Genomic DNA, 57,671 nt, shown 5'->3' with positions numbered 1-57,671 from the left:
AATCCGGGATGGTTGGTACGCTGTTCCCCCCGGATTCCGTTACACTCCATCCAGGCTACGGACTAGGCAGTAGCCTGCCAGCTCTCAGCAAGTAGCGGCTGCAGAGCGTCAGCCGCATCTTGAGGAGTAACATTACAACCCCCTGCAGGCACTTCGAAACTTGCCACCACCCTTACCAGTTGATCAACTTGACTTCTCGGTGGGGCATGGCCCCACCCTACGCCAATACGGACAGGTAGGGTGGAGCCATGCCCCTAACTGCTCGAACTGTAGGGTGGGGCCATGCCCCACCATTGAAGGCAAAAGCAGTATCAAGTGGCCTTATTTTTACAATCAAATTCTTCTAGCCAGGTAGCCTGGATGGAGCACAGCGGAATCCGGGATGGTTGGTACACTGTTCCCCCCCGGATTCCGTTACACTCCATCCAGGCTACGGACTAGGCAGTAGGGATGATTGGTGTACTGCTCTCCTGGATTTCGTTGCACTTCATCCAGGCTACGAGTTGCAGGCTTACGAGACCAGAACGGATAGAAGGCGGTATCTGGCAAAATGGTCTGATCGCATATCAGAACCGAGGCAACAAAAAACAGATCTAGACTGACTTACTCAAAAACAGAACCGGAAGGACAGTCATGACAGAAGGTGATCCACCAGTAAACTAATCCTGGGTAGACCGGGCTTGATAAACAAGACCTCATAGAAGGGTTGTAGTCTCCTCAGATAGGAGCAGAGGATTACCAGCGTCGAACCCGGCCGGTATCAAGGTGTAGAAATCCGGATTTCGGGTAGTAGCCAACACCTCCAGCCTTTAACGCGAGCGCACTCTCTCTGAGATACTTCAAGTCACAGTTGCAGAGCCTGACATCGATTGCCTTTCCCTGCATATGAAAACTCTTTTTAGCAACCCCATTGCTCTTGCTGCGTAACATCTGGTTTGTTTTAGGCGATCGATATGCTGAGATGATCTCATAGTCGCCTCTCTTGCCGACTTTTAGCTGCAACCCGTACAACAGATCCAACAGGCCGGTGTCCATAGCCGCAATTTCACCAGTTCGGTGATCCCTCAACAAGTGATTGAGCTGCTGCAGCTCCTGATTGAGATAGTGACCATCACGCCAATAGGTGATCTTCTCTTTTTCACCGGTATGGGTATGGCGAAAAGAGAGTGTCCGTTGATTCTCCTGGATCAAACCAGCCATCAGCGGTGAGGCAACCAGCATACCCCCGACCGAGAGGCATCCACCTAAAAATGCTCTTCGGCTTAATCGGCTGACCGTTGAAACTTGAGAAATCGCCATGACTGTTTGTTCACTCTGCAGTAAGGAGTCGACGATATTTTCGGCAGTTTCTGAAGAAAATCCAGACAAAGTTCAATAAACAGCCTACAGGTACGCTGGGCGTGTGACTGAGGTCACAGTAACCTACTGAGCATTAAGGATTTAACCCAATGGGAACCGGGTAATATCGAGCCACACCAATGTTGATCTAAATCGATCTGTGGTGGATTATTGAAGTGGAAATTTAATAAACCGCCGCTTATCTATCAAGCAACAAGCCTTGTTGCTTCAATAGTAGCTTTTACCTCATATTTAACTAACTTCAGAGAGAGGCCCCTGCTGGAGCAGCTGCGTACTCGGCAGTAAAATGGCCCATCCCCTCCCCCATGGACATCATCAACTGCCAATCCCGATGATAGATATCGGGGCGAAAATGGATCTGTCCAGACTCATCCACCCAGCTGGTAAAGTAGGTCAGATAGACAGGTATAGGATTTACCAGAGAGGTCAGGTGAGTATTATCTGAATCGAGTAACTCATCTACGGAGAGCTCTTGAGTAGTATGATCCTGCATCAGTAATCGAGCCAGTTGATCTGCTGATTCCACACGAATACAACCTGAACTGAGGGCGCGACTCTGGCGATTGAAGAGCCCCGGCGCAGAGGTATCGTGCAGATAGATATCATGCTGATTAGGCATATGAAATTTAATACGTCCCAGGCTGTTACCTGCCCCGGCTTCCTGCTTAAGCACAAAGGGGAAGTTATCCTCATGGTAAGCCAGCCAGTCGATTTGTGATGCATCGACCTCTTGCCACTCACCCCCTATCCTCTCGTAGACACTCATGCGTTTATGCTGCAGATATTCATGGTCTGACTGTAGTTTCGGCAATATATCCTTAACTGCAATCGATCTGGGTACCGTCCACTGAGGATTAAACACAAGATGGGTGACCGTGCTGTTAAAAGATGGGGTTTGTCGCTCTTTACGACCATTTACTGTTCGCACATGAAACAGTGTACGACCCTGATCAATCAACTCAATCTCGAAACCAGCGGTATTGACCAGCAGATAACGAGCCGCCAACTCATTGGGTAACCAACGCCAACGTTCCAGGTTAACCCGAATTTGAGCGATACGGGTTTCAACGGAAACATTCAGCGCCTGGCGTGTATCCTTGCCAAGAATGCCGTCATCTTTCAAGCCCATACGTCGCTGAAATTGGCGTAAATCCGCAGCTAAACTTTGATCAAAATAGTCAGCATCATTTACAGGTTGTTGTGGCCAACGCTGCTCAACTTCTAAACGCCTGCGTAGATCAGCGACATGAGCATGACGCGCTCCAGGGCGCAGTATCTGTTCACCCTGGAGTGAATCCCATCCGCCGTAGACCTGAATGGCCCGATAGTAATTCAGTGCTTGAGCAAGACGCCAGTAAGCGGCACTTGTCGGCTTGAGCTTAGCCAATAAAGCGGAGAGTGAGTGATCCCGCAGTGCATCAACAAGAAGCGCCAATGGATCAAATTGGTCGCCAGCAAGTTGCCACTGTGGATCAACCAGTTGTGGATCAGTACTGCCAAGGCGCATATCTTTTGCAAGACGCAGATAACCTTCAGTAAGCAGTAGTTCACGAAGAAAGCGATGACTGGGTTGAAAGCTATTTAACAGATAGCGCAAGCGATCCACATAGTAGTCTCGTGGATTCAATCCCTGCTGAACAGACGACGCAAGCCACTCAAACAGCATCCTCCCCCGAGCGTTGAGTTGCCCCTCATCATGCCAGACAAACGGTTGCTGCTGGGTCTCGTAAAACTGTTCCAATTGAGGCCAATCGAGCGCTAACCCTTTTGGCAGATCTGTTATCAGAGGCACTACCAGCCCCTGTTTTTCTACCACCAGAGTGCCGGCATTGGCCACGCCTAGCGAAGCCAAAAGTAGCAACACAAAAAAACCAATTCGACAACGCCTATATAGTTGCACCACCATACGACCCGCATACTGAATCATTATTCAATACTGTAAAATATCGTAAAAAATCTCTTTAATAGCTTCTGGCTGGAAAAACTGGAGTGGCAGCCGACTCACATCAGAAAGGATGTTTAGCCTGTTCAAACAAAGCCACTCTTCCCTGAAATGAACCCACACATATCCTCTGAACCAGAATAATCAGTCCTTCCTTAAGCTTAGTGGAGAATGGGGAATAAAACAGTTTAGCCCTGCTAATAACAGGGTAAAGTTGAGAGTCCTTAAACTCTGTCAGCTATCTGAAAAATGTAGATTGGATTATTATATTTAAATAGTGTCTAGTTACAGGCTCTATTACTGTCGTCGACGCACTCACACATAGATCCACTATTTCCTATTCATATGTTACAAAGAACCCGCCAGATACTCTCCCTGCCATTTCTCTTTTTGGTCGCGGATCTACAAGCTATAGAGAGTCTGACAATCGGTGCCTTCACCAAGACACGCCAGGATATCGACTACCACCTCAATACCCTGGGGGTTTCCGCCTCACTCATAACGCCAGTAGGACTCTTCCGTTGTAAACCAGGTTTGCTTACTGGCGAGACAAGAATTGATTCGTTCAACAATATCGTTGGTATCTCTGATGTTCGGAATGCTGATTGGAAATCGTTCTCAGCACACGACCTAGAATGCCGTTACGGGGCAAAATGGGATACAGGCGAAGGTGTATTCAAGGCTGGATTCGGCATTCGTGATTATTTGGGTAAGACCGATGATGAGCCGGGTGGAAAGCATATTAGCATTGAAGGTATTGGCGCAATGATTGACTATGACAGTGATCAATTTGATGCCAGGCTGGAGTGGCAACGAGAGATCCACGACTATACGCTCAGACATCACACATCATTTGTCGACTATAACAGTCTGGTTGATGCAGCTGAAAACACCTTTGAAGCAACAGGCACTTACAACCAGCTCTATCTTCACACGAAGAGTATCAGTGGCAATAAGAACAACATCTATACCACCCCACTATTTCCGGACAACCGTTTTGATTATGACCATACCGATATTGCCGCTGGTCTCCATCTGAATAGTGAAACGGATGGCATAACCCTGATTGCTCCCATTTTTGGTTGGGGCTCCTATCGGGGTTCTTTCAATCCACTTGAGAGCGACGATGTTTTAAAAGGCATTGAGCTGGCAGGTCGATTGAATGGTCTTGAAATTGAATTGAATTTTGTGCGCCATGATGGCGAAGGTCAGCGACCCTATCTTCCCGCAACAGAAAAACTGACCGAGCGGAAAGAGAGCAATATAGTCACAATTGGTATTAGTTGGGATGATTGGCAGATGACTCTAGAAAACTCAAAATCGATCCACAAGGCCAATGCAACTATCGCTGACCCACTATATGTAGCCATACTCGGTGGTATCGGCCCCTATAACAATAAGCGGGATGAGGATAAGTGGTCACTATCGATCACTCTCCCTGTTGGAAAAGATATTACAGCTGACATCTCCTACTACCACTCGTTCAGAGAGGATCAGCAGTACAACCACCCTAAGCACAACTATACAGAGAGGGGTGGATTCCTCCACTTCAAAATGGGTGTGTGAACAGATAATTTATGCGGAGACGGCAGAGATAACCTCATTGATCTCAACCCGGTTGCGACCATTACTCTTGGCCCGATAGAGGGCCTTGTCCGCAGAGGCTATGACACTATCCGGGGTCTGCGAAGATGCCAAACATCCAGAGCAGTAGAGTCCAATACTGATTGTCACGCCAATCTCATCTCCATTGTTGGCAACCGATTTTGAAGCCATGGAGTGCCTCAGTTCCTCTGCAAGTTGTATCGCCCCATCAGGCGGGGTTTCAGGTAAGACCACGAGAAACTCCTCGCCTCCGATGCGTCCAACAATATCACCCTTGCGAAGACGCTCTTTGATGGTAGTCGCGACATGTTTCAACACCACATCACCCACCTGATGTCCGTGACGATCATTAACCTGCTTGAACAGATCCACATCTATAATCATCAAGCTTAGCGGCTGACCATCAGTTTCAGCTTTGGCAAATAGCTTATCCATGATTTCAAAGAGTGCACGTCGGTTTGAGAGTCCGGTCAAAGGGTCTTCGCGGGCCATGCGCCGATTCTGTTCAGCGCTCTGTTCAACCGTTGTCAATACAAAACCAAAAGCAAGAAAAAACATACCCAGATAGTTGATCATGTAGAACAGGGTTGTCAGAGTATCCCTGGACTGGAATGGCGAAACCTCATGCCATCCAAACCACAAAGATAAACCTCGATAGGTCATAGTCGACATGCCGACAACACAGGCTATGGCCATAATCATCCGGCCGCGCCCGACGAAAACATTACCCTTGCGCAACAACGCCCATAGAATCAAAGCAATCTGATAACTGAGGATAAACGAAGCGATGATGAGTCTGGCCGCCCTGTCATCAATCAGCAAGAGGCTCACAATCAGCATCAGCACAACCGGAATGATATAGAGTGCAGGGAGTAATTGTGCACGACGTATGTTGAGCACAGCCTTTAAAACCAAGGTAAGGGTCAATGCCCCCAACATATTACCAATACCGACTGCCAGGATCTCAGGAATGACATCTCGGGCACCGACCATAAGATAATAACCGCTATTCGCAACCAGTGCCCAGCCAAGCTTTGTCAATCCAGGTATTGACTGACGTAGTGCAACAATCACCACAGCAAAGGTCATCGCCAGATTGGTGACGACGCTGACAAAGTAGATGGATGGGATATCGAGTGTCATGCGAGGATAGGTTTGGTTTGCAAAAAGCTAAAAAAAAAGAACACCTTGCTATAAAAAGCGCTTCCCTCGCTTGCTCGCATCATAGTTGAAAAGCTTTGGCTTGAACAGATAACCAGAGCAGACATTGAACCTAAAAAAATCAGTTGACCGCTCCATTCTAATGGCTGATTCCTGATTTTGTAGAAAATAGCTTCGATAGTCATGATCACCTGTTGGGTGAATCACGCTACAGCTTAAAATATTGAGGTTGCTGGAGACTTGCACTGCCAGTCAACTCCCTGTTGATCGTCTCTGTCTTGGCAAATGAACCAGGATTGTAGTGATTTGGTGGGTGTTTCTTGCTAAGCCAACCCATTTTCTGGTAGGTATTGGCCACCATCTGGGCACAGAACGAATTCAACATACCGCTATCTACATCAGCCTGACCCTCTATCCAATGGAGAAACTCCTGCTTGGTTGGAGGAAAGGGTGTACCGTCATAGTCATACATCACTGACCAGAGTCTTTTCTCATCGATCTCTACCCCCTGCAATCTGGCGACAGCAAAACGATATTTTGAACCATCGGGGGAAGGATAGTACTTGTCCAGATTGGCAACATAGTCCGCAAGGATCAACAGATGGGTTCCTGGATGATCCGGATTCGACTCCTTGTCTATCTGATCGTCCATCTGATCTATCGTATCAGCGGTCCACAGATAGAGTTGAGGATCACCATGAAATCGGACAATCATCGCAGAGTGGCTGAAATCTGTCTCATCTACCTCTTCAATCAATCGACTCTCTGCTGCTGTACCACTACATAGCAATACAGATCCACAGCTAATCGTATCGGCTATTTCTGCAAGCGTTTTCAACTCTGCTGGATCATAGCCATCTGGCTGCTTATGTAACTTGACCGCTATCGCTTCTGCTTCTTCCAGAACATCCTTTATTATCGACATATCATGCCTCTTTAGATTGTGGCTATTCAGCAGCGGTATCCTAACGGCCCACTAACCACTGTACACCGTTCCATTAAAGCTATGAAAGCTTTGCGGCCACTGTTCCAGATAGTTTAGATCATCAATACTTAAGTTTTTGGCCGATCGCATCGAATCGTTACATTTTCACCAACCGGCAGTTGCTTGTCACAACATATGCCATCACCGCTGTTTACGGCACAGGCAATGACCGCCTTATAGTTGACACTAGAATGCGCAGCCTTGAGATCCAATTTACCAAGCATGTCATTAGCATGAAAAGCAATCAGGTAGCCCGCAGGGTAGTGTTTGAATCCTAGCTCTTCAGGGGGCATATTAGGAACAGCATCATGAAAATTCACTACTCTCAGGTTTGTATCGGGTGTCTGAGTCCGGTAAAAATCGACGAATGCTCCATTGCCTACACGTGGTGATGCAAAATTGATGTTCTCACCAGTAACTTCCGGCCTGGAGAGGGCCAGATCCAGCATGAACAGTTGGCTCAATGCTCCCCCCAGACTGTGGCCAGTGATATAGACCTCACTGACAGGCTTTGATGAAGCCAGATATTTATCAATCAAAGCGAACAGCTGCTGTTGCATCGAACTTACAACGCCATATTCACCTCTGTAAATATCGTTGAATCCAGACTCGACCCAAACCTCATCTGGCACAACCACATCAGAGTCAAAGGGCACAAAAGCTTGCGGTTCGACACCACAATCATCGAGCATATCCAATGCACTGTCTGTACCACGAAAAGCAAAAACATATCGCCAAGGGGCCTCGACAGAACGAAATACCAGGCCATAGGTTTCAACTTTTTTCCCCTCTCCAAACAGAGCATCCACACCACTCCAGGAGTCGAGCAGTTCAAATCCCATAGGGGGGGTTACATTTTCTGAAAGACACTGGTCAGCCTGGCTCTCTGAGAAGGCGTTATAGGCCTGTAAACTGCATTCGATCAACAGCTCAATACGACTAGAGTTGAGCTTGCGGATATCGTCGACATAAACCATTGAGTTGCCCTGCTCTATCCCTTGTCTGAAAAAGTGAATCAAGAGCACCTCTATTGATTGCTTGTGTCCTCTGCGTGACCTGAAGCATAGTAGACAAATCGATGAGAATTTATTTTAGCAGGGTTGCTCTCTGAACCGCTCAAGCCCGAAAAAAACCGAAGCTGATCACATCCTCGATCTTGTCACAGCCTGACAACACCATCAATAAACGATCCAACCCCAAGGCCACACCAGAACAGTGGGGCAATCCCTCAGAAAGCCCTTTTAGCAACCACTCATCCATAGGCAATGATGATCGTCCCGCTTCAAGTCTGCGCTGATTATCTTCAGTGAAGCGTCGTTTCTGTTCTTCCGCATCATCCAGCTCATGGAATCCGTTAGCAATCTCAACGCCAGACATATAGAGCTCAAACCGTTCGGCTACCGCAGGTGACTGCTGCCTGACTTTTGCCAAGGCAGCCTGACTGGCTGGGTAGTCGTAGAGAAAAGTCATCTTCTGTTCGCCTAAATGGGGTTCGATCAAATGACTAAGCAACAGATCGAGCCAGCCATCCCGATCTAATACAAGATCCTCGACACCTGGTAGCTTATTTTCAATGGCACAAGCTCTCAACTGCTCGATATCAACGATATGTGGATCAATCTGAAGGAATTGTTGAAAAGCCTCTCGATAGGTCAGCTTCTCCACCGGCAGGGCTCTATCACTCACAGCATTGACTAAATCAGCCACTTCATTCATCAATCTGAGGTGATCGTATTCAGGCCGATACCACTCCAACAGGGTAAATTCAGGATTATGCCGACCACCCAACTCACCATCCCGGAACGCCTTACATATTTGATAGATTGGCCCACTACCGGCACAGAGCAGACGCTTCATAGGAAATTCAGGGGAGGTCTGTAGATAGAGCGCAAGACCCTGTGCGGCCTCTGGCCCGGTATAGTTGGTGGAGAAACAATCGATGGCAGGATCGGTATTGGCGAATCTGGAGCAGACAGGGGTCTCAACCTCGAGTACCCCCGCCTGCCAGAAATAGTCCCGAATATCACGTAACAACTTCGCCCGGCGACGCATTATTGCAAAGGAGGCCGAGGGCCGCCAATCATCATTCCGGGTCATCTCAAAAGATCACTCAAATAAGATCTGTCGCTAAAACAAATCGTGATCAATCTTCCTTGGCACGAGAGACATATTCACCAGAGCGGGTGTCGACTTTGATCAGCTCATCAATCTGCACAAACAGAGGCACACGTACCACAGCACCAGTCTCTAATGTCGCTGGTTTTCCACCACTGCCTGAAGTATCCCCTTTCAGACCAGGATCTGTATCGGCTACACTCAAAACCACAAACTTAGGGGGCTCAACGATAATCGGCGAGCCATTCCACAGAGTCACCTGACAGAGGTCCTGCTCCTTGAGCCATTTTGTAGCATCACTCACCGCTGCCTGGTCGGCACTTACCTGCTCGAAACTGTCAGGATCCATGAAGTACCAGAACTCACCGTCGTTGTAGAGGTACTGCATGTCGGTTTCATGGACATCAGCAGCTTCCACAGATTCACCGGATTTGAAGGTCTTTTCCAAAACCCGGCCGGTTTTGAGATTGCGTATTTTTACTCGATTGAAGGCCTGACCTTTGCCAGGCTTAACGAATTCGTTTTCAATAATAGAGCAGGGGTCGCCATCCATCATTATTTTCAACCCACCCTTAAACTCATTGGTGCTATAGCTAGCCATGTCATCCTCACGAAACAATTCAATTGCGGCGCACATCATACCTGAGTCGAGAGCCGGTGTGCAGGGATCAGTGTGGCAAGATGCTCTATCCCAGGGCTTTAGCGACCTGACAAGCCTGCTGGCGTATCTGCAACTCGATCCTGATCACGCCTTCAGCGCAACCCAGGCCCAGCGCCAATTTTCTATCAAGCTGCCCAGGGAATACGCTGCTCTGATGAACAAGGGAGACCCGGACGACCCCTTACTACAGCAAGTTCTCCCCTGCAGTGAAGAGATGATTGAATCCCCCGGTTTCATTGCCGATCCAGTTGGCGACCTGGTAGCAAAACAGCAACCTGGACTGCTGCATAAGTACCAGGGCCGGGTGCTTATACTGGCCACCGGGGCCTGTGCCATACACTGTCGCTACTGTTTTCGACGTCACTATCCATACCAGAACGGTACAGCAACCCCACAGCAGTGGCAGCAGATCATCGATTACCTGAAGAAGCAGCCCTCAATCAACGAGGTGATTCTCAGCGGCGGCGACCCTTTAATGATCAATGATCAGCGCCTCAGCAACATGCTGCTGCAGTTACACGCCCTGCCGCAACTCAAACGCCTGCGACTGCACACCCGCCTTCCCGCGGTGCTACCCCAACGGATCACGCCAGCGCTGCTCAACCTATTGAGGGATACCCCGTTGCAAACGGTTATGGTGCTACACGTCAACCACCCCAGGGAACTCTCACCAGCAGTGGCAGAGGCGTGTAGCCTGATGAAGCGCTCTGGCATCACGCTGCTGAATCAATCGGTACTTCTAAAAGGGGTCAATGATGACGCAGAAACATTGGTAAGTTTGAGTGAGAGGCTGTTTGAAGTCGGCATCATGCCCTACTACCTCCACCTGCTCGACCGGGTTTCCGGCGCTGCCCACTTCGAAGTGGAACAACAGATCGCAGAAGATCTCAAACAGCAACTGCTGCAACGACTACCCGGTTACCTGGTACCAAAAATGGTTCGTGAAATCGCCGGGGAAGCATCAAAAACTCCCATTTAAACATCAGGGGTCGGAGTCGAGAGCGCACATATCGTGAAATACCTCGAAAAAACGCAAGTGCACTTCCCTCGCAAGCCACTCCGCTCCCGATTCGACTCCGACCCCGGGGTACGGCGTGTTACAAGCCTCTAAGCTCATCCATCGGCCATCTCGGAGTGACTGAAAAGCTCAAATCAGCACGCTCTCCCGCCATCAAACGCTGGCACCCGGCGTAGGCGATCATCGCCCCGTTATCGGTACAAAACCTTGGTCTGGGATAGTAAGCAGCACCGCCTTCCTTCTCCATCATCTCCCCAATACGCGCTCGCAAGCGCTGATTGGCGCTTACTCCACCGGCCATGATCAGGCGTGTGATTCCGCTTTGACGTACTGCGCGACGACATTTGATTAGCAAGGTATCCACCACCGCCGCTTCAAAAGCACGGGCGATATCTGCACGGGTCTGATCTGAAAGTGAGCCACCCTCCTCTTTAGTTGCCGTCTGCAGGGTATTCAAGGCAAAGGTCTTCAGTCCACTGAAACTGAAATCGAGACCGGGACGGTCAGTCATTGGTCGGGGAAAACGATAACGTTTCGGGTCACCCAGCTCAGCCAGTTTTGAGAGTTCAGGTCCACCTGGATAGGGCAATTCCAGTAGCTTTGCAGTCTTGTCGAAAGCCTCACCTGCGGCATCATCCAGTGTATCTCCCATTAATTGATAACGCCCTACCCCCTGCACCTCAACCAATTGGGTATGTCCTCCAGAGACTAACATGGCGATAAATGGGAACGCCGGCGGCTCAGCTTCAAGCATCGGTGCCAGCAGATGCCCCTCCATATGATGAACCCCAATCCCTGGAATCCCCCAGGACCAGGCCAGACTTCTTCCCACCGATGCCCCAACCATCAAAGCTCCAACCAGACCCGGCCCGGTTGTGTAGGCCACCCCATCCAGACTCTCAGGCTCGATGCCGGCATCAGCGAAAAGCTGACGAATCAGAGGCAGTACCTTTCGCACATGGTCCCGGGAGGCCAGCTCCGGCACCACCCCCCCATACTCTGAATGAATAGCAATCTGACTATGTAGAGCTTCCGCCAGCAACCCCTGCTGATGGTCGAAAATAGCAACGCCGGTCTCGTCACAGGAGGTTTCAATACCTAAAATACGCATATAGAGTGGATTTAACCCGATTTTTTTACACAACCCCTTTGCAAACCGGGGTAGCAATGAGTAGAATTCCCGCCTTTCGATCGATCGGCGAAGCTTAAAACAAGCGAGGATACATCATAGATGCCTAACGTACACGTTAAAGAGAACGAACCTTTTGAAGTTGCTATGCGTCGTTTCAAGCGCTCATGCGAGAAGGCTGGCGTACTTGCCGAAGTCCGTCGCCGTGAGTTCTATGAAAAACCCACCTGGGAACGCAAGCGCAAAGCAGCCGCTGCTGTTAAGCGTAACCTGAAAAAGGTCTCACGTGAGAGCCGTCGTTTCGAACGTCAATACTGATCTTCTGACCAGTAGCTATCCCTCATGTTGAAAAATCGCATCCAAGATGATGTCAAGGTGGCCATGAAAGCCAAGGATAAGGCCCGTTTGGGCACCTTGCGGCTGATCACCTCTGCCATCAAACAGCGTGAGGTGGATGAGAGAATAGAACTTGACGACAGTCAGGTTCTAGCCATCCTCGACAAAATGATCAAGCAGCGCCGGGATTCGGTAGATCAATACGAATCCGCTGGACGCCAGGAGCTGGCAGACCAGGAGAAGCGTGAAATCGCCATCATCCAGGACTACCTGCCTGCCGGTCTCGACGAAGATGAGATATCCAGCATGATCGAAAGCACCATCCAGGAAGTCGGTGCCGCTGGCATGCAGGACATGGGCAAGGTCATGGGCAAGCTCAAGCCTGAGATGCAGGGGCGTGCCGATATGGGCAAAGTAAGCGCCCTGGTCAAACAGAAGCTGGCTGGTTGATAAGCAGCTGAGGCAGTCCACCGAATATTCGGTTATCCTTGCCACCACTACACAAGCGGCCATCTGACAATTATGGCAGGCAAGATCCCCGCACAGTTTATCGATCAATTGCTCAATCGCGTTGATATCGTCGATATCATCAACAGGCGCGTGCAACTTAAGAAGAGCGGCAAGGAGTTCCAGGCCTGCTGCCCCTTCCACGACGAAAAGACCCCCTCTTTCACTGTCAGTCCGACAAAACAGTTCTACCACTGCTTTGGTTGTGGCGCCCACGGCTCTGCCATCAGTTTTCTCATGGAGTATGACAATCTTGGCTTTGTGGAAGCAGTGGAAGAGCTGGCACAACACTCAGGCCTGGAAGTCCCCAGAGAGGGCAGTCACGAGCAAGGTCCGGATTTACGACCACTCTATGCACTGATGGAAAAAGTGGCCCAGTTCTACCAGCACCAGCTCAAACACCACACCAACGGGCCGACCGCCATCGAATACCTCAAATCACGGGGCATGAGTGGCCAGATTGCAGCCAGTTACGGCATCGGCTACGCCCCGCCCGGCTGGGATACCCTGGCCAGCAATCTGGGCAGCGACAACGCAACCATGGGTCAGCTCCTTAAATGCGGCCTACTCAGTGAGAGCAACAACAAACAGTACGATCGCTTCAGAGACCGGATCACCTTCCCCATCAGGGATCCCCGAGGCAGAACAATTGGCTTTGGTGGCCGGGTTCTGGGAGACGATAAGCCAAAATACCTGAACTCCCCGGAAACCCTGCTGTTTCATAAAGGCAGAGAGCTTTACGGTCTCTATGAGGCACGTCAGGCCAACCAGAAAATCACCTACCTGCTGGTTGTGGAAGGCTATATGGACGTGGTTGCACTGGCTCAACACGGCATCTATAACGCCGTTGCGACACTGGGCACAGCCACCACCCAGGAACATCTGGAGCTGATATTCAGAAACTGTTCCGAAGTTGTCTTCTGTTTTGATGGTGACCGTGCTGGTCGCGATGCCGCCTGGAAAGCGCTCAATACCAGTTTGCCCCTGATGCGCGATGGTCGTGAAGTGAGATTCCTCTTTCTTCCTCAGGGAGAGGATCCTGATACTCAGGTACGCAAAGAGGGCAGCGACGCCTTCACGCAGCGCATCGAACAGGCTACCCCCCTATCAGAATTTCTACTGCAGCACCTCTCTGATCAAGTCCACATGGCGTCAATTGATGGGCGCGCCAAGCTGGCTCAATTAGCCAAGCCCCTACTGGAAAAGTTACCCAAAGGGGTGTTCCGTCAAATGATGTATCAAAGCCTGGAAGAGCTGGTAGGGCTCAAACAGGGCCATCTGCAGGCTACCAGCCAATCAGAGCAGAGCCACCACACACCACCACCCAGTGCCACAACCGCTCCAGCCAAGCCACATGCACCCACACCAATTCGAACTGCTATTGCATTATTGCTGGATCATCCCCATGTGTATGAGGTGGCAGATCAGGTACCCACTACGTGGCAGAATTGGGATAACCCTGGAATCGAGTTATTGAAGCAACTACTTGAAATTATTCGAGTGCAACCTACGCTTAGTAAGGCAGCCTTGATAGAACGGTGGCGTGACACAAAGTACTTCTCCCATCTCAACAAATTGACCCAGGCAAACTATAAATTTGACCTGCCAGGGATGGATCAAGAGGCAGAATTTCGTGACGCACTTCACAGGTTGAACGAACAATATCACAAACAAGCCAGACCACATTTGGGGAATATACCCCCCAGCGAGCTGTCTGAAGAGCAGATTGAAGAGATAAAACGGCGTTTTCCAGGAAAGATACAACAGGATGATACAGAATCTTAATTTAAACCACCCTATCTGTAACTAGTGCAACTATATAAAAATGTGCTAATATGGCGAGTTCAGTCTCGGCATTCCCAACCTCGTCTGATAACAAGGTAGAAGATGAACCAGGAACAGCAGCAATCTCAATTAAAACAACTGATTGCAAAAGGTAAGGAACAAGGTTTCCTCACCTACGCGGAAGTTAACGATCACCTACCTGAAGGTATAGTTGAACCCGAACAGATCGAAGACATCATAAGGATGATCAACGATATGGGTATCACTGTCCATGAGTCTGCTCCTGACTTAGAAGACACAAACCTCAGTGACAATGCCGTTTCGGCCGATGAAGATGCGGCTGAAGCTGCAGCTGCGGCTCTTGCAAGCGTTGACAGTGAATTTGGACGTACCACCGACCCGGTGCGCATGTACATGCGTGAAATGGGTACAGTGGAGCTACTCACTCGTGAAGGTGAGCTACGCATTGCCAAGCGCATCGAAGAGGGACTGAATCAAGTCTCAGCAGCCCTGGCCACCTTCCCGACGACAGTTAATCTGCTCTGCACACAACTGGAGAAGGTAGAAGAAGGCGAAGCCAGACTGGCTGATATCACCAGTGGATTCATCGACCCCAACGAACCAGATGAGATCCCTACCCCTGTACAGCCTCAGGCATTAAAAGAGAACGCCGAGGCCAACAGTGACAATAACAGCAACGATGATGAGGACGAGGAACCGGAAAACACCGGTCCAGATCCTGAAGAGGTTGCAGCCAAAGCCAAAGAGCTGCGCAAACGTTACAACACGCTATGCACAGCCCTCAAGAAGCACGGCCGCTCCGGCGCTAAAACCCAGAAAGCAGCAGACTCGGTCTCCGAGACATTTCTTGAGTTCAAATTGGTGCCCGCAACATTCAATCTGCTGGTTTACACCCTGCGAGACATCATTGAGCGCATTCGTAATCAAGAGCGTATTGTCATGCAGCTCTGCGTGAACAAAGCTCGCATGCCACGCAAAGAGTTCATCTCCTCATTTCCAGATAATGAGACCAACCTTGATTGGATTGGCGCACAGATCAACAGCGGCAAATCCTATGCTGAGGCTCTGAAAGAGCACGAAGAGGAGATCCTGCGCGCGCAAAAGCGTCTTGTCTCCATCGAAAGCGACTGCCAGCTGAGCATCAGCGAAATCAAAGAGACCAATCGCAAAATGTCGATTGGTGAAGCGAAGGCTCGTCGAGCCAAAAAAGAGATGGTCGAAGCCAACCTGCGACTGGTTATCTCTATCGCCAAGAAGTACACAAACCGCGGCCTGCAGTTCCTCGACCTGATCCAGGAAGGCAACATCGGCTTGATGAAAGCAGTAGATAAGTTCGAATACCGTCGCGGCTACAAGTTCTCAACCTACGCCACCTGGTGGATTCGTCAGGCCATCACCCGCTCCATTGCTGATCAGGCCCGTACTATCCGTATTCCAGTGCACATGATTGAGACAATCAACAAGCTCAACCGTATTTCGCGCCAGATGATCCAGGAGATGGGTCGCGAGGCCACCCCGGAAGAGCTGGCAGAGCGTATGGAGATGCCAGAGGACAAAATCCGCAAGGTATTGAAGATCGCCAAAGAGCCGATCTCCATGGAGACCCCGATTGGTGACGACGAAGATTCCCACCTGGGTGACTTCATTGAAGATTCCGGCGTGGTATCCCCGATCGAGTCTGCCACCGCAGAAGGACTTGGAGAAGCAACCCAAAACATGCTCGCCGGCCTTACCAGCCGCGAAGCCAAAGTGTTGCGCATGCGTTTCGGTATCGACATGAACACCGACCATACCCTCGAAGAGGTTGGCAAGCAGTTCGACGTCACCCGTGAACGTATCCGTCAGATCGAAGCCAAAGCGTTGCGCAAACTGCGCCACCCTTCCCGCTCCGACAGACTCCGCAGTTTCCTCGATAACGATTAAAAAATACGGATAGCAGTAGCAATACCACCTATACCAAAGGTGTTGCTATCTGCTAAAATCCCGCCGTTTTCGGGCCCATAGCTCAGTTGGTTAGAGCAGGGGACTCATAATCCCTTGGTCCTAGGTTCGAGTCCTAGTGGGCCCACCAAACTCGTAACGTGCGGTAAGCTTATTACGCAGGATGTTTTGAGGCATGAACCGCATCATTGATGTTTGTGAATCGCTGCATTCTGTTATTGATGCGGTTCGTGCCTCACCGCATCCTACGTCCTATTCAAAAACAAATGCCAGATGCCAACCAATGTGAATCCTGTTGTGGTATGAGGCAGCCCCCCCCATTACTCGACACCTGCCCACTAAAATGTCAGCCAACCCGTTTGACACAGAGTGGAACGCTATTTCGAGGAGCTAATGCTTGTGCTTTCCTCCAACGGCACTCTCCTCAGTGATAGACAGGATCTCCCAAGTTCCGCACAAAAGACATCTGCACATGCACCAGGCCTATGACTCGGGGTCTTGCAGATCGCTATTGCTTATCAAGTAGCGGGCTTTCACCGCTAATCTTTTGCCGATCTACCTCGGCGCTCTGACTGTCCTCGTAGCTTTGGTTGGTTTTCATGAATAGCCTGCCTCCTTCTGCTGCGCCTTCGGTAACAATTACTCGTGGCACTCAGGCACCACCGTTTCGTCATCGGTGCCCCAGGTGCTCAGCCAGGTGCGAACTTCCTCGCCGGTCAAGTGGCGGCCCGTTTCCTTGTAGGCCGCCCAGGAGGCCAAGGCTTCCTGCTTGAAGCTCTCGCGTGCTTCCTCGCGCTCGACGTACTGAGCAATAGCCTCGCGCATGATCCAGTGCGAAGAGCGTCGACGTGCTTCCGCCAGGCGCTGAACACGCCCTTTCAACTCGTCATCAAGCTTGATGGATGTTGCTTTAGCCATACTACGACCTCTATAGTCAAAGGTAATACCTCTTACTACTATAGCTATCACCTTCTCCGCCGTCCATTCCCACGGTCGTCCTTAATGGGCGCGCGTAAAAGCCGGACCTGGTACAGCAGCGGTACATCCGTTAGTTTTGCCCATCTACGCCAAATTACGCTAAGTTACTGTATATAAGGTTCTTTCAGTTTCGCTAGATTAGGGTAACTTTCTCGTACTTAACAATAACTTATTGTTCTTTAGGTAAAATCAGAATCCCTTGACCCTGGGTTCGAGTCCTAGTGAGCCCACCAAGTAATATATGTTTAGATTAGTTTCACTCACCCCACTCTATTATCAATGAGCTAATGACTCATGGAACCGATTCTATTTCTGCTAAGTGATCTAATTCCGATTAACCCTTCGTATGAGCTCAACCGTCTCGCCTACCTGAGCTGAGTTGAGCTGACATCCGCAGCCATCACGCTAAAGCCGATGATTGGCACCCCAGTCCAAGTACCAACTCGTAACGTACGGTAAGATTATTACGAAGGATGTGGTGAGGCATGAACCGCATCATTGATGTTTGTGAATCGCTGCATTCTGTTATTGATGCGGTTCGTGCCTCACCGCATCCTACGTCCTATTATATATACGAACTTTTTTTAGTTAAATTGAGTGCCTAAACTCTTCCTATCAAAGTAAGCGCCTAGTTATACAAACCACGACAGATTAAATCTGTGTTTATTTATAATATTTAAATCTCTGCACTTAAATCTATTTATACAAATTGTAGTTTACAAGCGTTGCCGTTGTTCTGATCTACAAATACGAATAAAGGCTTAACATATGTCAAACCTAACGCTCATAATAGGGAATAAAAACTATTCATCCTGGTCACTCAGGCCCTGGATATTGTTGAAGCATCATCATATAGACTTCCAAGAGAAAAAGGTTGCGCTCTTTACATAAACAACAGACGAAGAGTTATCTGATTACAATTCAGACTACAAAGTTCCGATATTGAAAGACAATGAGTTGCTCATATGGGACTCTTTATCCATTCTCGAATATATATCAGAGCAGTATCTTGAAAACCATGGATGGCCAGTCGATCCCCATGAGCGCTCTATAGCCATTCGGTTTTATGGTTATAGTATTCCTCTTCCAGCCATTGAAGAGAGATATATGAAGAGTGTATTGAATCATCCGAGCATCATTGAATGGATTGATGCATCGAAGCGAGAAACTGAAGTTATTCAATCTGTTGAGATTGATACCCCAGATTACGGTTGACCTAACTCTACAAACCAAGCCCTATAGTTGACCACTACCTGAATAGCATAAAGCTATCAAAACTAAAATTAATTTTGTGGCAGAAGATATCGAAAAGTGGCGTCTCAGACACTATGATGTCAGCTGGTTCATGCGAAACCTCAATGTAAGAATCGCAAGAGAGGCCAATGACGAGGATAACTGTATAGGGACTTGGGAGGGCCGGTTAAAAAGCCAGGCACTACTTGACGAAGTAGTGCCAAATGATGATTATCCTCGTATCACCTTCGTCACGCCTAGCCTTATCTCGCCACTGGTTGAGAGTGGATCTAACCTATAATGCCCGGTTAAAACCCTCTTAAGAATCTTCACGCAGTCTATAGCGCGCGAAACCAACCAGGACTAGAGACAGTGCAGCCAATCCCCAAAAACTGATAGTTGGTATCGGCCGGGAAACGGGCGCTAGGTTACTCTCAAATATAATCGTTTGAGCGTTACCGTTGGAAGCATTGAGATTATCGAACACCTCTACTTCTAGACTGATATCCACTCCTGGGATCACTGGTAGGTTAAAATTGCTTGCTTGTCCAGCAATGACTGCACCACTGAGGATAAATGAATCTTCAGCTGCGATTGGGTTAAGGCCATCATCTTGCAGTATAAATTCAATTTGCGTAGACCCTGGATTGGGTACTGGTACTTGAAACACTGCAAAATTCAAGTTGCCTGTACCCGCTCCTCCCGCCCATTGTTCTAAGGAATAGGCAACATCAGCAAATGTGGCACCACCGGTTAGGGTTAATACAATCCGACCGCCCACAGCAAAAGCAGGATCACCTGCACCTAGGGCAACCATAATAGAATCTCCTGCGATATCTTCGGTTGCTTGAAGGTCGATATTTTCGAGGGGCTCAGCCATTGGATTCCAAGGTGGAGTTGGTCCAATTTGACCAACGCTTGCAAATTCTATTGCTTGAGCTTGGCAGAAAAAACATGAAAGCACCAAAAACATTACAGTGTTCATTAATTTCATTATGTAATATCCCTTTTTTACTTTTAAATATTTTGTATGCGGACCACTTCTAATAACCAGAATGACTTATACCTTGCGAGAATAGCATAGTCTTCTTTAGTTCTTTCACTAATTCTGCAATTAATAAAATATCCAATCTAAGATAACGGTGTTCACCTCTTTTTCACTTAATTGTTTAAATGATTTGTATGACTATCTATCAAATGTTGCATGAGTTTTGTCAGCTCATAAAAGTGGATTGATTTCTGTAGGCAAGCAGTAATTCGGGGACGTGGGGGGAAAGTTCACTCTATCTCAGATTGTTCTATAAAACAGGCATTGAATTCATGCTGTACCTACGGGGCTTTACGACCTGTCCAGACTCTGCGTTGCGCTTTTTCGACAGGCAATAAGCATTACTTCAAAAGCACGCCTTGATTTGGAACAAACATATGAGTGCAGCAGTCAGTAAACCACATACTAACAACACCCAAAGAGAGACTGAGAATTTATTGATTATTTGAGTTTTAAATGTTGGATGTCCCAGATTACGCAGATTACGCCAACCCAGGTTACGCCAATTTGGTAGCCTGGATGAAGTGCAACGGAATCCGGGGAGAATGGTGCGATGATCTACCCGGATTCTGTTGCACTTCATCCAGGCTACTTTGACAATAGCATCATGTTGAATAGGTCGAGATTATCTCTTTTTCAGTTTTGCAGTTTCCGTCTCTTTCCACTGACGTCGCTACTTATTGCTCAGATCTATATCACCTGGATAGGGCACTCATATCGTATAAAACTCCAGCTTATCAAGTGACAAGCTGGAGGGTGCCATACGTTTCAGAAGATGATTTTTTACCCTTTAACTATCTCAACGACCAAGGATCTCATCCAAATCCGCTTGGCTTAACAGTTGGGGTGCATATGCCCCTTCGCCAATCACTGCTTCGATTGCCCTGACATATCCCCTTAAATGATTGGCTGAACCTCTGAGGAGGGATTCATAGAGATTCTCTACATCAGGCTGATCTGTATAGACCAATCCACATTCCGCATCTGAATCGATGCCATTATCCTGCTCCAGGATAACATCAGGACAATGTTGTATGTCGAGCATATCCAACTCTTCAATTAAGGCGCCAACATAGAGTGCGTTCAACTCACTGCTCGACGCCTGAGAGATAAGTGCATCATACTTGTCAGTGAAATACTCTCCGTAAGACTCTCCGGTGAATATTCCCAGATTATCATTGGTGTTCGGGTCTTCCACACCATAGGCTTCCAAGGTTTGCCTGACTCTGTCTGTATGAACCTGCTCTGAATCATCAATTCGACCAAAGACTACTGAATTAGGGTACATCATTCCCAACATTGTATAGACGTCTCTTGCCAGCTTCTCCTCCTCCCGCATGAATATCAGGTGGGTCGCCTCATTGAAATCAAGATTTGCAGTCTGCTGTTGCATCCCTGCACCCCCTCCTCTACCCCTGAAAGATTGGCCGCCACCGGCGACTGAAAGTTGAGATTGAAAGAGTATAAACAGGAGGATTATTAGTAGTGGTTTTTTGTATGTTTGGTTGGTCATTATGTTACTCCATTATCGATTTAGCGAGTGTTTCGCATTGGTTTTGAGGTTCCCCCTCTGATGTGGAATATCATAACGAACAGTGAAATAGTTACTGTATCAAGGTGTTGCTTGATTGATCAGTGATGAAACAGTTTGAAACATTTAGGACGTGGATATGTTGGGTTGAGTTAAAGATGGCCAGCCCGAATCAATCCGTAAGCCACAATCTAGCGATGGTACCGCCATCCTCACCATCATCCAGCTCTAATCTCCAGCCATTCATACGACAAAGCTGGTCTACGATTGCCAGCCCCAGGCCACTACCCCCTGAAGTGGGGCTACGGGACTCATCCAACCTTTTGAAAGGTTGGAGAATGGTCTCACGTTGATCAACTGGGATTCCTGGCCCTTGATCGATAACCGAAATAGCAACAGCACCTTCGACATTCTGGCAACTCACCTTGACCGGTTTTCCCCCACCATATCGAATCGCGTTATCGATCAGATTGTGCAATACCCTCCGAAAAGCAACAATCGGCAGATCATGGTAGATTTCAGAAAGCCCCTGAAATTCGACCTGATAGCTCTGCTGTTGATACTCTTGCACAACCTCTACGACCTGTTGGCAAACCTCCGCCTGTTTGGCAACCTCATCAGATATGCCTTTGGATAGTTGCAGGGTTGCTGAAATGATGCCGTTCATCTCATCAAGATCTTCACGTAAACCTTTCAGTTGATCCTCATCGAGTTTATCAGCGGCAAGCTCCAACCCCAGTTGCATGCGTGCAATAGGAGTTCTTAAGTCATGGGAAATCCCCGCCAACATCACAGTCCGGTTGTCCATCAACACCTGTAACTGCTGCTCCATATGGTTAAAGTTACGCGTCAAATCTCTAAGTTCTTTGGCCCCCTTTTCCTGTAAAGGTTTACCCTGACGCCCCTCACCTATACGTGTCGAGGCCTGCGCCAATGCTGCCAGGGGTCTGGTTATTCGACGAACGATTAACAGTGAAGTCACCGTTGCGATCAGAGTTCCAGCCACAACCATAAGGATCAAGGTCAAGGGTATTCGCATCATGAAACGGGTTGAGTCAAAGCCAATTAGTAAATTGCGACCTCCCATAGGGATTTCAACCCACCGCCAGTTCGGCATTTCAGGATCGATAAACATGGCATGCTGTTTATCTGTTCGCCCTTTGAGCGCCTCAAGAAACCCCTCAAGATAGAAAGCCTGCGGCGCTTCAATCATAGGCTCGCCCCGTGACAATCCAATAGTGATGTCATGGTGCTCTCGCATTTCACGTTCAAAATCTGGTCGTGTGCCAGGTGGCAGCTCTACCCAGATTTGAGCAGCGAGCACGGCCATCGCTGAGAGATCGCTTGCGGCTCTCTGTTTCAATGGCAGGGTAACGAAATAGACAACCAAGCCTAATGAAAACAGTGAAAAAAGCAGGAAAGCCAATGTAAAGGCCGTAGCGGTACGACCAAATAGTGTTTCGCTATGAAAGAGCTTTCTCACAAAGCCACATCGTCCCCTTGAGGGGTAAAGATGTAACCACGCCCCCAAACTGTACGGATAAATGCTGGCTGGTCTGGATTATCCTCTAGCTTTTTACGAAGACGGGTAACCCGGACATCGATGCTGCGATCAAAGGGTGATCGTTCATAACCTTTGATCAACTCAATTAAGTGGTCCCGGCTCAACATCCGATTGGGATGTTGAACAAAGACTTCGAGCAGTGAAAACTCACCTGATGTCAGTTTGATATGTTGCCCATTACGGGAGAGGTTACTGGTGGTCAGATTAAGCAGATAATCGCCAAATTGATAAGTTCTGGATTGCGGGTCGCCACCATTGGACTGTTGATTCAGCTCTTGAGTACGACGCAAAATCGCTTTAATTCGAGCAGATAACTCTCTTGGATTGAAAGGCTTGGAGAGATAGTCATCTGCACCCACCTCTAAACCGATAATGCGGTCTATATCCTCACCTCTGGCAGAGAGCATCAATATAGGCACGCTGCCGTTGGCATGCAGTCGACGGGCTATCGAGAGTCCATCCTCCCCTGGCATCATCAAATCGAGGACAATGAGAGAAACTGTGTGATTAGCAAGATAATTGTCCATTGCCTTGCCACTTCCAACACCATCGACCTGGAAGCCCTCTCGGCTAAGAAACTTTATAACAAGATCAAGCAGTTTCGGGTCATCATCTACGACCAATATCTTTTGCGATTCCATATCGTCACTATAAGCTCATTTTTACCTTCGCTCCCCTAACAGAGAGCTTCACATTAAACCTGAAATACTCAAATCAGTACGAGACACTACACAAGCTACTGTAGATATCAATTAAAGTGAAACAACTTGAAACATACTGCCTGACAGCAGAAATCTAATAGAAATAGTCTGGTTCTAAGCTGAAAGTGAGTCAAGGGAGAAACACAAACAGGAGAATCACGATGAAAACTTCACAAACAGTATTACACCTTTCAGTTATGCTTGCTATGACCCTCTCTGCAGTAAACGGGGTAGTTTATGCCAGCGATGATTTGCCAGATTTAAACGGAGCTGAGGCGACACAACAGCACCGGTTCGAAAACCCTGACAAAAACACTCAGTTACGTCATAGAGTTGGGGAACGTGATATTGAGCAGGCCCAGCGCAATCGTCTGCAACTTGGAGACGAATCGCAATCTGATGAGACAGCGGCCGGCCAACCAGAAAATGGCGACCAGGAGAGTGTTGTGACACCTTCCCATGACAGGGACCGGATCAGGGATCGCGATAACATTCACAAAGATGACGCCACATTTGAGCAGACCCAAAAGCGGCAAAGAGTGAACCAATCCACCCAGCAACTGACTGAAAATGAGGAGGCATTCGATGTTAGATTTAATTCAAACGATCGCGCTTCTGGACAGGGCTTCAATACAAGTGGTTCAATAGTTCGCAGTAAGAACAATAGCAGCTCCGGAAATGGTAGTGCCACCATGGGTGGTAGTACCCAAGTCATTAAAGGGGGTGCTGGACATGGCTCAGGTGGCGGCAATGGAAGACGCTAAGGCCACTGATACACAACGGTAATAAACATGTTGAGTCAGACATTCAAAGCTTTTCTGATCTCTGTGCTACTCCTCTCTGCCGGTCGCCTATGGGCGGACGACAGTGGGGTCGGCAGTCAGATTGAAGATGATCAGGAGTCTGAAACCTCAGCACTGGACAGCTGGCAGGAGGGGTGGCAGGAGGACGAGAAGGGAGACGGATGGACCTGGTTTGGCATGGGCTACGAATCTCGTCGCGGATCTTCTGCAAATCATAGCGCTACCTCTCCTGGCGGCACAAATAAAGGTTCTGGGGGTAATGGTGGACCCAAAGGTGGCGGCGGTAGAGGCCGCTAATCTAGTGTGGTGCGTCATATAATATCATGGCACCAATCTGGCACGCACAGTGAAGAAAATAACGCCCCGTTTATAATCATAGCTCTCAGACACACCATAGACACGATTCGTATCATTGGAGTCATTATCAATATAGCTGTAGCTACTTGAAAACATAACCAAGGGATTGAGATAGTATTTCAATCCAATACCCAATGACTGACTCACGTCTTCCCTACCCACATCCTGAAAGTCTGCAACACCACGATTGACATTGACGTATCCCAGAATATCCTTGCCGAGTTTCTGGTCAATCTGCAGATCGACATAAGTATATAGATAGCTTGAGGCGCCAACCTCAGTTGTTTCATTCTGTGTGCGCTCTACTTTTGCGGTAATCTTTGTCTTATTTGAGGGGTACCATCTAAGATCTAGTCCATAAATCAAAAGATTGACACTATCAAAACGGGAATCATCATAATCCTGGTTTATCTGCCCCAGATAAGCGTCTAATTTATTGCCTTTACCATATCGGCGGGACGCACCAATTATCAGGTTACTACCCTTCGAATCCCTGTTATATCCAAACTGGTCCTGACGATCCCCATAATCTCTACGATTCAAAATTGCCTGAGTATAGATTTCACTCCGACTCGATAAGCCATAGCTCAAGCGAGCCCCAAACCCTGATTCTGTACGATCACGATCGTCGTTATAGAGACTACCAACATTATCGTAGTCCAGTTGCTTATAGGTTAGACCGGCTTTAATGGAGGTCAGGTCGAATTTCTGATTAACACCAGCTTGAGCATCAATGAGATCATAGGTGGTAGGTTCATCAATTTGCAGACTGCCCCCCTCCTTGGAACCCCGGTTCTCATGATTGTGATTGTAACTGGCAGAGCTATAGAGTTGACGATCTGTACTGATCTCAAACTCAGCATTTCCATTCAGCCAATAGTCATCGTAGTCTTCAGATCCGTTGTCGGTGAAACGACCAAAATCAGCACCGCCATCTAATTCCAGGCTATGAGATTCCCATAGGGAGTCGACGCCCAGCCTTGGAGAGATCAAAGCAACCCAATCTGCCTCCTTGAGCCGTTTAGTCGCATAGATGTTGTTATCGTAGTAGACGGTCGCTTCAACCTCAGGAAGTATACGAAAATCATCAGTATAGAATCCCGGTTTTTTACGTGAATCCTGAGCAGGGGAACCAGCTGCACAGATAGCGGAGTTAATTTGTACAACTGCAGTCAGTGTTAGTAAACCCAGCTGAAGAAAAGTGGCAGTCACTGGTTTCATTGTCCTCATACCCCACGACTATTCCTATAATCCTTTCAAAAAGTATACATCCAAGTAACTGCTATGTATTGGTTTGTGAAACAGCTTGTAACAGATCTACATAAATATGTAGGGTTTAGCCTCTCTTTCCCGAAGACACCCCCTTCAAAAGTCAATATATTCTAAGCGTACTTCTCTGTGATGATCACCATACTCCTGGTTCTGGATGAAAAAACAGTCTCAGCAGGGCAGATTCGATTAGTGTTAGCAGGCCCTAGCGCATTGAACGTTCTTTCTGTTCTATACGTTTCAGAAATTTTTCAAAACTTTCTGTTTCGTCTAGCATCGTGCAGTGATTTAGTGACCCTCTCTCGGTGCCGATCGCTGCCAGTAATCTGTCCCTCACCCGCTCTGCCTGCTCCTGTCCTGTCTTTGGCATCAACAGGATAAAGGTTGAATTGTTCCAGCGGCACAGGTGGTCTTCTGAACGCAGATGCATCAGAGTAATGCGAGATATGTGGAAAATTTGAGCAATTGAAGTTACCTTGCCATCTTCTTCCATGCCCTGTAGTTTCAGGATCAACAGCGAGAGGGGATGACTGTGGCGTCGTGCTGCACTGATCTCTTTTTCCAGCAGGAGTGTGAATACAGATCTCTTCAAGGCTCCTGTCTCATCGTCGAGAAGCATTGGATCGAGCTTGGTGATACGGGTAAAACGTGCCCCCAGTACGAGGGAGATGTTTCCGAGGATTTTTGCAGCTATGCGTGGGTAAATGTGTGCGATACGTGCGAGGGCTGCACGGTCGAAACTCAACAGCGTAACCTGGCTCTGTGTGGTGACATCAGCCATGCGTGGCTGATCTGCAACGAGTGCAATCTCACCGAACATGTCACCAACCTGGATGGTATCTAGCACATTTTTTGAGCCATCTTCATGCTGCTTGGAAACGACTGCATCCCCATCGAGCATAATGTAAAGGTTCCGGCCCATGTCACCCTGACGTACTACGACCTCACCCGCCTGATGCTCGCTCATAGTACCAAGCAGTACTGCTTTACGAACCTGCAGCGCGCTCAGTCCACTGAACAGTTGGGACTCTTCAACCACCTCGCGCTTGAGCTTGAGTGACAATACATCCCACAGAGTGATAAGGCTGACGAAGCTCAATAACAGCGGAGTAAAGATAAAAGTCGCCACTACAGCGAGAAAAATGACAAATGCACTGAGCAACCCGAAATGGACGATAGGCGGGAAGTTTGATATCGCCATTACCGCGAAACCCAGTGCAAGGGCGACTGATGTGGTAAGGATGGGAATAGCTTCGTGACGAACTGTCTGGCGCAGGACATCTGCCTTGTCGGTCATGCGCTTTGCCAATTGGTTGTAGCGCATCATAAAGTGCATGGTGTCATCCACACAGATACCAAGTGCGATACTGGCTGTCATCGCAGTACCTGTATTCAGGGGAAGCCCAATCATGCCCATGGTACCAAATAGGATAAGTATCGGAAGTAGATTGGGCAGAACTGCTATCAAGCCAGCCTTGCTACTGAAGAACAGTACCGAGGTAATCATGAAAATCACGGCAATCATCAGCAGAAGTGATTGTAACTGCGCATCTATCATATAATCAGCTGCCTTGGCGGCCAATAGAGACTCTCCTGTGAGCTTGACGTTCAATCCGGGATCGACATCAGCTGCAATGTGGGCGCGAATCTTTTCAGTCCACTGATTGAGCTCATAGGATGACGTTACCCGGTGGCGAATAGCAATACGAGCCATACTGTGATCTTCCGACAGATAGCTCTTAACCTGATTGCGTTTAATAAACAACATATACTCGCGAACCATGGCATCGTCATCTGGCAGATAGAGCTCAGCGCTGTTATCTTCTTCCATTGCCACATGCATGAACGCGAGATAGTCGACAAAGGAAAGAGTTGAATCAGCAAAACCGGACTCGACCAGGTAACGCTGTAGACGCTCTATTTCCTCAAGATAATGTATCTGTAGAAAAGTACCTTCGATGCCGGAATCGAGCACGATGGACATGGTTTCCATGCCGGCAAGTTCAGATTGAATTGTCTGCAGGCGTTGTCTTAGTTCTGAATCTTCCTCGAAATAACCAAGTGTAGTGTTGTCAGGTTTCAACATTCCTATACCTGCGGCGGAAAGTGCCACTGCAACAATAATCAGTACAACTACGGTAGGTCGATTATGACTGACTATCTGATAGGTGCGCTCAGCTAACAGGGGAAGCAGACGGCGGTGGCCACGTTTTGCATTGTTGGTGGATTTTGTGCCAAATAGTTCGAGCAGAACCGGCACCAAACCAATCGTCACAAGGTAGTTTATCAGCAGGCCGCTGGAGGCAATCAGGCCAAACTGGCTAAGTAGCTTGATATCGTTGAGGGCTATCGATAGAAAACCCAGGTAGGTAGTGAAGAAGGTCAGGGTGATGATAGTGCCCATGTTACTGGCCATGTAATCTACTGCTGCACTCTTACGATGACCAGCATCACGTAGGGTGTAGTATTCTGAGAGCAGGTGGATATCTTCTGTTGAGCCAATGGTAATCAGTAGCGCTGGTACGATCACTGTCACCACATTCAGTGGGATTTCCAGTGCAGCCATAAGACCAAGCGTCCACAATACACTGATGCCAGCGGACAGGAGCGGAATTAGCATACCGCTTACACGACGCAAAGCCAGCGCCAGGGTGATAAGCAGAACAGCCAGAGCGATGGGTAAGGTGTGCCGCAGGTCTTGGTCTATACGTAGCGCGATCTCTTTGTTGAGAAAAGGCGTACCGAGCTGAAATGCATGCTCAAGCTCTTGCTGCAGGGTGGCAAGTTGGGCATCGATACTGTTTGACACGACTTCGGCTCTGGCTTCATCGAGCCCTGTCTGTAGGTAAAAAACAGCGGCCATAGCCTTGTGGCTGGGAGCCAACAGGTTACCTGTGACAAAGGGGTTCTTCAGCGCCTGAGAGAACAGTTGAGTGACTCTTTCCTGGTCTACCGGCACTTCTGCCAGATACGGGGTAGTGGTGACATCACCATTGACGCTGCGGATATGCGGCAAATTGAATAGGCTTTCTGAACGTTGAACGTCAGGTAAAGCCTCTATGCGATCCAATACTTGGCGTACAGCCTGTAGCTTTCCGGCTGTGGCCAACTGACCATCTCCAAAGTAGGCAATAATCACGCTGTCAGAGCCAAAATTCTCCAGCGTTTGTCGATAATAATCGAGATCGACATCATCCAAGACCAGCATATCACCAGTCGAGACATTGAATGTAAGTTTGTAAAGCTGATTGGCTGCCATCAGACTAACACCAACCAGTATCAGGAGAACCAGCCAGGGCAGTTTTGCAGCCTGGATGATCAGTTGTCGCAACGAACTACCCTGTTGCTGTAATCAGGATTGAGTTTAGACAGTAATTTCATAACTTCACTTGTCCCTGGGATCTCTATCGAAAGCTAATCTAAGAGCGGGCGTATCAGGTATTGATACAACCATACCACTTCGGGAGATCGATCATTTATTTCAACAGATAGTTTATAGTTTTACTATTGTCTATGGAGTCTGTATTTGGCTTCAGAAAATCGACAAAGCCGCAATGAACCGCCTCCCAAATAAAACCACATTCTCTCTTATGGCCCTACCTGTCAACTCCAGGTAGTAGGCTAGAGTGAATAAGATAGCTTATTACTTTTCCTGACACATAATGATGACTCAGTAGCGAGTCAACATCTGATTATGGAGATTGGCGACTCCTTCTGCTCGTGAAGATTTAACCACTACCATTTCATAGAGTAATACTGAACTCCCGACCATTCATCGGGAGTTCATCTCTGCAATATAATCCACTAAAACTTATAGGATGCTATCAGTCGTGTATGAGATTGTGTTCTATCAACGACACCATCATATTCGCTTGTGCGTTCGGCATGAAATAGTTTCAGCATCAGATCCTTTATCGGCTTGTAAACCAATACCAGGTCGATTTCATCAGCATCTGTTGTTGCCGCAGTGCCAGCACCACCGAAGCCAAGAGTATCTGATTGACCATAATTTGCATAATTAAGCATTACAAATAAGTTCTTCATGAAATTGTACTTTACGCCAAGCTTATATGCACTGACGTTCTCGCGATAAGCGTTGCGAGAAAAGATTGTACTTGTGTATGCAGGATCACCACCCCAAGAATTAAACATACCTGTGTCGCCACTCGATTTATTATATGCAGCAAAAGCCATCCAGCCCTTACCTTTCAATACAGCCTTAAGTCCAAAAAGATTGTAATCAATACCATCGGTAAACCCACGGAAATCCATCTCATCAATTAGATCACCAGTCTCGCTCTGGGTTAAGTATTGTGCTGAAATGCCAATTTTAAATTTATTAACTGGAAATCCGGCGCTGGCATCCATATAGAGTGTGTTTGAAATATCATCAGCATAATAATTCCAGGCTGATATTTTTACATTCTTCATTAAATCGTAGTTAACGCCGAGAACTGTAATGCCATTTGTATCTTCGTCAACGCCTATTGCAGCTTTTGAAACACTCAAAAATTCAGCTTGCTCTAAAGCAACGGGACTAAAAGATGCACCAGCAGTTCGTGTAGCCTCACCTATCAATCCATAGTCAGTCGCAGACCGCGCACCAAAGGAGATCTGAGTGACCTGATCTAAAGACAACTTTAATTTCGGAATAGCTGATGTACTGATACCGAAGGCCGTATGAAAATTCGGCATGGTACTATAAGTAATAGTTGTCAATGGAGTTTTATAAAGTTGTCGTCCACCATTAACCACAAATTTTTCATGCGTGTAGTTCAGATAGAATTCACCCATATGGGATTTTTCCTGGCCATCATCAGTTACAAACATACCACGTGCCAGTCGCTTATCAGAATCAGCAGCCGCATCAAAATCAGTCAAGTTAAACAAATCCCCAACATTGTAAAAGCCTACGCCTAATTTCAGGTCTTTCCAGGATGGAGTCAGGTATTTTAATTTAATCAAATATGCACTACCTTCAGATGGATCATAACCATTACCGGCATCACCCAGAATGTGCATCGCCTTGAGACTGAAATCAAGCTTCCCCACATCACCTGTCGAAGTTGAATCTTCTGCGGCAAATGCTTGTCCAAAAAACATAACAAGCATGACTAAATACAAGCTTTTTATTTTCATTGATTTCTCCTAAATACTAATTAAGCTGAGACTAGATAGTCAAACCATAGGGCTCAGTAACTACAAAATGGATAAATCAAATCACAAAAGAAGAATGATTTTTTAGTAGAAGCAGGATAGATAATAATCTGTAAGATTTGTCTGCAAAATCCCCATACTTGAAGTTGAATACTTACAAGTTACCACTCATGATTGAAAATTAGAGCACGAAACAGCATTGGTTAATAATAAAGAGACACTCTAGAAACCAGTGACTAATTTCAATATAAGAAATTACGTCTATCTATTAACGAGCAACTAACAAAAATAAAACTGCAGAACATATAGGATATATATTCATGGTCACGCTTTTTGCGATAGAGACGGGACATCCAAAAATAACCGCGTCTAGATTTATTGAAGCATCTATGGCGAAAGCAGTTGTAATACTTCTTTTAACTTTCGGATTATATAGTGTCATAATCAACAATAATTGAACATGCAAATATACTAATTCTTTGACCTATCTCAATTAATAAGATCATTTGCAATATAGAGAGGATTATTAACGATATTATTACCCCGAAAACTAACATATATCGTCTTCAGGGCTTCAATAGAGTTGATCAATAACTACCAGATAGTAAAGTGCAGCCTCTATTCCCCTAATTGAAACTTGGTTATTTTAATTTTTTTGATAAACATGAGGTTCCCTGGTTGACAGCCCTACCTCTTCAACACGATGTTCGATCTGGGTTTAGAGATACACAGCAGACAATAGCCACGACCTGGATTGATACCGGGCTTCTTATGATATTTCACCTCGCCTTCAACAAGCCTGGTCCGGCAGGAACCACACTCCCCTGCCCGGCAAAGGGACTCAACCTCAATACCTCTCGATTCAGCAAATTCCAGTAAAGACTCCTTTGTTCCAATCCAGCGATACTGCTTACTGCTTTCGCAAAAGGAGACAGTGATCTCTTGCTCATTTTCCACTGCCTCACCATTTACATCCGGCGAAAAAGTCGATACCTCAAAAGCGAAACTCTCCCCGGAATCGTAGAGTGCTTTTCCTCGTCGCGCGAGATAGCTAACCCCTATCGGAACTACCACAAGAACCAATATCATAATTATAATGGTGAAAACGTCCATTACATCTACCCTTCTCTGGCCTGACACAGGACTTCGTCAGAATGATTATCTATGCAATAGCTTAAGTAACCATGAAGTGGCTTGAGACTTTGATCACAAATATTTGCCTTGGAGGTTAGTTAATCTGCACCTTAGCCAATCTGTACCCCATACATCGAATATCTATGACCTGGTTAGTATCTATGATCTGGATCAATTAGATTTAACATACTGCTTATAGCAACAATGAAAATGCTATGTGACATAAACAAACTCGGGTATAGATATACTCCGGCATGAGACTAAATTTGTCTCAATTTTTTAAAAGGGTGACCGGTTACATACCAGGTTTAAGCCTCTCTTAAAAAACTTTTGTTTAAATTGTGCACAACAGCCCCTTCACTCTATATACTTTGCATACTCTTTTCTGGGGCAGTGGAGAGTTAATTGGCAGTGCACAAAGATTAGATCAATAAGCAGTTAAAGGAGTGATTAGTAAAATGAGTGATAGTGATCCAACATATCGGCGCTATGAAGATGGTGATGATGAGCATTATGACTGGGATAGTGATGTGATCAATCAAGGTGAGTCTTACGTCTGCCCCACCTATATCCAGCGCACGCCTCCTTGTCAAAATGTCTGCCCCTCTGGCCACGATATCCGTGGCTGGTTATCGATTGTACGTGGTCTGGATAAACCCAAGGACGGTATACCCTGGCAGCAGCACGCCTTTGAGCGATTGACTATGGCGAACCCTTTTCCAGCGATCATGGGTCGGGTATGCCCTGCCCCCTGCCAGGGAGGGTGTAATCGCAACACTCTGGACGGTCATGTTGGCATCAACTCAATAGAACAATATATTGGTGATTGGGCGCGGGAGAACAACCTGGCCTTCACCAAGCCTGAGACAGACTCCGGTAAGCGCGTGGCAATCATCGGTGGTGGTCCTGCCGGCCTTGCCGCCGCGCTGTTTCTGCGCCGTCTTGGTCATCGCTCAACCATCTATGAAGCCCATAGCGCTCTGGGCGGCCAGATGGTGTTCGGTATTCCTGGTTATCGTATTCCACGGGATGTACTGCAACACGAGACCCAACGTATCCTCGACGTAGGTGGTATCGATGTGGAACTTAATATCCGTGTAGGGCGTGACCTAGGGGTACAAGCGCTGGAGAAAGATTTCGATGCCATTTTCTGGAGCGTAGGCACTGTGTTTGGAAAGCCGCTACGTGTTGAAGGTGGTGCTGCACCAAACTGTGTGGATGGAATGACCTTTCTGAAGTCATTCAATGAGGGTTCCTTAAAATATCTGAACGGCCGCATCCTGGTAATTGGTGGTGGCGATACTGCGATGGACGTGGCCGCTGTGGCCAAGCGCATTGGTGAAGTGGCAAACCTCGATAGCTCTGAACGACCTGAGGCCGTTTTTGATGGCTCAGGCAGCCAGAGCAACGACCAGACAGCCAAGCGCTCCGATTCTGATTGCTGGCTGGTCTATCGCCGCCCCATTGCCAAGGCCCCCTGCACCAAGCATGAACTGGAGGCCTGTATCGCAGAGGGTGTGGAGATCCACGACAGCCTGGCACCACTTGAAGTGATGCTGGATGATCAGGGTCGTGCCTATGCCCTGAAAGTGCAACCGGTAGACTGGTCCAGCGGCAAAATGGAGGCCAACGGAGAACCATTCGAGATCAGCTGCGAGCTGATTGTTGCTGCTACCGGCCAGACCGGTGACTATGAAGGTATCGATGGCATTGCCAATGAGTGGAATCTAATCGATGCCGACCAGAGTATGCAGGTCAAAGGTAAGACCGGTCATTTCGTAGCTGGGGATGCTGTGAATCCACATCTGCTGACCACTGCTATTGGTCAGGCCTCTATAGCTGTTGAGGGTATTGATAAATATTTGAATGGCAAAACAGTGGATGACCGACCCAAGGTGGAAGGTCATCATTTCGATCTGTTACAGGAGTTGGCTGAGAAAGATCTCTCCCCGGATGAGTACAACCATGGCCAGACCTGGGGCACCAGCGACGCCAAGTGGTCTGTCCACAATTTTGAGAATCGTGCCGATGCAGATGTGGTCAAGAGTAGTGCAATGTTTACAGGGCACTTCTCATACGAGCCATTGAATACCAGGGATGAGGTGGATGTGAATACCTCCAATGTATTGGGAAGCATGATGGAGCGTTTTACTGGACTCTCAGAGGAGACTGCAATCAGTGAAGCAAAGCGCTGCATGAGCTGCGGTTTCTGCTTCGAGTGCGACAACTGTGTCATCTACTGCCCGCAGGATGCTGTTTACCGCGTAAACAAGAGTGAGCGCGCCATGGGACGTTATGTTGAGACCGACTATACCAAGTGCGTCGGTTGCCACATCTGCAAGGAGGTCTGCCCCACGGGTTACATCGAGATGGGCCTGGGTCAGTACTGACTATTGATGCCATGAAAAGCATCGTAAAGCAGAGATCACAGCTAGAAAAACTTACAAGTCATCAGTATTTTTAAATAGGTGGGGAGTGAAACTCCCCTCTCCCCTCGCGGGAGAGGGGCCGGGGGAGAGGGGGAGAATGACCACCCTATTTTCCCCAACAATCAGCAAGAAAAATATGAACGATCAATGCAGTTTTTCTCTTTCAACCACATGAAACGCTTTGCGTACACCCTCTCCCCAACCCCTCTCCCGTAAAGGGAGAGGGGCTTTTCAGATTTGAGAAAAAGTTAGATTCCTCATCATCAACAAAAATATTGAGTTTTGTGGGGGGCATTCTCAATCTCCTGATTACCAGTGATTGACCTTAATATGTGTTCTGAACAGAATCTTTGCGAGGATTCATTACCCCCACAAGTAAAGACAGCTCCTGATCATCCTATTAACCCTTCAACTGTCACTGTGATGTGCAATTACACCCTTGTAGACGATCGCAGAGACGTTACGGATGATCTCACTACGGGACCGAATCCAGGTTGTATAGTTCTTGGCCTTGCGCTGCTTTTCGATAACGCCGATCAAGATATAGGGGTATCGTTTGCCATCAGAACCCTTGACACTGAGGATACCCATGTCTCCGCACAACCGTGCAGTACTACCAGTTTTGTTGTATACCCGGGTACCTCTGGGCACTTCCGGCACGCCGGTATAGAGACGATCGGTTCCTGGCAGGGCCATCAAACGTTTGATCTCTTTCGCCCCCGCTATCTTTTTGTTCCAGATTGCATAGAGGAACCGGCCATAGTCATGCACAGAGGCTCGATTCTTATAGGTTCGCCCATTGGCTGGAATATACTCGACCAGAAGCGTCTCTTGAAAGATGCGTGGATAGTGACGTTTAAGAATCTTCTGTACGGTCTGGGGACCACCAACCTGCCTTATTACCCAGTTGGTTGAGGCGTTGTTCGAATGCTGAATCATGCGTTGCATGTGCCGTCGGCTTTTTGGGCCATACTTCAACTGCCCCTGTTTCACTTTATGAAAAAAGGCAGCAGCAATGAAAGGCTTAACCAGACTGGCTGCCTGGAACTGCACATCTTCATTGATCGTTACCAGCTTTTTACCTGTGGTGAAATCGAATACAGACCACCCAGTGCGCTCATCAGCAGTGATCTTCCCTCTGTTTCGTAATTCATCAATGTAGGCTTCTACAGCTGACTCAAGATGATTGATATGGCTGCTGCGACTCGCTCTCGGTGTAGGCGCGACTGCGGTTATGATCTTTTTGGGCAGGGGCGCTTCGCCCACTTTTTTCCAGTTACGTGACTTGATCGGACTGACTGCATCAAGCCCCTTTGCACGTAAAAGTTTTGAGTGCGATTTAACAACCCGCGCCGTACTCTCACTGCTACCATTTCGACTGTAAATCAGACCATAGAGATCATCCCTGGCAACCACTTTCAAATCTTTGGCCACACTCTGCCCCAACACATAGGAGACCTTGTCGCGATACTCCTGCACACTGCTGAGGTTACGTGACCACACATATGAGACATCATAGCCTTGGGCAGCCAGAGTTATCGTGGGCGTCGTGAGAGTGATACAGAAAGCCACTATGATGAAGGCAAAGGTTTTACGCATGATTCTGGCCAAGAAATATTTTATTGATATCAACCTATTACCAGACTATTTTAGAGTAAAATAGCGAGATTGAACAATTTTTTTAATTACTAATAAAATCAGCAATGTCCAACAAATAATTTCAATGTTTGTGGCGGTAGATTCATGATTTGGAAGATATATGGCAAATGGCCCACTCCCATCACCCAGGCGGTCTGTCATTACTTTCAAAGGTTAGCGGCTACAAGAGTAGATCAGCTCGGTGTAGCTGCGCTTGGCAGGAATGGGCTGGGCCGTTCCCTGTGCGCCACACCCTGATCTTAGCTATTTGTTAGCCATACAAATCAGACCATAAGTATCGGGATGGTTATGGCCTGGTTAGTAAGGCCTGCCCTGCTCCAGGTGAGACCACCCCAACTCTTTTGCCTTGGCCAAAGCCTGCGCGGGTAGATCAGTGGCTACGAACTGCTCATGCAACACCTGCACGCCCAGCATGTGGTTGAATACCGCATCCATAGTATTTCTGGTGGCGTCTGTGGTGTTGGGATCGTCATGCTGTTTAAACAGAGCTTCGATACCAGCGCGACTGAGAAGCCCGGCTGATTCGACCGCTTCAGGGTTCAGGTATTTGTCAGCCAGAGCCTGCATCGCCTGCCACTTCTTAGGATCGGTATGAGCCGGTGGCGCCATAAAGGCAAACTTCTCGCGTTCGTAGAGCACCTTCGGCAACAGCCCTTTCATCGCTTCACGCAGCACCCACTTCTCCTTTTTACCCTTGATACGCATAGAGGGCGGTAGGGTGGCGGCGAATTCAGCTAAATGGTGATCGAGAAATGCAGGACGGGCTTCCATCGAGTTGGCCATATCGACCCGGTCACCACCCCAGGTGAGGATCTGCCCCTCCAGCATGGTTTTGATCCAGACATATTGCGCGCGATCCAGGGGATGGCGACCTGCAAGACTGTCTGCATCGAGTGCCTCAGCGATCGCATCACCAGGTCGGTAATCCTTGAGCGTATTTGCCATATCCGGGTTGAGAATGCCCGGTACGAAAGAGGAACTGGACAACCAGGGCTGTAAGCAAGCGGGGGTGAAACCAATCTTCGCTGTCAAAGCTGGATCATCAATCTCGTTCTCTGCCAACATGGCACCTTTAAACAAGGCATTATTCTCATGCAACATTCGGCGCCACTCCTGCTGCTCTGCCTCAGGCAGATGGTCAAGGCCGTGCAGAAACAGGTCGTTGCGGAAAGCCGGGTATCCGGCAAAGAGTTCATCTGAGCCCTCTCCGGTGACCACAACTTTATAGTTAGCGTCACGCACATGGCGGCTCATTAAAAACTTGGCCACTGCCAGGGTGTTGTAAATCGTTCGCTCTGTGTGCCACAGGGTCTCTTCGAAATTGTCGTAGAGGTGGTCTGCGGAGAGCCGCAACACATCCTGATCAGCACCTGTGGCCTGGGCCATCTCGGTGGCGATCGGGGTCTCATCATACTGTGCACTGTCAAAGCCAATGGTAAAGGCCTTCACCGGTGACTGTTGAGCCGCTGATGCCAGCCCCAGAATGGAACAGGAGTCGATGCCACCAGAGAGATAGCAGCCTACTGGTACATCAGCCTCCAGGCGATGGTTGACCGCCTCTAACAGTTTGGCGCGTACACCTTCAATTGCATCCTCCTCACTGAGGTCTGCATGTACACCATCCTCTGGAAAAGGCATGTCCCAATAACGTTTGTCAGAAATTTCCAATTTATTGTTACGGCGACGGATAGTCACCACATGCCCGGGCTTGACCTGATGGATGCCGTCAAAAGCGGTGGAGCCAGGGACAATGGTCTGCATCAGCTGATGATAGAGGCCCTGCGGATCGAAACGACGTGGCACCTCAGGATGGGCAAATAGAACCTTGAGTTCGGAACCAAAGACCAGAGTCTCTCCTACCTGAGTCCAGTAGAGGGGCTTGATGCCAAAACGGTCGCGCACAAGATGCAGGGTATCTTCCTGCTTGTCGTAGAGGGCAAAGGCGAATTCACCACGCAGGTGAGTCAAGGTATCGGCCAGACCGTGACGCGGGTATAGGTGGAGGATGATCTCCGAATCACTCTTGGTCTGAAAGCGAGCCCCCCGCGCAGTAAGATCTGCGCGGATACGCTTATAGTCGTAGAGCTCACCGTTCTTGGTCAGCATCAACTGTTTATCTTCAGTAATAAAAGGCTGACGCCCCCGGTTCTCATCCAGATCGATTATTGACAGACGGGCGTGGCTGAAACCTATGCCCTGCATCGCCTGCCAACCAAAACCGTCAGGCCCGCGATGGTACTGAATGGCCGCCATCGCAACCAGGGTTTCTGGAGAGACCGGTTTGTCCCGATCAGCGTGAAAGATACCTGCAATACCGCACATGATTAAATATCCACTTAGCTGAATGTTTTGAGCATGGTCGAAAGCAAGGCCATGCGAATGAAGACAGCACCACGTGCCTGGGCGAAGTACCAGTTGTGCGCTGTGTCGTCCAAACTACGATCCAACTCAGCACCACGTGCAAGAGGATGCAAAATAATAGCGTCGGATTTGAAGTTGGAGTCGGCATTCAAAGTGTACTTTGTGCCGTGGGATTCGTAGCTGTCACCAGTCCAGGCAATGGCATTGATATAGACCACGTCAAGCTCAGGAAGCACACTCTGCATGTCGTCGGTGACACTGAGTTTCAGTCCAGATGCCTCCAACTCTTCCCGCTGACTGGGATCAAACATCTCACTGTCACTATTGCCCTCAGCGATGATCACTACCTCATCGATGCCCTGTGAAAACTGCGACAGGTAGATCAGCAAACTGCGTACTGTACGCATCCGGCTGGGGACACCGATGATACCAATACGTACACGACAACTGGACTCCCTGGCTACCAGCTCAGGCTTCCATTTGAGAAGGGCGTAGATATCGGCCATGGCTTGGGTGGGGTGCTCATCCAGGCCGTTTCCAGCATTGATGATAGGAATTCGTAGCGCTTCAAGCATCTCATACACAGCATCTTGATTGCTGTCACGCAGTACCACCATATCGCCGTAATGATTCAGCATCTCACCCACATCAAAGAGTGATTCACCCTTGGCAATACCAGTAGAGGCGGGATCGGTGATCGACATAATATCCCCCCCCAATCGGTGCCAGGCACTCTCGAACGAGAGACGAGTGCGGGTACTGGGTTCATAGAAAGCACTGATCAGAATCTTCCCGGTGAGTGGCCGGCTGATAATTGAAGGCTGGGTCTCAAAGCGCGCGGCCAAGCGGCAGAGTTGGATCAACTGCTCCCGGTTGAACTGACGCGATGAGATCACTGGTCTGTGGGCCAGTTCCAGGAGTGGTAACAGATCCTCCTCCACCACCTGCATCAGTTCATGGGGGCGCTCAAAGCCTTGTCTATCGAGTGTATCCTCTTCGATAGGATCTTTCAGGCGAGGGTCGAGATAACTATTCACCACAGCCTCCCACGACGCAGGTCCAAGAGCCAGAGCGCGATCAAAATGAATGGAATCAGCGCTGCGATGAAAGTAGCGCCGCCTACCAGGATAGAGAGAAAAGTGACGGATGCAGTCATACACCTGACTCCTGTCTTGCGGTGAGTTTGTCGGGATCAAGATCCTGCCAGTCAAAGTCCGCCGGCCTACTCCAGGTCGCAATCAATACGACGCTCATGGAGACAGCGGCAGAGACCAGCGCAGCCACATAGAAACCGACCTGGAAATAGGCAGTGAGTCCGGCAGCAGTACCAAGCACCATGGCCAGAGTGGCACCGGTCGCATTGGCTCTGGACCAGAAGAGACCGGTAGCGATTGGCCAGATGGTACTCGCCACAAAAGCTCCGGTGAAATGGAGTAGAGCCGCCAATGTAGTCAGCCTTGGCAGGCAGACCAGCCAGGTGGCGATACCCAGACCGATGATCACCCAGCGTGCTGCACGGGCCAGCATCTCCGGATCGGCATCGGGTTTGAAATGTCCCTTGTATATGTCGGTGAGGATCAGATCGGAGGTAGCTGCCAACAGCGAGTCAAGACTCGACGCGAGCGCAGCAAAGACGACGATAAAGACCAGTATCGCACCACCGGTGCCAAGCAATTCTGCGGCTACCATAGGGCCAACCATATCGGCAGCAGGTATGTTCAGATTCAGGGCTGGCGCACTCAGTGCGATAAATCCAGCGACGATCGGTATCGGAGCCCAGAAGAGACCAGCAACCAGATAGGCCTTGAAACCCACCCCCTCACGAAAGGCGAAAGCGCGGCTCCACCAGACGTTGGAGTGGAAGATCTCACCAACGCCGAAAAGCAGGTTATTGAAGAGGAACATGATCGCCGCAGGCATCAGCAGGTTGAGCAGCTCAGGGCGCTCCTTTTCAAGGGCCGTGTGCATGGTCTCGAAGCCGATCTTATCGATCGCCAGCCAGGCCAGCACCACGATACCGACCAGAATAATCAGGGTCTGCAGGAAATCTGTGCCGATGACTGCTCGCAGTCCTCCAAGCAGTGTATAGAGCACACAGATGAGCACGATCACGCTCATTCCAAACTGGTAGTCGATGCCAGTGAGGGCATGGATCAGAACACCACCGGCCATGCCCATGGAGATGAGCCAACCCAAGGCGTAAAAAAGAGAGATGGCGAGGAACACCCGCCAGGCAGTCTTGCCATAGCGAAGGCGGATAAAGTCACCGCTGGTAAAACCGCCAGGCATCAGCTGGCGAATACGACGCGCCAAAGGTGCGAAGAGCAACAGGCCGACAGAACCCAGGGAGTAACCTATCATGCCCCAAATACCCATCTGCAGAGCCAATTGCGGCGCTGCCATCGTGGTGTTGCTGGTGACCCAGGTAGCCATGGCGGTGGCGGTACCCAGCGCCATGCCAACTTTTCGCCCGGCCAGCATATAGCCTTCCAGATCTTTGTTGCCACGACCGAACCACCATCCAAGCGCTACCCATAGCAGACTGAAGACCGCAAGAATAAACCAGCCGGTAGAGGGGGATAGAATGGCGGAGTTGACGCTGTTCACAACGCTTTACGCGACTCAAATAGTGTTTCTAATTCGGCAATGGCCTCATTGGCATTGAGCACCCTGGCATAGCGATCTTTCATGGTGGTGATAGTCGCCTTCTGCAGCTCCGGGGTCACAGTGGCACAGCCGTCAGAGATCAAAGTGACATGGAAGCCGAGATCGCATGCATCACGGATGGCCGTGGAGACACACTCATTGGAGTAGACACCGGTAACATACAGACCGGTGATATGCATGTTACGCAGGATGTACTCGATATTGGTGGAATTGAAGACACCTGAGGCTGTCTTATTGATAATAATCTCATCCCCCTGGGGAGCCACGTCTTCAAGAAACTCAGCCTCTTTGGAACCTGGAGCTGCATGCAGGCCGAGTCGTTTGTGGCCTGCACTGCGATCACGTCCATCAGAGGTGTGAGATTGAATGCGGGTATGGATCACCTCCAGATCGAATCTGCGAAATGCCTCCTGTAGTCTGTTGACGCTGGGCAATACAGTGTACTTAAGCCGATCAAAATAGTACTCCTGGGCCTCCAGCGGCACCCCGGAAGCAGCGGCATCGGCAAAAACCCCGTAGCCAGGCGCTGCATCGAGATACTGCATATCGATACAGAGCAGCGCGGTGTCAGCATGGCGCAGAGAACTTTTTATTGCGGGAGTTTCAGTGATCGCCTCCCGATAGGTATTGCGTAAGGGATCGAGATTGACAAACTCACCGCCTGTCTCAATCGATTCTGCCAGTTTATCTTTTTGCATCATGGGCATTACTTCTTATCTTAGTTTTTTCAGGCTGCTAGCCGGGCCAAAGCGTTAAGCAAGGTGTTAGCGCCGGCTTCAATATCTTTCCAGGCCGTCCACTCTGCCGGGGAGTGGCTTCGCCCCTCCTTGCTCGGCACGAAAACCATACCTGCTGGTGCCATGGAGGCCATAATCTGGGTGTCATGCACCGCGCCACTGGGCATACGATGACTCTCCAGACCAAGATCCCGGGCTGAGGTTTCCACGGCAGTTATCACGCTACTGTGGCACTGTATGGGTTCAATAGTGCTAAGAACTTCGAATTCAAACATCAGGTCACGACGGCGAGCTATGGCCGAGAGAGCCCGGCGGTAAGCATCAGCCAAGGCTTCGAGCACCTGCTGATCGGTATCCCTGACCTCAAGCGAGAACTCGGCGATGCCAGGTACAACATTGGCAGCACCGGGGAAGAGTTCGACACGGCCGATAGTGGTTCTGCTACGGGGCGAGCCGTGCTCTTCCAGTACCCGGTCGACTTGACTGGCAAACTCGGCCAGCCCCTGGAAGGCGTCTTGGCGCATCTCCATTGGGGTGGTACCTGCGTGGTTGGCGGTGCCGATCAGGCGCACATTCCATTTAAAGAGTCCGGTGATAGCATCAACCGCACCAATCTGCATGCCTTGACGGTCAAGTACCGGCCCCTGTTCGATATGTAATTCCAGAAATGCCTTTATGCTGCCGGGATCGCGCTGGGCGGAGAGTGCATCCATAGCATTCAGCCCCTGCTGCTGCATAGCCTCGGTAAGGCGTATCCCATTCAGATCCTCAGCTGCGAGGATCGCTTCCGGTGTCAACAGGCCACACAGAGACTGGGAACCAAGTAGACCTCCAAACCGCCCCTCCTCATCGGAAAAGGCGACCAGCTCAACTGGGCTGCTTAGTGAAACATTCTGTTCATGCAGAACCCGCAGAGCTTCAAGACCACAGATAACACCCAGTGCGCCGTCCAGGTGGCCAGCTCCGGGGACTGTATCGATGTGTGAGCCGGTCATTACCACCGGTCGGTCATCAGTCCAGTTGAGACGTGCCCCCAGATTGGCGGCACCATCCTGGTAGAGACTCAGACCGGCAGACTCGATCTGTTGCGAGAGCCAGCGCCTTGCCTCCATATCCCCATCACTGAAGGCCATGCGGTAGATGCCGTGATCCTTTTCCCGACCGATATTGGAAAGGTCGTCCAGATTCTGCTTCAAGCGTTCGAAGTTGATGCGTAACTCACTCTCCATGCTTAGTGCCCCTTGCTGCCGCGAACAATCATAATCACTGTAGCAATAAAGACCACCAGGCCAACGCCGAAGAAGCTGAAGGCTCGAACCAGGCTATGGTGAGCAACTGTGACTTTACGTGGCTCGCTGCTGCCTGACGCCGCCTCTACCCGATAGGTATAGTCACCATCGGGCAAGCCGGTCATAACTCGCGCGGTATCCACACCTTGATAGATCAAATCAGACTGATCACCCCTATCGACCTGGAACAGACGGTAGCTCTCCCCCACCTCCCCCTTCCAGCTGAGATTAAAGGTGCCACTGGTGGAACGCTCAGGTGAAACCTCCAGCTCCACTGCAAATGAATTGACAGCGTTCAGCAAGAGTATCAGTAAAATCGTGATTCTGATGGCCACGGGGGATGACATAGCAGTTACGGTGTTAGCCGTATTGCCAGAGGTTAAGCTCGACTCAGCGCGATGACTTAAGCCATGCGAAAAGGAGATTGATGGTGAGCAGCGCATCGTCTTCCAGGCGACAAATATTTTATATTATCAGGTCGTTTTCATTGTTCAGGAGAAAGGCTTTGATTCGTTTCTGCCTGGCAATTTTAGGGGCGACAGCAACGTGACTAGTGAACATCATAAAGAATTTTCATGCCTAATTAAAGGATATGCTTATAAATCCCAGAACTACTACCCCTTTCATAAGACGGTATTTCCGTGTCACAATCAATCAATACCAAGTTAACCTCTGATGGAATAAAAGCCAGACCAGCTGACTGTTATTCCCCTCTTCCAGCTACTCTGATCACTGAATCCAAGTTGTATTTCGCCAAGCTACTAAACTTCACCCAAAGAAATATTGACAGTGGCAATATGCAAGTGGCGGGATCTTTAAAGAGAGAATCCCGCCACTCTCAATATCACATTGATGCTGTCTTACTTGATGAAAAGCATCTCGCGATACTTCGGCAATGGCCACTGTTCGTCAGCGAGTTCAGCTTCAAGTGAATCCGCGTACAAGCGTACCTCGTCCATAAGTGGACGAATCGTCATTGCACAAAACTGCATATGCTCATCGGTAGATGCAAACTCCTCGCGGCTACAGACCTCGCTTAACTCTGCAACTTTCGCAATCATGGCATTGGCACTTTCAGCTGTTTTCTTGGCTACCGATCGATCCAGCTCAATACCCATAGCACCTATTGCTGCATCTGTATCAGCAAGCTCTGCCAGGTAGCGCATTGCAGCTGGATAGATGATTGTCTTGGCCATCTCAACAACCAGCTTGGCCTCAACTGCAATCGACATGATATAAATTTCGGTATAGACCTCGTAACGACTCTGAAGCTCCACCGGAGACAATACATTCGTGCGCTCAAACAGCGCTTTGACATCATCATCGCAGAGGTAGGGTAAAGCATCTGCCGTTGTAGGGAGATTCAAAAGTCCACGCTCTTCGACAGCAGCCTTGTGCCACTCAGCTGAGTAGCCATCACCACCAAAAATAACCACACTGTGTTCGTTTATTAACATCTTCAAAACTGCAATTACAGCAGCTGGCTGCTCGGAACCTTTGGCAAGTTCCGCCTCCAGTTTCTCGGACATCCAGTTTAGTGAATCAGCGAGGATGGTGTTCATTGCAATCAACGGACCAGAGACAGACTGGTTCGAACCAACAGCGCGGAACTCAAATCGATTTCCAGTGAATGCAAAAGGTGAGGTGCGATTTCTATCCCCCGAGTCCTTTGCAAACGGGATGATCTGTGACAAACCGAGATCCATTATACCGCTGGCACCTATCCCATCGAGCTTACCCTCTTTAATCTGTTCAAAAATCTGCTCTATCTCTGTGCCAAGATAGACAGAGAGGATAGCAGGAGGGGCCTCGTTAGCACCCAGACGATGGTCATTACCGGCCGATGCGATAACAGCACGTAGCAGCGGCCCAAATTGATGAACACCACGGATGACCGCACCACAAAACAGAAGAAAGTTAAGGTTCTCATGTGGGGTGTCACCAGGATCGAGTAAATTGCCCTGGGTAGCATTTCCGATCGACCAGTTAACATGTTTACCTGAACCATTGATACCTGCGAAGGGTTTTTCATGCAGCAGACATACAAAGCCATGTTTCTTGGCGATATTTTTAAGTACAGTCATTAACATCTGTTGATGATCCGCCGCCACGTTGGCCGCCTCGAAATAGGGAGCGATTTCGAATTGACCAGGAGCGACCTCATTATGTCGGGTCTTGGCAGGAATACCGAGTCGGTAGAGTGACTCCTCGACATCCTCCATGTAGACCTGCACACGCTCTGGAATCGCACCAAAATAGTGGTCATCAAACTCCTGCCCCTTAGGCGAAGGGGCACCGAAAAGTGTGCGACCGGCCAACAGCAGATCAGGCCGAAGGTTTGCAAATTTTGCATCAACCAGGAAGTACTCCTGCTCTGCACCACAACTTGAATTAAGGGGTGCCACTTCACTCTCACCCATCAATTTGAGTAACTTGGTTCCGGCCTCATTAACGGCTGCATTGGAACGTAGCAGAGGTACTTTTTTATCTAGCGCTTCACCGGTCCAGGAGACAAAAACCGAAGGAATACAGAGTGTGGCACCATTCTCTGTATCAAGAATAAATGCGGGACTGGTTGGATCCCAAAAGGTATAGCCGCGCGCTGCATTGGTTTGACGGATACCACCATTTGGAAATGAGGAGCCATCAGGTTCACCCTTAGTCAGCAGACTGCCATTGAATTCTGTTATTGCTTTACCACTTGCGTCAGTGACGATGAAACTATCGTGCTTTTCTGCTGAAGCACCAGTAAGTGGATAAAACACATGTGCAAAGTAATCAGCACCTTTGGATAGTGCCCAAGTCTTCATTGCAGCCGCCACATCATCAGCAACCTCAGGTGCAAGTGAATCACCTGTTTCCATAGTTTTCTTCATTGCCTTGAAAGCGGACTTCGACAAGGCGTCTTCCATTTTGATTAATGTAAAGACATCACTGGCCCAGATACTCTCCAAAGACTCTGGTTTTTTAACTGATATCGGTGCGCCTGTAGTGATTTCAAAAACCGCATGGGAACGTGCTGCACTCTGGCTCATATTGTTTCCTCAATTATCGTTTATCTACCGGAAAACGGTGCACCGCGTCCGTAAGATTGATGGTATAAATTATTAAACGCGAGCGATTGATATGACAGCTTGGAGCGAAGCATTGAATGGCGGGCGCTCATGACTAATCTCACGTTGATAATTAAACAGAGCAGTTTTTATGCCACAAAATAGATAATATCTATTGTCGCACACGGGGTGTGGTTGAATGGGGGGTATGTGGGCTATTTACCGCTGTTTGCCTGACCTTAGCGGCGAAAAAGATCACAATACCTGTCAGAATAATCTGGTAATTCCGGAAGAGACGCACTATCAAGGGGCGCCTGCGCACGAAACCTGTGCGTGCACTACCTTGTTAGGACGTACTAAATCCGACAACACAGATCTGTTTAATCACAAAAAGCTTTGGAGTGGCGTAGTACCCTGCCCGTCAATTCTGGTGCTTTAGATAAGACGATGACTCCGTTTATGACAGTAGTAACAATATCAATTAAATACCTTGTTGAGCTATTCAGCCACAGTGTTAAGGGCACCTCTGTATTCATAAGAGTAGCTGCGGAGCAACTATTTAGAAGCAAGTATAAATATTTATTGACAGAGATATATCCATATCGTAGAGTCCCGCTCCATCTTTTCAACTTTCAATTTTCAGGAGGCAATGAATGAATCTATTTCAACTACTCATGAGCCTCGTGTCCATTACCTTCCGGTAACTTCATCCGGTCGCTTGGACCGGGCTCCTACATAGCACTGAATATTTTACGCTGACATCTACTGGCGGCTGTGGATTATTGCGCCCTATGCAATTCCATTTTCACGCCATAGTGTAGGAATTAACAATGAAGAGATCAAAACAGTGGCTTATTGAAGCCAACAAACTATGCAGCAAACTTGACTCTGAAGATGGCATTGATCCGCGTATTCTTGCCAGAAAACGTGTACCTGCACTCAAATTCCAAGTAGTTGCGGTATCAGACGAGGTTAACGACGATGCCTATTAAACGAACAATCAGTAAAGGCAGAGTTCCGGTAAAGATCTATACAGACGAAGTGGAAGCTGAAGCCATGCAACAGCTCTACAACATTGCACAGCTGCCCTTTGTACATAACCATGTTGCTGCTATGCCTGATGTGCATTATGGAAAAGGGGCCACTGTTGGCTCAGTAATACCGACAAAGGGAGCAATTATTCCTGCGGCAGTTGGTGTAGATATTGGCTGTGGCATGAATGCTATACGCCTATCGATTAAGGCCAAGGATCTACCTGACAATCTGAGAGCCATAAGATTGGGGATTGAAGAATCAATTCCAGTTGGTTTTAACATGCATAAATCTGATCGTGTACGTCAGTCGACTATCCGCGCCCTTTCCGGGGGGCTGGACAGGATCATTAATAAGCACAAAAAGATCTATTCTCTACAGAAGAGACCTTATCAAACCTGGGTTAGACAAATTGGCACTTTGGGTGGCGGTAATCACTTTATCGAATTGTGTATAGATGAATTAGGCATCATACCAGGCAGCATGGGCGCCAAGTCGTTTATAGTCCGGGGCAAGGGCAATCCGCAGTCATTTTGCTCCTGCTCACATGGTGCAGGAAGGAAAATGAGTCGTAGTGCAGCCAAACGAAAATTTGTTGAGCAGGACGTAGTCAACCAAACTGAAGGGGTTGAATGCCGCAAAGACAAGGGAATCATAGATGAAATCCCTGATGCTTATAAAAACATCGAAACTGTTATGCAAAATCAGAACGATCTGGTTGATGTAGTACACACACTGAAACAGATTATCTGTATTAAAGGTTAGCAATAGATTTAAACCACAGGAGAACAATTATGTTTACGAGAAAAGTTAAAGAAGACAAAAAATATAGAGCAGAACGAACAGATTTCAAGAAAGGATATTGTCATGAGGAAAGAGATACTAGATGAAGTTATTGCCTGCCTGTCAGAAGAACGCACACTGTTTCACTACTTCAAGGGTCAGTATGCTTTTTTTCTGCTTTTCTGCGCCACTAAGGAGCAGTGCAGCGTCAATGCAATCAAGCAGTCACAATTTCAGCATCTGTTAAACCAACCAGATATTAAATCGCTGCTATCACACCATGGACATGGCAAACTGACACCAGAACTATTTGAGCATACCTGGAAAGAGACCAGTCAACCCTTTGTATTGACAGTCGACCGCTGGGGCAATAGTAATCGATGGGACTACCAAACAACTCGTAAAGGCTGCAACCTGGTACTTCAGCTAAATTTTTCAGAAAAGCACAATCGAGCCTATCACCGTCTTGTTAAACCAGATGATGACTATATCTTTAACTACAATGGTCATCCGGTTATGGATAGAAACAAGCGCACTCTATACCGTGACACTCTGGCCTGGGCAAGAATTGACTTTGATTTAGGCAGTAACGAAGCCTTGATAGAAGAGATACAGAGTGATTGGGTGCGGTCGGTATTGCACTGCTTAAAGGGTATCAAAATCGGATCTACACCCTGGCATTTAGAGTGGTGTAATTGTAAACAGGAAGCCTTTATTACCTATGCTGAGAAGGTTCTAGAACCATTTTACAACATCTGGTCTGAAGCCATGCTGACAGCTGCAATACGCTTCATCTATACAGAGTTGGGGATCAGAAAAATCTACTACCATACCCATGAAACTGGGCAGAGAATAAAGCAGGTCTTTGGTGGATCTCCACCTCGTTCGATCTACTCCGATCTTCCGAGGAAGTTCTGCTTTCAAATCACCAATGAAGACCCTGAGTTCATCAAGACAGATCGTGGTTTTAAACGAAAAAAACGTAACCTAAAACAGGTTGAGTGGTACAAACTGGCCTTGTAAGGAGAATTACCATGCCAAAACGGAATAGACCTATACGCAATCATGTCGCCCAATCTCCTTTACTGCGAAAAGGAGGGGTACATATAAAGTCAAAAACAGGAACACGTGTTCAGGCAAGACGTTTAACAGATAGTGCAATCGAAGAGTGGCAAGATGAGATAGACGATACAAATAACGAGTATCAACAGGAATCGGGGCAGCAGGCACGCCCCGGTTTTTTTACTTAGGGAGTCGATGATATCTCGAAAATATAGACATATTAAAGCCGATCTTTTTTGACAACCTTTGATACTTTCCATGGATTCCATTGATCTGCGTAGGATGATCTATGTATAAACTCCATAATGTAGGCATAAGTTCTAACGATCCTTAGATATAAGCCAGTGTAGAGTGGCATCAATGGCAGATAGAGAAATAGTAACAAATCCTGCTTGCGCAGTGTCTTTCTGAGCAATACCACAGCAACCATGAACTCTGCCAGATTTGCGAGGGTGTAGAGTAAATAATTAACTATTATGATATTGTGGAGCATTGCACCATAGAAAAATATTACTTGTGCAAGATAGAACCACCATTTGAAGTTGAGAAATAGGTTATAAAACAGGTTTTCAGCTGTTGCAATGAAATTACTCAACATGAAATTCGATGTTGGCAGCAAAACATCAAAATGTTTTCTTGCACGAAAACGCACCATGGACCTGTCCCAGCGAAATCTCTGTTTCGCCAGTTTACGAAAACTGGTTGGCACATTCGTATAACAGACTGCATGGGGTTCATGAACCACTTTCAGGCCAAGCTTACGTATTTTCATGGTGATATCGCCATCCAGTCCAGGACCGACATCCCAGCCACCAAGCCGATCTAGAACATCCCTGCGAAAAGCACCATAGGCACCGGCGACTATGCGCAAGATACCCAGCATTGAAGAGACCGTTCGCCCAGTAGATATCCCTTTGAAGTACTCAATTGCCTGGGTTCTGGTCGCCATTGTATCGTTAAGATTGGCGACACGGATATCACCGCCTACTGCTGCGATCTTGGAATCCTGATAGAAAGGCAGGAGGATTGTTTCGATTGAGTCGAAACGAAGTTCAGAATCCGCATCAAGATGGATTACATATTTACCCGTTGAGTAATATAGTGCTGTATTAGCAGCTGATGCCTTCCCACCACGCACATCATTACGGATAAATTGATCTATTTTTCCATCCTTGAGCAATTTTCTGCAGATAATTTCAGTATCATCATCAGATCCATCATCTACTATTACTATCTCAAGATTTTTATAGGTCTGCCTGGTCAGCGATTCAGCTAAACTTGGGATATGCTTACCTTCATTCTTTCCAGGAGCGATCACCGAGACCAGAGGCTTCTCATGGAAAAGCAGTCTCCTTGCTTCTGCCCTTCTCTGCTTGTTACGCTTTCTTCTTGGTAAATATAGCGTCAGTATAAGAACATCAAACAATACATAACGTGTAAGGTCGAATAGAAAGAAGGGCCAGAAATAGGCGATCAACTGCCCTGTACTCAAACCAGTTACAAAGTCGAAAGTATCATTCAGCATGGTTTTCGTTTAAAAACTTTTCCATAAACTCTGTCAGGTCTAAAGAGTCGTCTACACTGGTAATATTCGAGATAATCTCAGGAGTTGTTCCCAAACTGGCCTTAAGCAGTTCTGACACACCCTGCCTTAACCTCTGTTGTACAATTTTCGCATCATCAGGAGACGTTTCGGTTAACAGCATGAGAAATAGCGATTCGTTTCGACTACTGATAAGGTCTGAATTACGCAACATGGCATAAAATAGATTCGCAAGTTCCTCGTAGACCTCGCTGGTACGCTCGCCCAGCTTCAGGTAGATCTCTTCAAGTCCTTTGATATCAATAAGCAGCAAGCTTGAATTTGAAAGCTTGTAACGGATAATCCGCGCCTTCTCAACAGATATAAATCGTTCAAATAGATCAAGCGGAAGCAACTGTAGCTTACGCTCTAGTATCGAAGCAAAAAGTGAGTCGATACCAAACAGGGCAGCATTAACTCCCAGCATGCTCAATTTAAAGGCATCTATATTGCGGTGGATCTGATGTTCGGGTGGTGCAGTACGATGGCAATCATAACATGTGGTTGCAATTTCCGGCTCTTGAAAACGATGATCACAACCTCTGCAATGATACATTACCGAAGGCTTATCGTAATCGACGCCAATATGCCTCAAGCTCTGATCACATTTAGGACAGACCAGCTTTTCCTGTTGTTTGAAATCTGCCAATTCTGCTGTATACCCACAGCGAAAATGATGAACCAAATCATCTGAATCAAGCTCTTCTGATTGGCACTGAGGACAAGTCTCCTTAAAGTTCAAAAAAGCACAGCCACAACTCGCACACTGATGTGTTCGAGTAATGAATCGAGTCTGAATCAGATGTTGAGCAGATAGAAATTCAATAGTCTGCCACATACTCAGATCATTTACGCCAAACAGACTCTCTAATCCTGGATAGGTAAATCCTCCTCGACTATGAATCGAAGGGATTGGCTCAATCTCCCTATCCCTTGTATATAGGTAGCGAAGAAGCCGTAACGCCAGGTTGGTATCAGCTCTTAATTTCTGCTCTTGCAGACTGTTGATACGCCGATTAAGAGCCTCAATCTCATCCAACAGGGTTGCTGGCAATTCACGCTTCATCTGCTGTCGGCTAATGACAAAATCAGATTGATCCTGCAATGATTTTGGCAGATCTCCCCAAACACTGACTAATACAATCGGTTTAAGATAGACTGCCGGAAGCAACTTATGCCTCACCAAATTAATTATTTTTTTTGCTTGATCTTCATTTGGTGTATCAATGAGGAAATAATCAACATCCGCGCCAGCATCCAAGCCACGCCAATTAGATTCTTCTGCGCTATTCGAGAGGGGTAAGCGTAGCGGGTTTTCATCAGCCGAAATCAAGAGTCCTCTATTCATCGCTCGCCCTCTACCGTTACAGCCATTCTATCGAATTTAATCCACTCTACAGCTGTCTCATTGTTGATCGGTATAATCTTTAGACTTAGTGAACTCGCTTCAGGAGTGTAGATATCATATTCCCTTTCAGGGAATGGATATGCAGCAGCGTGAAGACTCGAAACTTTTCCTTGCGTGATCTCATTGTTTGGCAATCTGACAGCTACAGTCTGTCCGGATAGATTGGGCAAACGTTCATCTTTTTTAGAAAAGGCCTCGACCCATACTTCTGGTTTGTCCGGCATTAATGTCAGAATAGTATCTTTTCGATTGATGACCTCATACAGGTGCTGATTGACTGCCACCACTACTCCATCAACTGGTGCTACAATTCTTTCCAATCCACAATCACCTGTCTCGTCTTCTATTTGTGATTGCTGTTGAAGTTCAAATTGCTGCAGTTTTATCTCCTCAGTAATAACCTGGATCTTCATATCCAAATCATCCAGGTCACGTTGTAGTGACTGCGTTTCAGTCAATTTCCGGCGTTCAAGTTCCAACACCCTGCCAAGTCTGCGTTCATCCAGCAAACCCTGCTTTCTAGTCGCCACAATATCTCTTCTACTGTTAAGGAGTTTCAGACGTTGCTGATCTAATGCAATGGACTGTTTCAATTTGCGTAATGTTTTATCTGACTTTACAGTGCATGTTTCATTGGTTTCTAATATTACTATCTGATCTCCAGACTTTACATGCTCCCCAGCTTGAATATTGAGCAAAGTTATACGTCCACCCTGCAAAGCACTGATTCTTACCCTTTCTACACTTACCTGACCTTGCAATTCGAATGCAGTGAAGCGGTAAAAGACGAAATAGATTAAATATGTAGCTAGCAGAATAAGGAATAGAAGGTAGACCACATGGGTTAACTTTGACCATATCGACTTGGGTGCTTTACCTTCCGGCCCTACTACAACAAAGCTTTTTTTGTTTCTTATTCTCATCTACTGCCCATCGCTGAGTTCTAGATAACTGTCAATATCATGTAGCGCAAAGTGCTCCACGCCAAATTTTTTCGAGAGTTGCTCTATCACAGACTCAAGTTCAACTTCATTCATAAAATCCTCAGGCCGCAATGCAATGACAACTTTTTCGAGTGAGAGATGAGGGAGAACCTCAGCCAATCTACGCTGCAAGGTATCAACCCGTCTGATCTCATAAGCCATCAGATAGATACGATCAACTGTAGTATTGAGGTGCCGGTAGTCCTGCGGATCCCAATGTAACGGCACTGATACTGAGATTTGCCCCTGTTTACCAAGCCGACTTGAAATCGCAGAAATCAGTTGCTGGTAGCTCTCCAGATAGGTCCGTCGCTTCTGTTTAAAATCATCGAGTGTATGAGGTTCAACATCAATGTGTAGATGCCCACTGCGCTCAATCAATCGTCCCAACCTGACCAGTAGTGCTTTTTGCTTGGATTTGGTAAGCCAGCTATTGTCACCAAGCAACAGCTGAACCTTAACCCCTTTCTGTTCTGATACCCTCAGGAACCCTGATAGCTTCTTATCTTGAATCTGCTCACTGCCACTCAGAATAACCTCGTTAATACCTTTTGCACGTATAAATTCCTGAATCAATCCATTCGGAAAGCGGTTAAAACTGGCAGACCAAATATATACCGCCCTACCCCCTTCTCTAGCCCGATAAGTGCTATTTTGTAGCGGCGTAAGTGTTACCAATTCAGGACTGTAGGAGATACCCCCCCGGACAAACACCCGATGTACCCGTCTATACATCTCTTCTACAGCACGCATGAGTTCCACGGCACTTTCGATCAGGGTAGTCATCCTCGTCACAGCATGTGTAAACTCTCCTGATCCAGCCACCCATTGATGCCTTCCAATCGTACGCCTGAGCTGTTCATAGGCTGCCAGATAGCGGTAATTCTGTTTTACTACGCGCTCACGCTGCTCCAACAATTCACTATAGGCAAGCTCACTTCGTCTGAGTCTTTTTCGCTCTCCATCTTCTATCTCCTGCTGAATACCTTTTTTATGCAGATCCACAATTGACTCTGAATAACGACCAGCTGCAAGTGGCATGGAGAAGGCTGCACCAACAGTTGGACCATTTTCGCGGCTATCCTCATGCACGTTATATCGAAGATAAAAACGCAAACGCTTATCGTCATTGGAGATGCTCTGTTGATCTAAAATAGAGTGTTTTAGATTCAAAAGCCTCTCCCGCTCAGGATCATCCTGAATTCGTTGACGAATTTCTGCCATATCCAGATCCAATAGCGGGGGCATTCCAGGCTCAATTCTATCATTTTGCTGCGCCAATCCATGCTGCAGCATGCGATAGTGCTCAAGTATCGATTTCAGCTCCCTTTGACTGTCGAGAAGATCATCTAAATATATTCCCCCCATCAAGTAGCTCTCTTTTTGCAGCTCATAGAGCTTACTCAGAAAAGACTCCTTGAGGGTCAGCAGTGGCAGCCATACAGGGGCAAAACTATCCCTTGTTGCATCATATCGACAGGTTTCAAGTGATTTCCGCAGATCTAACTTTGACTGAAGTACTTCTGATTCTGCTCGGGCTTCAGCCAAATTAGCACGGTGCCGCTGCTCTCGATAGCCATCTTCGAGCACTCGCCACGTCAAGCCGACATAGGCCCGCTGACTATCTTCTGATTCGAATTCTGAGTCCCATTCATCAGTTACCCCAGCATCAAAATAGAGGCCAAGATCCTTTCTTGCCAGATCAGCTTCTGCCAAGAGCGCTTGCTCTCGATAGTTAACCGATTGAGACCTTTCACAATCGGTTTTCAAGAGATTTCTCGTTGATCGGAGAGTTGGCTGACGGGATATCATCTTGTCCAGTTCGTCAGCCAGTTGAGTAAGCCACTGCCAATATTCATCCTCCAGCGCACTACTTGGCAGAGGATGATTGTCAGCTGAAAGCTTGGTTCCTTTCACCGATACAGCATCAGAACTGGCTGTCTCTGCGAAAACGGACAGCGCAATGCAAAAAAGTATCAGGGAAGGCAGAAGTAAACGACTATAATATTTCACGTAAATATATGATAAACAGCTTTTTTTAAGAGTATGGAGTGATAACGTCAAGAGTCAAGTGAACAATTGAAAATATCTTGTAACAAAATAGATTCGGCAGTAACAAGCTGATTCTATATTTCCCGGTTTTTTATCCTAAACAACCTCCTTGACTACTGAATATGGAGCATCAAACCATCACTCATCCAGCAAATCACCTTCCGCTGAGACAACGGGTAGTCCAAAGATCCTCCAGAGCTGCATGCCGCCACGATAGTAGAGAAGCTTCTGATGAGGATAGCCTATACTGAGTAGTCCTTTGATCGCTGTCGGGGACTGTCCACACCATGGTCCATTGCACCAGAGAACGAGCAACTTTGCCTGACTGAAATCCCATTTTTCATTAACCAATTTTCCACCTAATCTCGACAGCGAATCCTCGAGTGTTATTTCGTCTGCACCCTGATCTGGGTTGAGTTGTGTGTAGGGAATATTAATTGAGCCAGGTATTGTGCCGCGCTCATGCCAATCCGTTGTTCTGGCATCGATCAATAATCCATGGTCTTGACTAAGCTCATTTTTCATAAATTCAATAAGCTCTATCTCCCCAATCGTTTTCACCTCCTTAGTGACCTGCATCGGCTGTGCACAAAAGGGAGGACAGGGACGTGAGGTGCGGGCGAAATCGAATTCCAGCATCGCCTCAGTATCCTGATTGCGGCGAATAGTGATTAGCTTTTTGCCATGTTGGATCTGAAATTCATCAATCTGCGGGGTAATGTTCACTTCCAATGAAACTGCACCAGAACTGAAAAAAGACAACCCTATTAGTAGTAGTAATAATTGTATGGCCTGGAATGTATTTATCATGGGTTAAGGGCACCTCTATTAATTGTCATCAAAATCTAATCTCAGGTTTCTCGATATATTCAAGCCATTGCCTATCCAGGTTTTCACATAACAGCTCAGCTGATACACATCTCAACTCTCCACTATCAGAATCTATCAATTTAAATCTTTTAAGTTTTTTTATTCCATCATCGATATCGAAATCGATCACACAGTCAAATTTTTCGGTCAGCCATTGCTCGCAAGCCGTATCGAGTTCAGACTTATCATTGATCGCAAGAAGATTGATCAATCCGTAGGCCAGAATGGTCTCTTTAATCTCTTCCTGACGCGCCTGATCAACAATATAGGTTACTGCCCCCATATTGTTGTCCAAATTATTGAAATAGAGATTTTGCGCCAGTGAAGCCATGTAGCGGGTTCTTTGCATAAAGACCTTATTTATCTGACGCCATAATAGTGCAGCAAAACCTCCCACAGCCATAACAATCGCCCAAGGTGATACAGCCGCTGTTAATTTACCTATGGTCGCTACCAGCCCCCCTGCAGTACCGCCCCCACCAGTTACAGCGAGTTTCAACTTATCAACTACTTTCATCCTGATTTTACAGTCAGGAAAAAGCATCTCTAGATCAGGTTTTAAAATATCTTTGAATAACTTTATATGAATTCCTGCTTTGTCCTGGTGACCCCGATAGTAGAGCAGCAGGCATATCCTTTGGTAGGTGATAAAATTAACTGTGCGCTTTTTCAGATAGCAGGTTTTCCAGTCACGAACCGCTGCCGACTGCTGACTCTTGGCCCGATAGAATAGACTGACGTATTCAAATCTATCAAAGTCAATTTTGACATCCAGACCATAGGGCGATGACTGCTCTAAAGCGAATTCAATCTGTTCTCGATTAAGCTCGGAGTAATTCGCATCACTTAACAGTTTTTTGATACGCTCGATTGACTCTGCAGGTTTACAAGTCTCAGAGGCATCAGACACCAGCTCACGATCCGGGTTGAAGGGCTGATAAACATGCTTCAGATGGACTAATTTATCAGAAAATTGAAGCGTAAGAATTCGCCTGAGCTTATGAATCACCTGAATTTGATCGGGCGATAATCCACCTTTCGCCAGTGCAGAGATTATCTCTGAAGTGGTAACAGGAATAAAATGGTCAAATTGCGAAATCTGCCTATGTTCTGCCATAAAGCCAGTAACCTTTCATCAACGTTTAGGCACCGTCAAAAACCTATGTGATAGATTTCAACTGACCACGATCTGTTTACTATCAATTAAAGTAAGGATAATCAGGCTCCAATTCACCTGTTTTATCTAGGGCCTATTCGATTAGTGTTAACAGGCCCTAGGCCCGAATGGCACTTACTTAAGCCGTTTTGGTGGGGCAGGGCCCCACCCTACCGTTCAATTCAGGGCGTAGGGTGGGGCCCTGCCC

At 47.7% G+C, this 57,671-nt stretch carries 46 protein-coding genes, 1 tRNA gene and 1 pseudogene; 16 read left to right on the top strand and 32 right to left on the bottom strand.

Translation table 11 applies throughout. The features are described 5' to 3' along the window. Positions 1 to 735: 735 nt before the first annotated feature. Both mepK and AC4IFB_RS01750 read right to left on the bottom strand, forming a co-directional pair. Positions 736 to 1,299, bottom strand: coding sequence for a peptidoglycan L,D-endopeptidase MepK (gene mepK / locus AC4IFB_RS01755; RefSeq protein WP_490775412.1), 564 nt, complete (start codon positions 1,297 to 1,299; stop codon positions 736 to 738). A 301-nt stretch (positions 1,300 to 1,600) separates the two neighbouring features. Further along, on the bottom strand, positions 1,601 to 3,286 hold the full coding sequence (locus AC4IFB_RS01750) for a L,D-transpeptidase family protein (protein ID WP_490779190.1): 1,686 nt from the start codon (positions 3,284 to 3,286) through the stop codon (positions 1,601 to 1,603). Between the two features lie 360 nt (positions 3,287 to 3,646). On the opposite strand from AC4IFB_RS01750, the gene AC4IFB_RS01745 reads away from it, so the two are divergent. Further along, the gene (locus tag AC4IFB_RS01745) at positions 3,647 to 4,867 is read left to right on the top strand and encodes a hypothetical protein (protein WP_490779189.1); all 1,221 of its coding nucleotides are present in this window, start codon (positions 3,647 to 3,649) and stop codon (positions 4,865 to 4,867) included. Between the two features lie 9 nt (positions 4,868 to 4,876). Here the strand turns inward: AC4IFB_RS01745 and AC4IFB_RS01740 are convergent, their stop codons facing one another. The 6 genes from AC4IFB_RS01740 to efp form a co-directional block, all read right to left on the bottom strand. Next, complete coding sequence (locus AC4IFB_RS01740) at positions 4,877 to 6,049, bottom strand: GGDEF domain-containing protein (protein ID WP_490779188.1); 1,173 nt, start codon at positions 6,047 to 6,049, stop codon at positions 4,877 to 4,879. Continuing rightward, entirely contained in the window at positions 6,046 to 6,252 is a 207-nt protein-coding gene (locus tag AC4IFB_RS01735; protein WP_490779187.1) for a hypothetical protein, read from the bottom strand. Before AC4IFB_RS01735 ends, AC4IFB_RS01740 begins: the two co-directional genes overlap by 4 nt. A 23-nt stretch (positions 6,253 to 6,275) precedes the next feature. Then, the gene (locus AC4IFB_RS01730) at positions 6,276 to 6,992 is read right to left on the bottom strand and encodes a hypothetical protein (RefSeq protein ID WP_490779186.1); all 717 of its coding nucleotides are present in this window, start codon (positions 6,990 to 6,992) and stop codon (positions 6,276 to 6,278) included. Positions 6,993 to 7,120: 128 nt separating this feature from the next. Continuing rightward, positions 7,121 to 8,071, bottom strand: coding sequence for a lipase family protein (locus tag AC4IFB_RS01725; protein WP_490779185.1), 951 nt, complete (start codon positions 8,069 to 8,071; stop codon positions 7,121 to 7,123). Between the two features lie 97 nt (positions 8,072 to 8,168). Then, on the bottom strand, positions 8,169 to 9,149 hold the full coding sequence (gene epmA, locus AC4IFB_RS01720; RefSeq protein ID WP_490779184.1) for an EF-P lysine aminoacylase EpmA: 981 nt from the start codon (positions 9,147 to 9,149) through the stop codon (positions 8,169 to 8,171). Between the two features lie 46 nt (positions 9,150 to 9,195). Next, positions 9,196 to 9,768 carry an elongation factor P gene (gene efp / locus AC4IFB_RS01715; protein ID WP_490775419.1) on the bottom strand — a complete coding sequence of 191 codons (573 nt, stop codon included), beginning with the start codon at positions 9,766 to 9,768 and terminating at the stop codon, positions 9,196 to 9,198. On the opposite strand from efp, the gene epmB reads away from it, so the two are divergent. Further along, on the top strand, positions 9,767 to 10,807 hold the full coding sequence (gene epmB, locus AC4IFB_RS01710; protein WP_490779183.1) for an EF-P beta-lysylation protein EpmB: 1,041 nt from the start codon (positions 9,767 to 9,769) through the stop codon (positions 10,805 to 10,807). The two genes, efp and epmB, sit on opposite strands and share 2 nt — an antisense overlap. 118 nt (positions 10,808 to 10,925) lie before the next feature. Here epmB and tsaD read toward each other — a convergent pair whose 3' ends face one another. Next, entirely contained in the window at positions 10,926 to 11,957 is a 1,032-nt protein-coding gene (gene tsaD / locus AC4IFB_RS01705) for a tRNA (adenosine(37)-N6)-threonylcarbamoyltransferase complex transferase subunit TsaD (protein WP_490779216.1), read from the bottom strand. A gap of 120 nt (positions 11,958 to 12,077) precedes the next feature. Here tsaD and rpsU point away from each other — a divergent pair, with 120 nt between their 5' ends. The 5 genes from rpsU to AC4IFB_RS01680 all read left to right on the top strand — a co-directional run bounded on the left by rpsU (position 12,078) and on the right by AC4IFB_RS01680 (position 16,695). Further along, positions 12,078 to 12,293 (top strand): 30S ribosomal protein S21, encoded by a 216-nt coding sequence (gene rpsU, locus AC4IFB_RS01700; protein ID WP_490775421.1) that lies wholly within the window; start codon positions 12,078 to 12,080, stop codon positions 12,291 to 12,293. A 24-nt stretch (positions 12,294 to 12,317) separates the two neighbouring features. Further along, positions 12,318 to 12,761 carry a GatB/YqeY domain-containing protein gene (locus AC4IFB_RS01695; protein ID WP_490775422.1) on the top strand — a complete coding sequence of 148 codons (444 nt, stop codon included), beginning with the start codon at positions 12,318 to 12,320 and terminating at the stop codon, positions 12,759 to 12,761. Between the two features lie 72 nt (positions 12,762 to 12,833). After that, positions 12,834 to 14,603, top strand: coding sequence for a DNA primase (gene dnaG, locus AC4IFB_RS01690; protein ID WP_490779182.1), 1,770 nt, complete (start codon positions 12,834 to 12,836; stop codon positions 14,601 to 14,603). A 102-nt stretch (positions 14,604 to 14,705) separates the two neighbouring features. Further along, positions 14,706 to 16,547 (top strand): RNA polymerase sigma factor RpoD, encoded by a 1,842-nt coding sequence (gene rpoD / locus AC4IFB_RS01685; protein ID WP_490775424.1) that lies wholly within the window; start codon positions 14,706 to 14,708, stop codon positions 16,545 to 16,547. A 71-nt stretch (positions 16,548 to 16,618) separates the two neighbouring features. After that, positions 16,619 to 16,695: transfer RNA gene (locus AC4IFB_RS01680), tRNA-Ile, on the top strand. Positions 16,696 to 17,204: 509 nt separating this feature from the next. Here the strand turns inward: AC4IFB_RS01680 and AC4IFB_RS01675 are convergent. After that, positions 17,205 to 17,483, bottom strand: coding sequence for a CopG family ribbon-helix-helix protein (locus AC4IFB_RS01675; RefSeq protein ID WP_490775425.1), 279 nt, complete (start codon positions 17,481 to 17,483; stop codon positions 17,205 to 17,207). 969 nt (positions 17,484 to 18,452) lie between these two features. On the opposite strand from AC4IFB_RS01675, the pseudogene AC4IFB_RS01670 reads away from it, so the two are divergent. Together AC4IFB_RS01670 and AC4IFB_RS01665 are read left to right on the top strand one after the other, a co-directional pair. Beyond that, a pseudogene (locus AC4IFB_RS01670) lies at positions 18,453 to 18,758 on the top strand (glutathione S-transferase N-terminal domain-containing protein); the annotation flags it as partial. A 76-nt stretch (positions 18,759 to 18,834) separates the two neighbouring features. Beyond that, complete coding sequence (locus AC4IFB_RS01665; RefSeq protein ID WP_490779181.1) at positions 18,835 to 19,077, top strand: hypothetical protein; 243 nt, start codon at positions 18,835 to 18,837, stop codon at positions 19,075 to 19,077. A gap of 18 nt (positions 19,078 to 19,095) precedes the next feature. Here the strand turns inward: AC4IFB_RS01665 and AC4IFB_RS01660 are convergent, their stop codons facing one another. The 4 genes from AC4IFB_RS01660 to AC4IFB_RS01645 all read right to left on the bottom strand — a co-directional run bounded on the left by AC4IFB_RS01660 (position 19,096) and on the right by AC4IFB_RS01645 (position 23,560). Then, a complete protein-coding gene (locus AC4IFB_RS01660; protein ID WP_490775427.1) occupies positions 19,096 to 19,770 on the bottom strand; it encodes a hypothetical protein in 675 nt (224 codons plus the stop codon). Positions 19,771 to 20,623: 853 nt separating this feature from the next. Continuing rightward, entirely contained in the window at positions 20,624 to 21,337 is a 714-nt protein-coding gene (locus AC4IFB_RS01655; protein WP_490779180.1) for a DUF2202 domain-containing protein, read from the bottom strand. A 190-nt stretch (positions 21,338 to 21,527) separates the two neighbouring features. Continuing rightward, complete coding sequence (locus AC4IFB_RS01650; protein ID WP_490775429.1) at positions 21,528 to 22,838, bottom strand: ATP-binding protein; 1,311 nt, start codon at positions 22,836 to 22,838, stop codon at positions 21,528 to 21,530. After that, positions 22,835 to 23,560 carry a response regulator gene (locus tag AC4IFB_RS01645; RefSeq protein WP_490779179.1) on the bottom strand — a complete coding sequence of 242 codons (726 nt, stop codon included), beginning with the start codon at positions 23,558 to 23,560 and terminating at the stop codon, positions 22,835 to 22,837. The genes AC4IFB_RS01650 and AC4IFB_RS01645 overlap by 4 nt, the downstream gene beginning before the upstream one ends. A 221-nt stretch (positions 23,561 to 23,781) precedes the next feature. Between AC4IFB_RS01645 and AC4IFB_RS01640 the strand changes: the two genes are divergently transcribed. Together AC4IFB_RS01640 and AC4IFB_RS01635 are read left to right on the top strand one after the other, a co-directional pair. Next, the gene (locus AC4IFB_RS01640) at positions 23,782 to 24,384 is read left to right on the top strand and encodes a hypothetical protein (RefSeq protein WP_490775431.1); all 603 of its coding nucleotides are present in this window, start codon (positions 23,782 to 23,784) and stop codon (positions 24,382 to 24,384) included. A gap of 27 nt (positions 24,385 to 24,411) precedes the next feature. After that, positions 24,412 to 24,720 carry a hypothetical protein gene (locus AC4IFB_RS01635; protein ID WP_490775432.1) on the top strand — a complete coding sequence of 103 codons (309 nt, stop codon included), beginning with the start codon at positions 24,412 to 24,414 and terminating at the stop codon, positions 24,718 to 24,720. 24 nt (positions 24,721 to 24,744) lie between these two features. On the opposite strand, the gene AC4IFB_RS01630 is transcribed toward AC4IFB_RS01635, so the two are convergent. From AC4IFB_RS01630 to AC4IFB_RS01615, 4 genes are all read right to left on the bottom strand, one after another. After that, a complete protein-coding gene (locus AC4IFB_RS01630) occupies positions 24,745 to 26,010 on the bottom strand; it encodes an outer membrane beta-barrel protein (protein ID WP_490779178.1) in 1,266 nt (421 codons plus the stop codon). Positions 26,011 to 26,254: 244 nt separating this feature from the next. Beyond that, positions 26,255 to 29,380 (bottom strand): MMPL family transporter, encoded by a 3,126-nt coding sequence (locus AC4IFB_RS01625; RefSeq protein ID WP_490779177.1) that lies wholly within the window; start codon positions 29,378 to 29,380, stop codon positions 26,255 to 26,257. Positions 29,381 to 29,853: 473 nt separating this feature from the next. Beyond that, on the bottom strand, positions 29,854 to 31,188 hold the full coding sequence (locus AC4IFB_RS01620; RefSeq protein WP_490779176.1) for an OprD family outer membrane porin: 1,335 nt from the start codon (positions 31,186 to 31,188) through the stop codon (positions 29,854 to 29,856). Between the two features lie 705 nt (positions 31,189 to 31,893). After that, the gene (locus AC4IFB_RS01615; protein ID WP_490779175.1) at positions 31,894 to 32,319 is read right to left on the bottom strand and encodes a 2Fe-2S iron-sulfur cluster-binding protein; all 426 of its coding nucleotides are present in this window, start codon (positions 32,317 to 32,319) and stop codon (positions 31,894 to 31,896) included. Positions 32,320 to 32,798: 479 nt separating this feature from the next. Between AC4IFB_RS01615 and AC4IFB_RS01610 the strand changes: the two genes are divergently transcribed. After that, positions 32,799 to 34,730: an NAD(P)-binding protein gene (locus AC4IFB_RS01610; protein WP_490775437.1), complete on the top strand. Its 1,932-nt coding sequence runs from the start codon at positions 32,799 to 32,801 to the stop codon at positions 34,728 to 34,730. 447 nt (positions 34,731 to 35,177) lie between these two features. Here AC4IFB_RS01610 and AC4IFB_RS01605 read toward each other — a convergent pair whose 3' ends face one another. From AC4IFB_RS01605 to AC4IFB_RS01570, 8 genes are all read right to left on the bottom strand, one after another. Further along, positions 35,178 to 36,368: a serine hydrolase gene (locus AC4IFB_RS01605; protein WP_490779174.1), complete on the bottom strand. Its 1,191-nt coding sequence runs from the start codon at positions 36,366 to 36,368 to the stop codon at positions 35,178 to 35,180. 357 nt (positions 36,369 to 36,725) lie between these two features. After that, entirely contained in the window at positions 36,726 to 38,750 is a 2,025-nt protein-coding gene (gene asnB, locus AC4IFB_RS01600) for an asparagine synthase (glutamine-hydrolyzing) (RefSeq protein WP_490779173.1), read from the bottom strand. A 14-nt stretch (positions 38,751 to 38,764) separates the two neighbouring features. After that, positions 38,765 to 39,802 (bottom strand): aspartate/ornithine carbamoyltransferase family protein, encoded by a 1,038-nt coding sequence (locus tag AC4IFB_RS01595; RefSeq protein WP_490779215.1) that lies wholly within the window; start codon positions 39,800 to 39,802, stop codon positions 38,765 to 38,767. Positions 39,803 to 39,941: 139 nt separating this feature from the next. Further along, positions 39,942 to 41,396, bottom strand: coding sequence for a sodium:solute symporter family protein (locus AC4IFB_RS01590; RefSeq protein WP_490775440.1), 1,455 nt, complete (start codon positions 41,394 to 41,396; stop codon positions 39,942 to 39,944). Further along, positions 41,393 to 42,154: a cysteine hydrolase family protein gene (locus tag AC4IFB_RS01585; protein WP_490775483.1), complete on the bottom strand. Its 762-nt coding sequence runs from the start codon at positions 42,152 to 42,154 to the stop codon at positions 41,393 to 41,395. Before AC4IFB_RS01585 ends, AC4IFB_RS01590 begins: the two co-directional genes overlap by 4 nt. Positions 42,155 to 42,183: 29 nt before the next feature. Continuing rightward, positions 42,184 to 43,422, bottom strand: a complete 1,239-nt coding sequence (locus tag AC4IFB_RS01580; RefSeq protein WP_490775441.1) for a Zn-dependent hydrolase — start codon at positions 43,420 to 43,422, stop codon at positions 42,184 to 42,186. Positions 43,423 to 43,424: 2 nt separating this feature from the next. After that, positions 43,425 to 43,817 (bottom strand): hypothetical protein, encoded by a 393-nt coding sequence (locus AC4IFB_RS01575; protein WP_490779172.1) that lies wholly within the window; start codon positions 43,815 to 43,817, stop codon positions 43,425 to 43,427. A gap of 525 nt (positions 43,818 to 44,342) precedes the next feature. Then, complete coding sequence (locus AC4IFB_RS01570; RefSeq protein ID WP_490779171.1) at positions 44,343 to 46,517, bottom strand: glutamine synthetase III family protein; 2,175 nt, start codon at positions 46,515 to 46,517, stop codon at positions 44,343 to 44,345. Between the two features lie 848 nt (positions 46,518 to 47,365). On the opposite strand from AC4IFB_RS01570, the gene AC4IFB_RS01565 reads away from it, so the two are divergent. From AC4IFB_RS01565 to AC4IFB_RS01550, 4 genes are all read left to right on the top strand, one after another. After that, positions 47,366 to 47,527, top strand: coding sequence for a hypothetical protein (locus tag AC4IFB_RS01565; protein WP_490779170.1), 162 nt, complete (start codon positions 47,366 to 47,368; stop codon positions 47,525 to 47,527). Further along, positions 47,517 to 48,332 carry an RtcB family protein gene (locus tag AC4IFB_RS01560; protein ID WP_490779169.1) on the top strand — a complete coding sequence of 272 codons (816 nt, stop codon included), beginning with the start codon at positions 47,517 to 47,519 and terminating at the stop codon, positions 48,330 to 48,332. The genes AC4IFB_RS01565 and AC4IFB_RS01560 overlap by 11 nt, the downstream gene beginning before the upstream one ends. A gap of 102 nt (positions 48,333 to 48,434) precedes the next feature. Further along, positions 48,435 to 49,373: a hypothetical protein gene (locus AC4IFB_RS01555; RefSeq protein WP_490779168.1), complete on the top strand. Its 939-nt coding sequence runs from the start codon at positions 48,435 to 48,437 to the stop codon at positions 49,371 to 49,373. An 11-nt stretch (positions 49,374 to 49,384) separates the two neighbouring features. Further along, positions 49,385 to 49,600 carry a hypothetical protein gene (locus AC4IFB_RS01550; protein ID WP_490779167.1) on the top strand — a complete coding sequence of 72 codons (216 nt, stop codon included), beginning with the start codon at positions 49,385 to 49,387 and terminating at the stop codon, positions 49,598 to 49,600. Positions 49,601 to 49,632: 32 nt separating this feature from the next. Here the strand turns inward: AC4IFB_RS01550 and AC4IFB_RS01545 are convergent, their stop codons facing one another. From AC4IFB_RS01545 to AC4IFB_RS01520, 6 genes are all read right to left on the bottom strand, one after another. Then, positions 49,633 to 50,937 (bottom strand): glycosyltransferase family 2 protein, encoded by a 1,305-nt coding sequence (locus tag AC4IFB_RS01545; protein WP_490779166.1) that lies wholly within the window; start codon positions 50,935 to 50,937, stop codon positions 49,633 to 49,635. Beyond that, positions 50,927 to 52,342, bottom strand: coding sequence for a TackOD1 domain-containing metal-binding protein (locus AC4IFB_RS01540; RefSeq protein WP_490779165.1), 1,416 nt, complete (start codon positions 52,340 to 52,342; stop codon positions 50,927 to 50,929). Before AC4IFB_RS01540 ends, AC4IFB_RS01545 begins: the two co-directional genes overlap by 11 nt. Further along, positions 52,339 to 53,325, bottom strand: coding sequence for an HlyD family secretion protein (locus AC4IFB_RS01535; protein ID WP_490779164.1), 987 nt, complete (start codon positions 53,323 to 53,325; stop codon positions 52,339 to 52,341). The genes AC4IFB_RS01540 and AC4IFB_RS01535 overlap by 4 nt, the downstream gene beginning before the upstream one ends. Then, complete coding sequence (locus AC4IFB_RS01530) at positions 53,326 to 55,302, bottom strand: hypothetical protein (RefSeq protein WP_490779163.1); 1,977 nt, start codon at positions 55,300 to 55,302, stop codon at positions 53,326 to 53,328. Positions 55,303 to 55,575: 273 nt separating this feature from the next. Then, the gene (locus AC4IFB_RS01525) at positions 55,576 to 56,163 is read right to left on the bottom strand and encodes a rhodanese-like domain-containing protein (RefSeq protein WP_490775484.1); all 588 of its coding nucleotides are present in this window, start codon (positions 56,161 to 56,163) and stop codon (positions 55,576 to 55,578) included. 112 nt (positions 56,164 to 56,275) lie between these two features. After that, a complete protein-coding gene (locus AC4IFB_RS01520; protein WP_490775452.1) occupies positions 56,276 to 57,424 on the bottom strand; it encodes a DUF3754 domain-containing protein in 1,149 nt (382 codons plus the stop codon). Positions 57,425 to 57,671 lie beyond the last annotated feature (247 nt).

The sequence above is a fragment of the Candidatus Thiodiazotropha sp. AKIB8 genome, from assembly GCF_058244675.1.
The sequence above is the reverse complement of the archived record's forward strand: the minus strand, read 5'-3'. Positions and strand labels throughout refer to the sequence as shown.

Bases quoted from the DNA above. Each gene is read 5' to 3' on its own strand.
- AC4IFB_RS01585 (WP_490775483.1), bottom strand. From the start codon at position 42,154: ATGCAAAAAGATAAACTGGCAGAATCGATTGAGACAGGCGGTGAGTTT.
- AC4IFB_RS01740 (WP_490779188.1), bottom strand. From the start codon at position 6,049: ATGACACTCGATATCCCATCCATCTACTTTGTCAGCGTCGTCACCAAT.
- AC4IFB_RS01610 (WP_490775437.1), top strand. From the start codon at position 32,799: ATGAGTGATAGTGATCCAACATATCGGCGCTATGAAGATGGTGATGAT.
- dnaG (WP_490779182.1), top strand. From the start codon at position 12,834: ATGGCAGGCAAGATCCCCGCACAGTTTATCGATCAATTGCTCAATCGC.
- AC4IFB_RS01655 (WP_490779180.1), bottom strand. From the start codon at position 21,337: ATGACCAACCAAACATACAAAAAACCACTACTAATAATCCTCCTGTTT.
- AC4IFB_RS01615 (WP_490779175.1), bottom strand. From the start codon at position 32,319: ATGGACGTTTTCACCATTATAATTATGATATTGGTTCTTGTGGTAGTT.
- epmA (WP_490779184.1), bottom strand. From the start codon at position 9,149: ATGACCCGGAATGATGATTGGCGGCCCTCGGCCTCCTTTGCAATAATG.
- AC4IFB_RS01570 (WP_490779171.1), bottom strand. From the start codon at position 46,517: ATGAGCCAGAGTGCAGCACGTTCCCATGCGGTTTTTGAAATCACTACA.
- AC4IFB_RS01630 (WP_490779178.1), bottom strand. From the start codon at position 26,010: ATGAGGACAATGAAACCAGTGACTGCCACTTTTCTTCAGCTGGGTTTA.
- AC4IFB_RS01520 (WP_490775452.1), bottom strand. From the start codon at position 57,424: ATGGCAGAACATAGGCAGATTTCGCAATTTGACCATTTTATTCCTGTT.
- AC4IFB_RS01735 (WP_490779187.1), bottom strand. From the start codon at position 6,252: ATGACTATCGAAGCTATTTTCTACAAAATCAGGAATCAGCCATTAGAA.
- AC4IFB_RS01635 (WP_490775432.1), top strand. From the start codon at position 24,412: ATGTTGAGTCAGACATTCAAAGCTTTTCTGATCTCTGTGCTACTCCTC.
- AC4IFB_RS01660 (WP_490775427.1), bottom strand. From the start codon at position 19,770: ATGAAATTAATGAACACTGTAATGTTTTTGGTGCTTTCATGTTTTTTC.
- AC4IFB_RS01545 (WP_490779166.1), bottom strand. From the start codon at position 50,937: ATGCTGAATGATACTTTCGACTTTGTAACTGGTTTGAGTACAGGGCAG.
- AC4IFB_RS01560 (WP_490779169.1), top strand. From the start codon at position 47,517: ATGCCTATTAAACGAACAATCAGTAAAGGCAGAGTTCCGGTAAAGATC.
- AC4IFB_RS01550 (WP_490779167.1), top strand. From the start codon at position 49,385: ATGCCAAAACGGAATAGACCTATACGCAATCATGTCGCCCAATCTCCT.
- asnB (WP_490779173.1), bottom strand. From the start codon at position 38,750: ATGTGCGGTATTGCAGGTATCTTTCACGCTGATCGGGACAAACCGGTC.
- rpoD (WP_490775424.1), top strand. From the start codon at position 14,706: ATGAACCAGGAACAGCAGCAATCTCAATTAAAACAACTGATTGCAAAA.
- AC4IFB_RS01535 (WP_490779164.1), bottom strand. From the start codon at position 53,325: ATGAGAATAAGAAACAAAAAAAGCTTTGTTGTAGTAGGGCCGGAAGGT.
- AC4IFB_RS01675 (WP_490775425.1), bottom strand. From the start codon at position 17,483: ATGGCTAAAGCAACATCCATCAAGCTTGATGACGAGTTGAAAGGGCGT.
- AC4IFB_RS01540 (WP_490779165.1), bottom strand. From the start codon at position 52,342: ATGAATAGAGGACTCTTGATTTCGGCTGATGAAAACCCGCTACGCTTA.
- mepK (WP_490775412.1), bottom strand. From the start codon at position 1,299: ATGGCGATTTCTCAAGTTTCAACGGTCAGCCGATTAAGCCGAAGAGCA.
- epmB (WP_490779183.1), top strand. From the start codon at position 9,767: ATGTCATCCTCACGAAACAATTCAATTGCGGCGCACATCATACCTGAG.
- efp (WP_490775419.1), bottom strand. From the start codon at position 9,768: ATGGCTAGCTATAGCACCAATGAGTTTAAGGGTGGGTTGAAAATAATG.
- AC4IFB_RS01620 (WP_490779176.1), bottom strand. From the start codon at position 31,188: ATGAAAATAAAAAGCTTGTATTTAGTCATGCTTGTTATGTTTTTTGGA.
- rpsU (WP_490775421.1), top strand. From the start codon at position 12,078: ATGCCTAACGTACACGTTAAAGAGAACGAACCTTTTGAAGTTGCTATG.
- AC4IFB_RS01730 (WP_490779186.1), bottom strand. From the start codon at position 6,992: ATGTCGATAATAAAGGATGTTCTGGAAGAAGCAGAAGCGATAGCGGTC.
- AC4IFB_RS01555 (WP_490779168.1), top strand. From the start codon at position 48,435: ATGAGGAAAGAGATACTAGATGAAGTTATTGCCTGCCTGTCAGAAGAA.
- AC4IFB_RS01580 (WP_490775441.1), bottom strand. From the start codon at position 43,422: ATGGAGAGTGAGTTACGCATCAACTTCGAACGCTTGAAGCAGAATCTG.
- AC4IFB_RS01750 (WP_490779190.1), bottom strand. From the start codon at position 3,286: ATGATTCAGTATGCGGGTCGTATGGTGGTGCAACTATATAGGCGTTGT.
- AC4IFB_RS01745 (WP_490779189.1), top strand. From the start codon at position 3,647: ATGTTACAAAGAACCCGCCAGATACTCTCCCTGCCATTTCTCTTTTTG.
- AC4IFB_RS01645 (WP_490779179.1), bottom strand. From the start codon at position 23,560: ATGGAATCGCAAAAGATATTGGTCGTAGATGATGACCCGAAACTGCTT.
- AC4IFB_RS01605 (WP_490779174.1), bottom strand. From the start codon at position 36,368: ATGCGTAAAACCTTTGCCTTCATCATAGTGGCTTTCTGTATCACTCTC.
- AC4IFB_RS01565 (WP_490779170.1), top strand. From the start codon at position 47,366: ATGAAGAGATCAAAACAGTGGCTTATTGAAGCCAACAAACTATGCAGC.
- tsaD (WP_490779216.1), bottom strand. From the start codon at position 11,957: ATGCGTATTTTAGGTATTGAAACCTCCTGTGACGAGACCGGCGTTGCT.
- AC4IFB_RS01640 (WP_490775431.1), top strand. From the start codon at position 23,782: ATGAAAACTTCACAAACAGTATTACACCTTTCAGTTATGCTTGCTATG.
- AC4IFB_RS01695 (WP_490775422.1), top strand. From the start codon at position 12,318: ATGTTGAAAAATCGCATCCAAGATGATGTCAAGGTGGCCATGAAAGCC.